Annotated in this window: 50 protein-coding genes and 2 pseudogenes (1 of these 52 running past the window's edge); 40 read left to right on the forward strand and 12 right to left on the reverse strand. The window is 72.5% G+C overall.

The window, feature by feature from the left end; translation table 11 throughout:
• The first annotated feature begins 398 nt into the window (after positions 1-398).
• The 11 genes from ACZ6CL_RS32425 to ACZ6CL_RS32475 all read left to right on the forward strand — a co-directional run bounded on the left by ACZ6CL_RS32425 (position 399) and on the right by ACZ6CL_RS32475 (position 14405).
• A complete protein-coding gene (locus ACZ6CL_RS32425; protein WP_468942308.1) occupies positions 399-1139 on the forward strand; it encodes a TetR/AcrR family transcriptional regulator in 741 nt (246 codons plus the stop codon).
• A gap of 394 nt (positions 1140-1533) precedes the next feature.
• Complete coding sequence (gene hpnC, locus ACZ6CL_RS32430) at positions 1534-2403, forward strand: squalene synthase HpnC (RefSeq protein ID WP_468942512.1); 870 nt, start codon at positions 1534-1536, stop codon at positions 2401-2403.
• Positions 2400-3350: a presqualene diphosphate synthase HpnD gene (gene hpnD, locus ACZ6CL_RS32435; protein WP_468942310.1), complete on the forward strand. Its 951-nt coding sequence runs from the start codon at positions 2400-2402 to the stop codon at positions 3348-3350. Before hpnC ends, hpnD begins: the two co-directional genes overlap by 4 nt.
• A gap of 55 nt (positions 3351-3405) precedes the next feature.
• Positions 3406-4941 carry a hydroxysqualene dehydroxylase HpnE gene (hpnE, locus tag ACZ6CL_RS32440; protein ID WP_468942313.1) on the forward strand — a complete coding sequence of 512 codons (1536 nt, stop codon included), beginning with the start codon at positions 3406-3408 and terminating at the stop codon, positions 4939-4941.
• Positions 4938-6035: a polyprenyl synthetase family protein gene (locus ACZ6CL_RS32445; RefSeq protein WP_468942315.1), complete on the forward strand. Its 1098-nt coding sequence runs from the start codon at positions 4938-4940 to the stop codon at positions 6033-6035. The genes hpnE and ACZ6CL_RS32445 overlap by 4 nt, the downstream gene beginning before the upstream one ends.
• A 115-nt stretch (positions 6036-6150) precedes the next feature.
• A complete protein-coding gene (gene shc / locus ACZ6CL_RS32450; RefSeq protein ID WP_468942317.1) occupies positions 6151-8094 on the forward strand; it encodes a squalene--hopene cyclase in 1944 nt (647 codons plus the stop codon).
• The gene (locus ACZ6CL_RS32455; protein ID WP_468942319.1) at positions 8094-8861 is read left to right on the forward strand and encodes a phosphorylase family protein; all 768 of its coding nucleotides are present in this window, start codon (positions 8094-8096) and stop codon (positions 8859-8861) included. Before shc ends, ACZ6CL_RS32455 begins: the two co-directional genes overlap by 1 nt.
• A complete protein-coding gene (gene hpnH, locus ACZ6CL_RS32460; protein WP_468942321.1) occupies positions 8812-9837 on the forward strand; it encodes an adenosyl-hopene transferase HpnH in 1026 nt (341 codons plus the stop codon). The genes ACZ6CL_RS32455 and hpnH overlap by 50 nt, the downstream gene beginning before the upstream one ends.
• Before the next feature lie 9 nt (positions 9838-9846).
• On the forward strand, positions 9847-11772 hold the full coding sequence (gene dxs / locus ACZ6CL_RS32465; protein ID WP_468942324.1) for a 1-deoxy-D-xylulose-5-phosphate synthase: 1926 nt from the start codon (positions 9847-9849) through the stop codon (positions 11770-11772).
• Positions 11769-13169, forward strand: coding sequence for an aspartate aminotransferase family protein (locus ACZ6CL_RS32470; RefSeq protein ID WP_468942326.1), 1401 nt, complete (start codon positions 11769-11771; stop codon positions 13167-13169). Before dxs ends, ACZ6CL_RS32470 begins: the two co-directional genes overlap by 4 nt.
• Positions 13170-13190: 21 nt before the next feature.
• Positions 13191-14405, forward strand: coding sequence for a serpin family protein (locus tag ACZ6CL_RS32475; protein ID WP_468942328.1), 1215 nt, complete (start codon positions 13191-13193; stop codon positions 14403-14405).
• A gap of 40 nt (positions 14406-14445) precedes the next feature.
• Here ACZ6CL_RS32475 and ACZ6CL_RS32480 read toward each other — a convergent pair whose 3' ends face one another.
• Positions 14446-15261, reverse strand: coding sequence for a tyrosine-protein phosphatase (locus ACZ6CL_RS32480; protein WP_468942331.1), 816 nt, complete (start codon positions 15259-15261; stop codon positions 14446-14448).
• Between the two features lie 172 nt (positions 15262-15433).
• On the opposite strand from ACZ6CL_RS32480, the gene ACZ6CL_RS32485 reads away from it, so the two are divergent.
• Together ACZ6CL_RS32485 and ACZ6CL_RS32490 are read left to right on the forward strand one after the other, a co-directional pair.
• Entirely contained in the window at positions 15434-17536 is a 2103-nt protein-coding gene (locus ACZ6CL_RS32485; protein ID WP_468942333.1) for an alpha-galactosidase, read from the forward strand.
• 75 nt (positions 17537-17611) lie between these two features.
• Positions 17612-18409 carry an SGNH/GDSL hydrolase family protein gene (locus ACZ6CL_RS32490; RefSeq protein WP_468942335.1) on the forward strand — a complete coding sequence of 266 codons (798 nt, stop codon included), beginning with the start codon at positions 17612-17614 and terminating at the stop codon, positions 18407-18409.
• A 39-nt stretch (positions 18410-18448) separates the two neighbouring features.
• Here the strand turns inward: ACZ6CL_RS32490 and ACZ6CL_RS32495 are convergent, their stop codons facing one another.
• Positions 18449-18892 (reverse strand): ATP-binding protein, encoded by a 444-nt coding sequence (locus ACZ6CL_RS32495; RefSeq protein ID WP_234364982.1) that lies wholly within the window; start codon positions 18890-18892, stop codon positions 18449-18451.
• A gap of 137 nt (positions 18893-19029) precedes the next feature.
• On the opposite strand from ACZ6CL_RS32495, the gene ACZ6CL_RS32500 reads away from it, so the two are divergent.
• The 3 genes from ACZ6CL_RS32500 to ACZ6CL_RS32510 all read left to right on the forward strand — a co-directional run bounded on the left by ACZ6CL_RS32500 (position 19030) and on the right by ACZ6CL_RS32510 (position 21110).
• Entirely contained in the window at positions 19030-19896 is an 867-nt protein-coding gene (locus ACZ6CL_RS32500) for a helix-turn-helix domain-containing protein (protein ID WP_468942339.1), read from the forward strand.
• A gap of 3 nt (positions 19897-19899) precedes the next feature.
• Positions 19900-20151 (forward strand): DUF397 domain-containing protein, encoded by a 252-nt coding sequence (locus tag ACZ6CL_RS32505; protein WP_468942341.1) that lies wholly within the window; start codon positions 19900-19902, stop codon positions 20149-20151.
• Between the two features lie 188 nt (positions 20152-20339).
• Positions 20340-21110, forward strand: a complete 771-nt coding sequence (locus ACZ6CL_RS32510) for an SAM-dependent methyltransferase (protein WP_468942515.1) — start codon at positions 20340-20342, stop codon at positions 21108-21110.
• On the opposite strand, the pseudogene ACZ6CL_RS32515 reads toward ACZ6CL_RS32510, so the two are convergent.
• Positions 21053-21956, reverse strand: a pseudogene (locus ACZ6CL_RS32515) (STM4011 family radical SAM protein). The gene ACZ6CL_RS32510 and the pseudogene ACZ6CL_RS32515 sit on opposite strands and share 58 nt — an antisense overlap.
• Between ACZ6CL_RS32515 and ACZ6CL_RS32520 the strand changes: the two are divergent.
• From ACZ6CL_RS32520 to ACZ6CL_RS32540, 5 genes and pseudogenes are all read left to right on the forward strand, one after another.
• Positions 21880-22615, forward strand: a pseudogene (locus tag ACZ6CL_RS32520) (DUF6745 domain-containing protein); the annotation flags it as partial. The pseudogenes ACZ6CL_RS32515 and ACZ6CL_RS32520 overlap by 77 nt on opposite strands.
• A gap of 148 nt (positions 22616-22763) precedes the next feature.
• A complete protein-coding gene (locus tag ACZ6CL_RS32525; RefSeq protein ID WP_468942343.1) occupies positions 22764-23675 on the forward strand; it encodes a glycoside hydrolase family 19 protein in 912 nt (303 codons plus the stop codon).
• Positions 23676-23741: 66 nt separating this feature from the next.
• A complete protein-coding gene (locus ACZ6CL_RS32530; RefSeq protein WP_468942346.1) occupies positions 23742-24662 on the forward strand; it encodes a GNAT family N-acetyltransferase in 921 nt (306 codons plus the stop codon).
• Positions 24663-24806: 144 nt separating this feature from the next.
• Positions 24807-26021 (forward strand): MBL fold metallo-hydrolase, encoded by a 1215-nt coding sequence (locus ACZ6CL_RS32535; RefSeq protein WP_468942349.1) that lies wholly within the window; start codon positions 24807-24809, stop codon positions 26019-26021.
• 99 nt (positions 26022-26120) lie between these two features.
• Positions 26121-26978: a chitosanase gene (locus ACZ6CL_RS32540; RefSeq protein ID WP_468942351.1), complete on the forward strand. Its 858-nt coding sequence runs from the start codon at positions 26121-26123 to the stop codon at positions 26976-26978.
• A gap of 123 nt (positions 26979-27101) precedes the next feature.
• On the opposite strand, the gene ACZ6CL_RS32545 is transcribed toward ACZ6CL_RS32540, so the two are convergent.
• The 3 genes from ACZ6CL_RS32545 to ACZ6CL_RS32555 form a co-directional block, all read right to left on the reverse strand.
• Complete coding sequence (locus ACZ6CL_RS32545; RefSeq protein WP_468942354.1) at positions 27102-27800, reverse strand: gamma-glutamyl-gamma-aminobutyrate hydrolase family protein; 699 nt, start codon at positions 27798-27800, stop codon at positions 27102-27104.
• Positions 27801-27816: 16 nt separating this feature from the next.
• Positions 27817-29289: an ethanolamine permease gene (gene eat, locus ACZ6CL_RS32550; protein ID WP_468942518.1), complete on the reverse strand. Its 1473-nt coding sequence runs from the start codon at positions 29287-29289 to the stop codon at positions 27817-27819.
• A gap of 286 nt (positions 29290-29575) precedes the next feature.
• Positions 29576-30346: a FadR/GntR family transcriptional regulator gene (locus tag ACZ6CL_RS32555; RefSeq protein ID WP_468942357.1), complete on the reverse strand. Its 771-nt coding sequence runs from the start codon at positions 30344-30346 to the stop codon at positions 29576-29578.
• A 105-nt stretch (positions 30347-30451) separates the two neighbouring features.
• Here ACZ6CL_RS32555 and ACZ6CL_RS32560 point away from each other — a divergent pair, with 105 nt between their 5' ends.
• From ACZ6CL_RS32560 to ACZ6CL_RS32575, 4 genes are all read left to right on the forward strand, one after another.
• The gene (locus ACZ6CL_RS32560) at positions 30452-31819 is read left to right on the forward strand and encodes a glutamine synthetase family protein (protein WP_468942359.1); all 1368 of its coding nucleotides are present in this window, start codon (positions 30452-30454) and stop codon (positions 31817-31819) included.
• 11 nt (positions 31820-31830) lie between these two features.
• Positions 31831-33234 carry an aldehyde dehydrogenase family protein gene (locus ACZ6CL_RS32565; RefSeq protein WP_468942362.1) on the forward strand — a complete coding sequence of 468 codons (1404 nt, stop codon included), beginning with the start codon at positions 31831-31833 and terminating at the stop codon, positions 33232-33234.
• A gap of 1 nt (position 33235) precedes the next feature.
• Positions 33236-34030: a 3-oxoacyl-ACP reductase gene (locus ACZ6CL_RS32570; protein ID WP_468942364.1), complete on the forward strand. Its 795-nt coding sequence runs from the start codon at positions 33236-33238 to the stop codon at positions 34028-34030.
• A gap of 91 nt (positions 34031-34121) precedes the next feature.
• Positions 34122-35072 carry a DUF2510 domain-containing protein gene (locus ACZ6CL_RS32575; RefSeq protein ID WP_468942519.1) on the forward strand — a complete coding sequence of 317 codons (951 nt, stop codon included), beginning with the start codon at positions 34122-34124 and terminating at the stop codon, positions 35070-35072.
• A gap of 22 nt (positions 35073-35094) precedes the next feature.
• Here the strand turns inward: ACZ6CL_RS32575 and ACZ6CL_RS32580 are convergent, their stop codons facing one another.
• Entirely contained in the window at positions 35095-36291 is a 1197-nt protein-coding gene (locus ACZ6CL_RS32580; RefSeq protein WP_468942366.1) for an amino acid deaminase/aldolase, read from the reverse strand.
• 460 nt (positions 36292-36751) lie between these two features.
• On the opposite strand from ACZ6CL_RS32580, the gene ACZ6CL_RS32585 reads away from it, so the two are divergent.
• Together ACZ6CL_RS32585 and mycP are read left to right on the forward strand one after the other, a co-directional pair.
• Positions 36752-37669 (forward strand): hypothetical protein, encoded by a 918-nt coding sequence (locus ACZ6CL_RS32585; protein WP_468942369.1) that lies wholly within the window; start codon positions 36752-36754, stop codon positions 37667-37669.
• Complete coding sequence (gene mycP / locus ACZ6CL_RS32590; protein WP_468942370.1) at positions 37666-38868, forward strand: type VII secretion-associated serine protease mycosin; 1203 nt, start codon at positions 37666-37668, stop codon at positions 38866-38868. The genes ACZ6CL_RS32585 and mycP overlap by 4 nt, the downstream gene beginning before the upstream one ends.
• A 34-nt stretch (positions 38869-38902) precedes the next feature.
• Here mycP and ACZ6CL_RS32595 read toward each other — a convergent pair whose 3' ends face one another.
• Entirely contained in the window at positions 38903-39913 is a 1011-nt protein-coding gene (locus tag ACZ6CL_RS32595) for a serine hydrolase (RefSeq protein WP_468942372.1), read from the reverse strand.
• Between the two features lie 96 nt (positions 39914-40009).
• Between ACZ6CL_RS32595 and ACZ6CL_RS32600 the strand changes: the two genes are divergently transcribed.
• Positions 40010-40744: an SseB family protein gene (locus ACZ6CL_RS32600; protein WP_468942374.1), complete on the forward strand. Its 735-nt coding sequence runs from the start codon at positions 40010-40012 to the stop codon at positions 40742-40744.
• Positions 40745-40864: 120 nt separating this feature from the next.
• A complete protein-coding gene (locus ACZ6CL_RS32605; RefSeq protein WP_468942376.1) occupies positions 40865-41659 on the forward strand; it encodes an MIP/aquaporin family protein in 795 nt (264 codons plus the stop codon).
• A 105-nt stretch (positions 41660-41764) separates the two neighbouring features.
• Here the strand turns inward: ACZ6CL_RS32605 and ACZ6CL_RS32610 are convergent, their stop codons facing one another.
• The gene (locus ACZ6CL_RS32610; protein ID WP_385442679.1) at positions 41765-42127 is read right to left on the reverse strand and encodes a DUF1844 domain-containing protein; all 363 of its coding nucleotides are present in this window, start codon (positions 42125-42127) and stop codon (positions 41765-41767) included.
• A gap of 421 nt (positions 42128-42548) precedes the next feature.
• Between ACZ6CL_RS32610 and infC the strand changes: the two genes are divergently transcribed.
• From infC to ACZ6CL_RS32660, 10 genes are all read left to right on the forward strand, one after another.
• Complete coding sequence (gene infC / locus ACZ6CL_RS32615) at positions 42549-43178, forward strand: translation initiation factor IF-3 (RefSeq protein ID WP_468942521.1); 630 nt, start codon at positions 42549-42551, stop codon at positions 43176-43178.
• Between the two features lie 152 nt (positions 43179-43330).
• On the forward strand, positions 43331-43525 hold the full coding sequence (rpmI, locus tag ACZ6CL_RS32620) for a 50S ribosomal protein L35 (protein WP_385442681.1): 195 nt from the start codon (positions 43331-43333) through the stop codon (positions 43523-43525).
• A 105-nt stretch (positions 43526-43630) separates the two neighbouring features.
• Positions 43631-44014 (forward strand): 50S ribosomal protein L20, encoded by a 384-nt coding sequence (gene rplT / locus ACZ6CL_RS32625; protein ID WP_468942378.1) that lies wholly within the window; start codon positions 43631-43633, stop codon positions 44012-44014.
• 481 nt (positions 44015-44495) lie between these two features.
• Positions 44496-45329 carry a TrmH family RNA methyltransferase gene (locus ACZ6CL_RS32630; RefSeq protein ID WP_468942380.1) on the forward strand — a complete coding sequence of 278 codons (834 nt, stop codon included), beginning with the start codon at positions 44496-44498 and terminating at the stop codon, positions 45327-45329.
• Positions 45330-45370: 41 nt separating this feature from the next.
• The gene (locus ACZ6CL_RS32635; RefSeq protein ID WP_468942383.1) at positions 45371-46597 is read left to right on the forward strand and encodes a sensor histidine kinase; all 1227 of its coding nucleotides are present in this window, start codon (positions 45371-45373) and stop codon (positions 46595-46597) included.
• 183 nt (positions 46598-46780) lie between these two features.
• Positions 46781-47902, forward strand: a complete 1122-nt coding sequence (gene pheS, locus ACZ6CL_RS32640) for a phenylalanine--tRNA ligase subunit alpha (RefSeq protein WP_468942386.1) — start codon at positions 46781-46783, stop codon at positions 47900-47902.
• On the forward strand, positions 47902-50412 hold the full coding sequence (pheT, locus tag ACZ6CL_RS32645; RefSeq protein WP_468942389.1) for a phenylalanine--tRNA ligase subunit beta: 2511 nt from the start codon (positions 47902-47904) through the stop codon (positions 50410-50412). Before pheS ends, pheT begins: the two co-directional genes overlap by 1 nt.
• Before the next feature lie 229 nt (positions 50413-50641).
• On the forward strand, positions 50642-51628 hold the full coding sequence (locus tag ACZ6CL_RS32650) for a PP2C family protein-serine/threonine phosphatase (RefSeq protein ID WP_468942391.1): 987 nt from the start codon (positions 50642-50644) through the stop codon (positions 51626-51628).
• A 26-nt stretch (positions 51629-51654) separates the two neighbouring features.
• A complete protein-coding gene (locus ACZ6CL_RS32655) occupies positions 51655-52992 on the forward strand; it encodes a transcriptional regulator (protein ID WP_468942393.1) in 1338 nt (445 codons plus the stop codon).
• A 91-nt stretch (positions 52993-53083) separates the two neighbouring features.
• Entirely contained in the window at positions 53084-53614 is a 531-nt protein-coding gene (locus ACZ6CL_RS32660; RefSeq protein ID WP_358622716.1) for an NUDIX hydrolase, read from the forward strand.
• A gap of 50 nt (positions 53615-53664) precedes the next feature.
• Here the strand turns inward: ACZ6CL_RS32660 and ACZ6CL_RS32665 are convergent, their stop codons facing one another.
• Complete coding sequence (locus ACZ6CL_RS32665; RefSeq protein WP_468942396.1) at positions 53665-53922, reverse strand: hypothetical protein; 258 nt, start codon at positions 53920-53922, stop codon at positions 53665-53667.
• Between the two features lie 246 nt (positions 53923-54168).
• Between ACZ6CL_RS32665 and ACZ6CL_RS32670 the strand changes: the two genes are divergently transcribed.
• Positions 54169-54954 carry an MgtC/SapB family protein gene (locus ACZ6CL_RS32670; RefSeq protein WP_468942399.1) on the forward strand — a complete coding sequence of 262 codons (786 nt, stop codon included), beginning with the start codon at positions 54169-54171 and terminating at the stop codon, positions 54952-54954.
• A gap of 4 nt (positions 54955-54958) precedes the next feature.
• Here ACZ6CL_RS32670 and ACZ6CL_RS32675 read toward each other — a convergent pair whose 3' ends face one another.
• Positions 54959-55819 (reverse strand): 3-hydroxybutyryl-CoA dehydrogenase, encoded by an 861-nt coding sequence (locus ACZ6CL_RS32675; protein ID WP_385447712.1) that lies wholly within the window; start codon positions 55817-55819, stop codon positions 54959-54961.
• Positions 55820-55959: 140 nt separating this feature from the next.
• Positions 55960-57671 carry the 3' portion of a WD40/YVTN/BNR-like repeat-containing protein gene (locus ACZ6CL_RS32680; protein ID WP_468942527.1) on the reverse strand. The gene runs 565 nt beyond the window's last position, so 1712 of the gene's 2277 nt are visible here — the last part of the coding sequence; its start codon lies off the right edge, out of view; its stop codon occupies positions 55960-55962.

Here is a 57671-nt window from a genome sequence, read left to right on the forward strand (position 1 = left end):
GGAGAAGGGCGAGCTGCTGATGGACGGCCCGACGGACGAGGTCATCAAGGCCTACGAGAAGGAGACCGGCAAGTAACCGGCACGTAGCCGAAATCTCACGGAGGGCCGGGACCGCGGGGCGGTCCCGGCCCTCCGGTGCGCACCCGTCCTGTGGAAAAGCTCACGCATTGTCACCCCGCCTACTAAGGTGGTGGTCAGAAGGGTCCATCAGGCTCACGGGGGATTACATATGCAAAGCGGAAGCCATGTTCCGCATCGGGGGAGGGACCTGGTGAACACACGTCCACCAGGTCGTGACGCAGAGGTACCGCCGCTGCCGCTGTTCACTAAACGGAGGCGCTGTATCGTGTGCGTGTACGCCGAGTTGCCGAGCGGCGGGGTATGAGGGAGGGGGACGCGTGTCGCCAGGGGAAGCGCACGTCGCACCGTACTCACGGCGTGAGCGGTTGCGCATCGCGACCATCCGCGAAATCAAGGACGTCGCCCGGACGCTCCTGGTTCAGGAAGGCCCGGAGAATGTGACCATCCGGGCCATCGCCCGTGAGATGGGCATGACCGCTCCGGCCGTCTATCGCTACTTCAGCAGCCGGGACGCGCTGATCCTGCAGTTGCGGGTGGACATCTTCGCGGAAATGGCCCGCTATATGCGCGGGGTCATCGGGCAGCTCCCCGAGGGGGAGCCCGGTCGCAGACTGATCGGCGGCGCCCGGGCGCTGCGCGTCTGGGCCATCAAGCACCCCCATGAGTTCGGGCTGATCCTCGGACCCTGGGCCCCGGGCCTCGGGCGCGAGGAGACCAAGCCGGAGCGCACCATGGGCTGGGTCTTCGGGTCCGTCTTCTCCGACCTGGTCTCCGACCTGTGGCGGGTGCGGGGCTTCCCCGCCCCCGAGGAGGACGAGCTGGATCCGGCGCTCGCCCGTCAGCTGGGAGCGCTCAGCCAGGACCAGGGCGTCGACATGCCGCCGGGTGCCATCGCCGTCATGCTGCGCTGCTGGGCGCGGCTGTACGGGGTGATCTCCATGGAGGCGCTGGGGCACATGTCGTTCGGGCTGTCGGAGGGGAAGTCGTTCTTCGAGTTCGAGCTGCGCGACCTGTGCACCATGCTGGACATCACCGAGTTCTACGACGAGGCCGCCTGACCCGGCTGCTGCCGGGCAGGCCCGGGGTCTCGCCGGGGTGTGGTCCCGTACGCCTGTGCGCCAGGGGCGTAAGCTGTGACAATGCCCAACCGGATCACGTCGGACGTGTGCGGCTGTCACCTGTTCGGGGGTGCGCGGCCGCCCGCCGCTGACGTGTCGGCGCGGCGTGTCCGGATCGTGCCGACCCTGGTAACCGGTGTAGAACGGGGGATGTGACGGCATTGGCTCCACGGCCCATCTCCAGTACGCCCACGGGCCCCGGTCACCGGGATCCGCGCGGCGTGCTGGTCCTCGCCCGTACGCCTGGCTGCCCACGGTGACCGCGGAGGACGAGCGCAGCGGGTCCTCCACCACGTCGGGCAGCCTGAGCGGCGGACAGGAAGCCGCCCGCGCCGTGCTCGACAAGGCCGCGCACGAGAACTTCCCCGTGGCCCCCTTCTTCATCCCCCGCGCCTGGCGCGCCGACCTCATGGCCGTATACGGCTACGCCCGGCTCGTCGACGACATCGGCGACGGCGATCTGCCCCCCGGCGGCGCCGACGCCGCGCTGCTGGGCCTCGACCGGTCCCTCGCCGACGACCGGCTCGCCATGCTCGACGCCTTCGAGGCCGACCTCGGCCGCGTCTTCGGCGACACCTCCGCCGCGCCGCCCCGCCATCCGCTGCTGCGCGCGCTGCGCCCCACCGTCCGCCGCCGCGGTCTCACCCCGGCGCCCTTCCGCGGCCTGATCGAGGCGAACCGCCAGGACCAGCGGGTCCGGCGGTACGGCTCCTTCCAGGAGCTGCTGGACTACTGCGAGCTGTCCGCCAACCCGGTGGGGCGGCTCGTCCTCGGCATCACCGGCACAGCGACCCCCGAGCGGGTCCGCCGCTCCGACGCGATCTGCACCGCCCTGCAGATCATCGAGCACCTTCAGGACGTCGCCGAGGACCTCGGCAGGGACCGCGTCTACCTCCCGGCGGAGGACATGAAACGCTTCGGGGTGACCGAGGCCGACCTCGCCGCCCCGAAAGGCGGCGCATCGGTGTGTGCTCTGGTCGCGTACGAGGCGGAACGCGCTCGGGACCTGCTGAATGAAGGCGCCCCCCTGGTGGGTAGCGTCCACGGCAGGCTGAAGGTGCTGCTCGCCGGATTCGTGGCCGGGGGGCGGGCCGCCTTGCGGGCGGTCGCGGCCGCGGGACATGACGTACTCCCTGGACCGCCCAGGCCCACCAAGCTCAGCCTGCTGCGCGAGGTGGGGGCGACACTGCGAAGAGAGGGGTGAGCCGGACCGTGGACGGATCTCCGCACGCGTCCGCGCCAGTGCTCGCGGCATACCGCTACTGCGAGGCCGTGACCGGGCACCAGGCCCGCAACTTCGCCTACGGCATCAGGCTGCTGCCCACCGAGAAGCGCCACGCGATGTCGGCGCTCTACGCCTTCTCGCGCCGCATCGACGACATCGGCGACGGCGCGCTGCCCGCGGACGCCAAGCGGGCCCGGCTCACCGAGACCCGCGCCCTGCTCGACCGGATCCGCGGCGGGGCGATCGAGGAGGACGACACCGATCCGGTGGCCGTCGCGCTCACCCACGCCGCCCGGCGCTTCCCGATCCCGCTCGGCGGGCTCGACGAGCTGATCGACGGCGTGCTGAAGGACGTGGCCGGGGAGACGTACGAGACCTGGGACGAACTCAGGGACTACTGCCGCTGTGTGGCGGGCGCCATCGGGCGGCTCTCCCTCGGCGTGTTCGGCACCGTACCCGGCGCGCGCGATGCCTCTCGCGCCCCCGAGTACGCCGATACACTCGGCCTCGCGCTCCAGCTGACCAACATCCTGCGCGACGTCCGCGAGGACGCCTCGACGGGGCGTACGTACCTGCCCTCCGACGACCTCGCCAAGTTCGGCTGCGCCGACGCCTTCCACACCTCGGTCGCCCCGCCCGACGCCGACCTCACCGGGCTGGTGCAGTTCGAGGTCAGGCGCACCAGGGCGCTGTTCGCCGAGGGATACCGGCTGCTGCCGATGCTGGACCGCCGCAGCGGGGCGTGCGTGGCCGCCATGGCGGGCATCTACCGCAGACTCCTGGAGCGGATCTCCGAAGACCCCGCGGCCGTCCTGCGCGGCCGCGTCTCGCTGCCGGGCCACGAGAAGGCGTACGTCGCGCTGCGCGGCCTCGCCGGGCTCGACTCCCGCGCCGCCGTCCGCCGCGGGGCCGGGGGGATCCGGTGATCGACGCAACCTCGCGGCCCGGTGCCGCGTCGTGTTCACCCGAGGAGGTGACCACATGACGGCCCGCACCGCACACTCCGCCGACCGCCCGGACCCGGACCCGGTAGGCCGCCCCGAGGGGGCGGCCGCGCTCGTCCGGCAGCCGGGTGACGGACGGGACGGGGGAGCCCCGCGCACCGCCGTCGTCATCGGCGGCGGACTCGCCGGGATCACCGCCGCGCTCGCGCTCGCCGACGCCGGGGTGCGCGTCACGCTGACCGAGGGGCGCCCCCGGCTCGGCGGGCTCGCCTTCTCGTTCCGCCGCTCCTCATCCGTAGGTGAGCTGACCGTCGACAACGGGCAGCACGTCTATCTGCGCTGCTGCACCGCCTACCAGTGGTTCCTGGACCGGGTCGGCGCCACCCCGCTCGCCGCGCTCCAGGGGCGGCTGGACGTACCCGTCGTGGACGCCGCGGCGCGGCCCGGACGGCGGCTCGGACGGCTGCGCCGCACCGGCCTGCCGGTGCCGCTGCACCTGGCCGCGAGCCTCGCCACCTACCCGCACCTCTCGCTCGCCGAGCGCGCCCAGGTGGGCCGCGCCGCGCTCGCCCTGGGGCGGCTCGACCCGCTGGACCCGGCGCTCGACGGGGAAGACTTCGCGGGCTGGCTGCGCCGCCACGGCCAGTCGCCGCGCGCCGTCGAGGCGCTGTGGGACCTGGTGGGCGTGGCCACCCTCAACGCCACCGCCAAGGACGCCTCGCTGGGTCTGGCCGCGATGGTCTTCAAGACCGGGCTGCTCTCCGAGGCCGGTGCCGCCGACATCGGCTGGGCCCGCGCCCCGCTCGGCGAGCTGCACGACACCCGGGCCCGCGCCGCCCTGGACGCGGCGGGCGTGCGGGCCGAGCTGCGCACCCGCGTGAGCGCCGTCACCCGCGCTCCCGAGGGCCCCTGGACCGTGCACACCGACCACGGCCCGCCGCTCGAGCCGGTGGACACCGTGGTCCTCGCGGTACCGCAGCGGGAGGCGCACGCGCTGCTCCCCGAGGGCGCCCTCGACCATCCGGACCGGCTGCTGCGCATCGGCACCGCGCCCATCCTCAACCTGCACGTCGTCTACGACCGCACCGTGCTGCGCCGCCCGTTCTTCGCCGCGCTCGGCAGCCCCGTCCAGTGGGTCTTCGACCGCACCGACGCCTCCGGGCTGCGGGACGCGCCGGGCGCCGGGGACAGCCAGTACCTCGCGGTGTCGCAGTCCGCCGCCCAGGACGACATCGACCGTCCGGTGGCCGAGCTGCGCGCCCGCTACCTGCCGGAGCTGGAGCGGCTGCTGCCGGCCGCCCGCGGCGCGGAGGTACGGGACTTCTTCGTCACCCGGGAGCGCACCGCGACGTTCGCCCCGGTCCCCGGCGTCGGCCGGCTGCGGCCCGGCGCCCCCACCCGCGCACCCGGCCTGTACCTGGCCGGAGCGTGGACCGCCACCGGCTGGCCCGCGACCATGGAAGGCGCCGTGCGCAGCGGGCTCACCGCGGCGCGCGCCGCCCTTTCCGACGGCCGCCCGCACGTGATTCCGCTTCCCGCCGTCGGCGGGGGGACGCCCAAGGAGGCGGCATGAGCACCACCACAGAAACCAGAGGAGAGACCGTGACCCCGGCGACCCCAGCTGTCGACTCCGCAGGCGTCAACGCGCTGCTGGAGCGCGGCCGTACGCTTGCCACGCCGGTGCTGCGCGCGGCGGTGGAGCGGCTGGCTCCGCCCATGAACACCGTCGCGGCCTACCACTTCGGCTGGATCGACGCCGATGGCCACCCCGCCGCGGGGGACGGCGGCAAGGCCGTGCGCCCGGCGCTCGCCCTGCTGTCCGCGCAGGCGGCCGGGGCGGACCCGGAGGTCGGGGTGCCCGGCGCGGTCGCGGTCGAGCTGGTGCACAACTTCTCGCTGCTGCACGACGACCTGATGGACGGTGACGAGCAGCGCCGCCACCGCGACACGGTGTGGAAGGTGCACGGACCGGCCCAGGCGATCCTGGTCGGGGACGCGCTCTTCGCGCTGGCCGGGGAAATACTGCTGGAGCTGGGCACCGTGGCGGCGGGCCGCGCCACCCGGCGGCTCACCTCCGCGACCCGCAAGCTGATCGACGGCCAGGCGCAGGACATCTCGTACGAGCACCGGGAGCGGGTCACCGTCGAGGAGTGCCTGGAGATGGAGGGCAACAAGACGGGCGCGCTGCTCGCCTGCGCCACCTCCATCGGTGCCGTCCTCGGCGGCGCCGACGACCGCACCGCCGACACCCTGGAGCGGTACGGCTACCACCTGGGGCTCGCCTTCCAGGCCGTGGACGACGTGCTCGGCATCTGGGGCGACCCGGTGTCGACCGGCAAGCAGACCTGGAGCGACCTGCGCCAGCGCAAGAAGTCGCTGCCGGTCGTCGCCGCCCTGGCCGCGGGCGGCCGGGCCTCCGAGGACCTGGCGCAGATCCTCGCGGCCGACGCGCACAAGCCGGAGGAGGAGTTCGCCGACTTCAGCGAGGAGGAGTTCGCGACCCGCGCCGCGCTGATCGAGGAGGCGGGCGGCCGGGACTGGACCTCGCAGGAGGCCCGCAGGCAGTACGCGAAGGCCATCGAGGCCCTCGACGAGGTGGACATGCCCGGCGAGGTACGAGAACAGTTCGTGGCGCTCGCGGACTTCGTCGTCGTCCGGGAGAGATGATCACCACCCACCCCCTGGGCCCGTAGGACCAGGATCGCAGTCGCCGGCCGGCACCAGCCCGGTGCCGGCCGACGGAGGCCCCAACGACGGCAGATCACACTGCAGAGGGGAAGCCATGACAGCGACAACCGTCCAACCGTCCGAGTCATCCGAGTCCGAGACGTTAGTGCTCGCCCGTCAGGCCACGGACCGCGCGGTCCGGCAGCTGCTCTCCCGCCAGGACGAGCAGGGCTGGTGGAAGGGCGACCTGGAGACCAACGTCACCATGGACGCCGAGGACCTGATGCTCCGGCAGTTCCTCGGCATCCAGAACCCCGGCGTACTCGATGCCGCGGCCCGCCACATCCGCTCGCAGCAGGCCGCGGACGGCACCTGGGCCACCTTCCACGGCGGCCCGCCGGAGCTGTCCGCCACCATCGAGGCGTACGTCGGCCTCCGGCTGGCCGGTGACGCGCCCGACGCACCCCACATGGCGGCCGCCTCGGCGTGGGTGCGCGATCAGGGCGGGGTGGCGAGCGCCCGCGTCTTCACCCGCATCTGGCTGGCGCTCTTCGGCTGGTGGAAATGGGAAGACCTGCCCGAGCTGCCACCGGAGATCATCTACTTCCCGGCGTGGATGCCACTCAACCTCTACGACTTCGGCTGCTGGGCGCGGCAGACCATCGTGCCGCTCACCGTCGTCTCCGCGAAGCGCCCGGTGCGCCCCGCCCCGTTCTCCCTCGACGAACTCCACGCCGACCCGCGAAGACCCGCTCCGCCCCGCACCGCCGCCCCCCTCGCCTCCTGGGACGGCGCCTTCCAGCGCCTGGACCGCGCCCTGCACCTCTACCGCAAGGTGGCGCTGCGCCCGCTGCGCCGGGCCGCGCTGCGCTCCTGTGCCCGCTGGATCGTGGAGCGGCAGGAGAACGACGGCTGCTGGGGCGGCATCCAGCCCCCCGCCGTCTACTCCGTGATCGCGCTCCACCTCCTCGGCTACGACCTCGACCACCCGGTGATGCGCGCCGGTCTCGCCTCGCTGGACCGATTCGCCGTCCAGCGCGAGGACGGCAGCCGCATGATCGAGGCCTGTCAGTCCCCGGTCTGGGACACCTGTCTGGCCGTCATCGCGCTCGCCGACGCCGGACTCGCCCCCGGCCACCCCGCCCTGGTCAAGAGCGCCGACTGGATGCTCGCCGAGCAGATCGACCGGCCCGGCGACTGGTCGGTCAAGCGGCCCCGGCTCGCCCCCGGCGGCTGGGCCTTCGAGTTCCACAACGACAACTACCCCGACATCGACGACACCGCCGAGGTCATCCTCGCGCTGCGCCGGGTCGACCACCCCGAGCCGGAGCGGGTCGCGGCGGCCGTGCGGCGCGGGGTGCGCTGGACGCTCGGCATGCGGTCCCGGAACGGGGCGTGGGGCGCCTTCGACGTCGACAACACCAGCCCGCTGCCCAACCGGCTGCCGTTCTGCGACTTCGGCGAGGTCATCGATCCGCCGTCCGCCGATGTCACCGCCCATGTCGTCGAGATGCTGGCCCACGAGGGCGGCGCCCACGATCCGCGCACCCGGCGCGCCGTCCGCTGGCTGCTGGCCGAGCAGGAGCCGGGCGGCGCCTGGTTCGGCCGCTGGGGCACCAACTATGTGTACGGGACCGGTTCCGTCGTCCCCGCCCTGGTCGCCGCCGGGATCCCCACCTCCCACCCGGCCGTCCGCCGGGCCGTCCGCTGGCTGGAGAGCGTGCAGAACGAGGACGGCGGCTGGGGCGAGGACCAGCGCTCGTACCCCGACCCCGAGTGGATGGGGCGCGGTGCCTCCACCGCCTCCCAGACCGCGTGGGCGCTGCTCGCGCTGCTGGCGGCGGGGGAGCGGGAGAGCAAGGCGGTCGAGCGCGCGGTCGGCTGGCTGGCGGCCACGCAGGAGCAGGACGGTTCCTGGGACGAGCCGTACTTCACCGGCACCGGCTTCCCCTGGGACTTCTCCATCAACTACCACCTGTACCGGCTGGTCTTCCCGCTCACCGCGCTGGGGCGCTATGTGAGCGGTGAGGCCACCGGGGCGCGGCCGCGGAGGACGTGATGGCCTCCGGACCGGCCCCGGACACCGGCGGTGCCCCGCTGCTGATCGCCTGCGCGCTCGGCATCGAGCGGTTCGCCCTGCGGGGGGCCGGTTCCGGGGCCGCCGCCGGGCCGGTGAGGCTGCTGCGCACCGGCATGGGACCGCAGGCGGCCGAGCGGGCGGTGAGCCGCGCGCTGGCCGAGGGGCAGCTGGCCGGGGGGCCGCTGGACCGGCGAGCGGACCCGGCCCGGCCGCTCCGTACCGCCGTCGTCGCCACCGGTTTCTGCGCCGGGCTGGCCCCCGGGATGCACCCGGGGGACCTGGTGGTGGCCGACGAGACCCGCGACCCGGTCGGCCGTACCCCGTGCGACGGCAGCCGGATCCTCGCCGAGGCGCTGGCCCGCCATGCCCGGCGGGCCCGCGGCGGCCTCGGGCGCACCGTTCACATCGGGCCCGTCGTCGGCTCGAACCATGTGGTGCGGGGCGCGGAGCGGGCCGATCTGCACGCCACCGGGGCCATCGCGGTCGACATGGAGTCCGCCGCCACCCTGCGCAGCGCGGTACGCGGCGGCGCACGCCCGGTTGCGGCCGTCCGGGTGATCGTGGACGCTCCTGAACATGAGCTGGTCCGCATCGGGACACTGCGCGGTGGAATATCGGCTTTCCGGGTACTACGAACTGTTCTTCCCGCATTTTTCGACTGGCACCGTTCCTCTTTCCTCTCAGGAGATGAGCTAGATGGCCATGCCGCTCCGCCAGACCATCCGGGTCGCGACGTATCTCTTTGACCAGAAGGTGATCAAGCGGCGGGACAAGTTCCCGCTGATCGTGGAGTTGGAGCCGCTGTTCGCCTGCAACCTCAAGTGCGAGGGCTGCGGCAAGATCCAGCATCCGGCGGGGGTGCTGAAGCAGCGCATGCCGGTGGCGCAGGCGGTCGGCGCGGTGCTGGAGTCGGGGGCTCCGATGGTCTCCATCGCGGGCGGCGAGCCCCTGATGCATCCGCAGATCGACGAGATCGTCCGGCAGCTGGTACAGCGGAAGAAGTACGTCTTCCTGTGCACCAACGCGATGCTGCTGCGGAAGAAGATGGACAACTTCACTCCCTCCCCGTACTTCGCGTTCGCCGTCCACATCGACGGGCTGCGCGAGCGGCATGACGCGTCGGTGGCGAAGGAGGGGGTGTTCGACGAGGCGGTGGAGGCGATCAGGGAGGCCAAGCGGCGTGGCTTCCGGGTCACCACCAACTCCACCTTCTTCAACACCGACACCCCGCAGACCATCGTCGAGGTGCTCGACTTCCTCAATGACGACCTCAAGGTGGACGAGATGATGATCTCGCCCGCCTACGCCTACGAGAAGGCGCCCGACCAGGAGCACTTCCTGGGCGTCGAGCAGACCCGCGAGCTGTTCCGGAAGGCGTTCGCGGGCGGCAACCGGCGTCGCTGGCGGCTGAACCACAGCCCGCTCTTCCTGGACTTCCTGGAGGGCCGGACCGACTTCCCGTGCACCGCCTGGGGCATCCCCAACTACTCGCTCTTCGGCTGGCAGCGGCCCTGCTACCTGATGAGCGACGGCTACGTCCCCACCTACCGCCAGCTGGTGGAGGAGACCGACTGGGACAAGTACGGCCGGGGCAAGGACCCGCGCTGCGACAACTGCATGGCCCACTGCGGCTACGAACCCACCGCCGTCCTGGCCACCATGGGCTCGCTCAAGGAGTCGCTGCGCGCGGCCCGCGAGACCGCGGCCGGAAGCCGGGGGTGACGGGAGAGCATGCCCTTGCTGGAGAACATCCGGAGCCCGCACGACCTCAAGGCGCTGACCGGGGAGGAGCTGGCCGCGCTCGCCCGGGAGATCAGGGAGTTCCTGATCACCGCGGTCGCCAGGACCGGCGGGCACCTCGGCCCCAACCTGGGCGTCGTCGAGCTGTCCATAGCCCTGCACCGCGTCTTCGACTCGCCGGTGGACCGCGTCCTGTGGGACACCGGCCACCAGTCCTACGTCCACAAACTGCTCACCGGCCGCCAGGACTTCTCCAAGCTCCGCGGCAAGGGCGGCCTCTCCGGCTATCCGTCGCGCGCCGAGTCCGAGCACGACGTCATCGAGAACAGCCACGCCTCCACCGTGCTGGGCTGGGCCGACGGCCTCGCCAAGGCCAACGAGACCCTCGGCCGCACCGACCACGTGGTCGCGGTCATCGGTGACGGCGCGCTCACCGGCGGCATGGCCTGGGAGGCGCTCAACAACATCGCCGCCGCCCGCGACCGTCCGCTGATCATCGTCGTCAACGACAACGAACGCTCCTACGCCCCCACCATCGGCGGCCTCGCCGGCCACCTCGCCACCCTCCGCACCACCGACGGCTACGAACGCTTCCTCGCCTGGGGCAAGGACGTCCTCCAGCGCACCCCCGTCGTCGGACAGCCGCTGTACGGGTCGCTGCACGGCGCCAAGAAGGGGTTCAAGGAGACCTTCGCACCACAGGGCATGTTCGAGGACCTGGGGCTGAAGTACGTCGGCCCGATCGACGGACACGACACGGCGGCGGTCGAGGGCGCGCTGCGCCGCGCCAAGCGGTTCCACGGCCCGGTCCTGGTGCACTGCCTCACCGAGAAGGGACGCGGCTACCGGCCCGCCCTGGAGGACGAGGCCGACCGCTTCCACACGGTGGCCGCGATGGACCCGCTCACCTGCGCGCCCCTCATCCCCTCCGGCGGCCGGTCGTGGACGTCGGTCTTCGGCGAGGAGATGGTACGGATCGGGGCCGAGCGGCCCGATGTGGTGGCCCTCACCGCCGCCATGCTCGATCCCGTCGGCCTCGCGGGCTTCGCCGAGGCGTACCCGGACCGGGTGTGGGACGTCGGCATCGCCGAGCAGCACGCGGCGGTCTCGGCGGCCGGGCTCGCCACCGGCGGGCTGCACCCAGTCTTCGCCGTCTACGCGACCTTCCTGAACCGCGCCTTCGACCAGCTGCTGATGGACGTCGCCCTGCACAAGTGCGGGGTGACGTTCGTCCTCGACCGGGCCGGTGTCACCGGCACCGACGGGGCCAGCCACAACGGCATGTGGGACCTGTCCGTCCTCCAGGTGGTGCCCGGCCTGCGGATCGCCGCCCCGCGCGACGCGGACCAGCTGCGCGCCCAGCTCCGGGAGGCGATCGACGTGGACGACGCCCCGACCGTCGTCCGCTTCCCCAAGGAGTCGGTGGGGCCCGCCATTCCGGCCCTGGAGCGGGTCGGCGGGATGGACGTGCTGCGCCACGGCGACGACGTACTGCTCGTGGTCGCCGGGGTCATGGCGCCGGTCGGGCTGCGCGCCGCCGAGCTGCTGGCCGAGCGCGGCATCGGCTGCACCGTGGTCGACCCGCGCTGGGTCAAGCCCGTCGACCCGGAGCTGCCCGCGCTCGCGGCCCGCCACCGCGCAGTGGCCGTCGTCGAGGACAACGTGCGCAGCGCCGGGGTCGGCGCGGCGATCGGCCAGGCGCTGCGGGACGCGGACGTCGACCTGCCGCTGCGGACCTTCGGCATCCCCGAGGCGTTCCTGCCGCACGCCAAGCGCGGCGAGGTGCTCGCCGACATCGGACTCACCCCCGCCGAGATAGCGGGCCACATCGGTGCGGCCCTCGCCCGCATCGATGCGCGCGCCGCCGACGAGAAGGGGGCCGCCGGGGAGGCCGCCGCCAAGGAGAGGGACGCATGACAGCAGCCGAGCAGCGCTCGGGTTTCGACGTGGGCGAGCTTCTGGCCGGGCGCGGGTCCGAGCGCTATGACCTGCACACCCGGTACCTCAACCACCAACTGCCGCGGATGCTGCACACCATCGGCTTCGACAAGGTCTACGAGCGGGCCGAGGGCGCGTACTTCTGGGACGATGAGGGCCGGGACTACCTGGACATGCTCGCCGGTTTCGGGGTGATGGGCCTGGGCCGCCACCATCCCGTCGTCCGCAAGGCGCTGCACGACGTGCTGGACGCCTCGCTCGCCGATCTGACCCGCTTCGACTGCCAGCCGCTGCCCGGGCTGCTCGCCGAGAAGCTGCTCGGCCACGCCCCGCACCTGGACCGGGTCTTCTTCGGCAACAGCGGTACGGAGGCCGTCGAGACGGCGCTCAAGTTCGCCCGCTTCGCCACCCGCAGACCGCGCGTCCTCTACTGCGAGCACGCCTTCCACGGGCTCACCACCGGCTCGCTGTCGGTCAACGGCGAGGACGGGTTCCGCGACGGCTTCGCACCGCTGCTGCCCGACACCGCGATCGCGATGGGCGACCTGGGCGCGCTGGAGCGGGAGCTGGCGCGCGGGGACGTCGCCGGGTTCGTCGTCGAACCGATCCAGGGCAAGGGCGTGCGCGAGACGCCGCCGGGCTTCCTGCGGGCCGCCCAGGAGCTGCTGCGCCGCCACAAGGCGCTGCTCATCGCCGATGAGGTGCAGACGGGGCTCGGCCGCACCGGGGACTTCTTCGCCTACAGCCACGAGGACGGCGTCGAACCGGACCTGGTGTGCGTGGCCAAGGCACTGTCCGGCGGCTACATCCCGGTCGGCGCGACCCTCGGCAAGGACTGGATCTTCAAAAAGGTCTATGCGTCCATGGACCGGGTGCTGGTGCACTCCGCCAGTTTCGGGGCCAACGCCCAGGCCATGGCGGCGGGGCTCGCCGTCCTCGCCGTCATGGAGGACGAGCAGATCGTCGCGAACGCCCGCCGCACCGGCGAGCTGCTGCGCGACCGGCTCTCCGCGCTCGTCGACCGCTATGAGCTGCTGCACGACGTACGCGGCCGGGGGCTGATGATCGGCATCGAGTTCGGCAAGCCGTCCTCGCTCGGGCTGCGCGGCCGCTGGGCGATGCTGCAGGCCGCGCGCAAGGGCCTGTTCGCGCAGATGGTCGTGGTGCCGCTGCTCCAGCGCCATCGCATCCTCACCCAGGTCTCCGGTGACCATCTGGAGGTCATTAAGCTGATTCCGCCGTTGATCATCGGCGAGCGGGAAGTGGACCGTTTCGTCGAGGCGTTCACGGCGGTCATGGATGACGCACACGGGGGCGGCGGGCTGATGTGGGAGTTCGGGCGGACTCTCGTCAAGCAGGCGGTCGCCCACCGCTGACGAGAGTGGGGGAGACGGGGAATGGCCGACGCGACCGCGGTAGAGGCCGTCAACGCGCTGACTGGGCGGTGGGCGCGGGCCGTCGTATCGGGCACGGAGTCCACGGCCCTCACCGGCGCGGGGGCCTGGCCGCTGCTCGCGCTGCTCGCGGGCGCGGCCGACGGCCCGGCCCGCGGTGAGCTGGAGAGCGCGCTCGGCGTCGGCGCGGACGGCGCGACGGCGCTCGGCCGCGAGGTCGTCGAGGCGATGGACGCGATGGACGGCGTGGCGGCGGCCACCGGACTGTGGACCCGTCACGACCTGCCGGTGCGGCCCGATTGGGAGGCGCAGCTTCCGCAGGGCGTACGGGGTGTGCTGAGCGGCGACTCCGAGCGCGACCGCCAGGAGCTGGACGCGTGGGCCTCCCGGCACACCGGGGGCGCGATCGAAGAGATGCCCGCGCCGCTGACGCCCGACACCCAGCTGGTGCTGGCCGGGGCGCTCCTGGTGAAGACGGCCTGGCGCCTGCCGTTCCAGCCGGGGGTGCTGACGCCGGAGAACGGGCCGTGGCGGGGCCGGTCGCTGGCCGGTCTCCGCCGGACGACGGACGACGTGGACGGGGTGCTGCGGGTCATCCCCGAGACCCCGGCCGGACCGCTCACCCTGTCCGGGGTCGCGGGGGACAACGGGCTCGACGTCCACCTGGTCCTCGGCGCCGAGGGCGTACCGGGCGGCCAGGTGCTGGAGGCCGGGATCGGCGCGGTGGCCGGACGGTACCCGGGGTGGGGCGGCTCGGTGCTGCCGTACGGCGAGGCGGGGCCCGGCGTCGCGGTCATGGCGGCCGCGAGCTGGGACGAGACCCCGACGGTCGCCCTCACCACCCCGCAGTTCACCGTGGGCGCCGAGCACGATCTGCTGCGGGACGCGGAGCTGTTCGGGCTGCGCGCGGCGCAGGACACCTCCCGCGGCCACTTCCCGGGGATCAGCCCGAGCCCGCTGGCGCTGTCCTCGGGCCAGCAGTCCATCACCGCGTCGTTCAGCGCCGAGGGCTTCTGGGCGGCGGCCGTGACCGCGATGGCGATGGCGCCGGGCGGGGGCCCGCCGCAGCGGACGGCGAAGCGGATCTCGGTGACGTACGACCGCCCGTTCGGCTTCCTGGCCGTGCACCGGGCCAGCGGTCTGGTGCTGACGGCGGGCTGGGTCACCGAGCCCGAGGCCGGGGCCGCCAGCCCGTGGGGGCCGCCGGGCCTTCGCTGACGCCGGGGCCGCTGACGCCGGGGCCGCTGACCCGGCTTCGTCAGCCGGTGAGCATCCGCTCCCGCAGCCGTTCGCGCTGCGGGACGGTCAGCCCCAGGCCCTCGGTGAGATAGCGCTCGGTGCCGCCCCAGGTCTCCTCTATCGTCTCGAAGGCCGCCGCGAGATACGTGGGGCGCGCGTCGAAGAGCGGGCTCAGCAGCTCCAGCACCTCCGGGGACATGGGGTCGGAGCCGTCCGAGGGACCCTTGCGCCAGATCTTGTAGCGGCGGTGGGCGGCGGCCGACTCCAGATAGTCGGTCTCGATGGCCTCCCGCTCGACCCCGAGCGCGAGCAGGGTCACCGCGACCGAGAGACCGGCCCGGTCCTTGCCCGCGGAACAGTGCATCAGCGCGGGGGAGCTGTCCTCCGCCATGGCGCCGAGCACCCGGCCGTGCTCGACGATGCGGCTGGTGATGATGGCCCGGTACGCGTTGATCATCCGCCGCTCGGCGCGCCCGTCGTCCAGCAGCTCCCGCAGGGTGTTGAGGTCGCCCTCGCGCACCATGGTCCAGAACCCGGCGCCGTCGGCCGGGTCGGACAGCGGGAGGTTCACGTTCCGCACGCCGGTGAGGGAGACGTCCGGGCCCTCCAGCTTGATGTCCGCCGCGTTGCGGAAGTCGAAGACGGTGTGCAGGCCGAGCGAGTCGAGGAAGGCCGTGTCGCTGTCGGTGGCATGGGCGAGGTGCCCGCTGCGGAAGAGCACGCCGGGCCGTACGCGGCGGCCGTCGGCGGTCGGCAGCCCGCCGACGTCGCGGAAGTTGCGGACCCCCACCAGCTGGGGTTCGGCCTGCGGGACCTGCGGCGACGGCTGCGTCACGGGGGCTCCTCACGATCGAACCGCCGCGCCGCTCGTCGACGAGGCGGGCTCTGCTGACCATACGACATTGGGTTCTTGCTGCAATCAGTTCGGCCGACCGTGACGCAGGCCATTGCCGTGCGACGCACCCTGCCCGATGATGTTGATACCTGTGGGGAATTGGGGACGCGTGATGATTGAAACCGGCGGAAACGGTCGGCTCTGGCTGCTCTCGGGACGACGCAGCAGCTACGCCCTGCACCTCACCGACGAGGGCACCCTGCTCCATCTCCACTGGGGCCCGCGCCTCACGGTCCCGGACGCCGAGGCCCTCGCCGCCGAACCTCTGCCCGCTGAACGAGGCTTCGAATCACCGCTGGACGGGCGCGAGGAGTACCCGGTGGAGGGCGGTCCGCGCTTCGTGCGCCCCGCCCTGTCCGTCCGCGCGGCGGGCGTACGGGGCACCGAGTGGCGCTTCGAAGAGAGCGCGGTCAGCGGCGATGAGCTGCGGCTGCGCTTCCACGACCCGCTCCACCACCTCGACATCACCCTCCACTACCGGATGCGGGACGACGGCGACGTCATCGAGCGCTGGACCACCCTCACGCACACCGGCACCCCGGACGACGCCCCGCTGGAGCTGCTGCGCGCCGACTCCGCCGCCTGGTCGCTGCCGGCCGGCGAGCACCGGCGGCTGAGCCATCTGCACGGGCGGTGGGCCGCCGAGAGCCAGCTCACCCGCACCGACCTCACTCCCGGCGAGAAGGTCATCGGCAGCCGCCGCGGCCACACCAGCCATCAGCATCTGCCCTGGGTCGCGATCGACGACGGCACGGCCACCGAGGAGAGCGGCGAGGTGCACAGCTGCGCGCTCGCCTGGTCCGGGTCCTGGCGGATCGCCGTCCAGCGGCTCGCCGACGGCACCGTACAGACCGTCGGCGGCGTCGGCCACGACGAGGCGGGGCTGCTGCTCCTCGCCCCCGGCGAGTCGTTCACCACCCCTGTCTTCGCGGGGCTGTGGACCGACGGCGGCTTCGGGGCCGCGAGCCGCGGATGGCACGCCTGGCAGCTCGCCCACGTCATCCCCGGCGCGGACCGGGACCGGCCGGTCCTCTACAACTCCTGGGAGGCCACCGAGTTCGAGGTGAGCGAGGAGCAGCAGCGCTCCCTCGCCCGGCTCGCCGCCGGTCTCGGCGTCGAGCTGTTCGTCGTCGACGACGGCTGGTTCGGGAGCCGCACCAGCGACCGGGCCGGGCTCGGCGACTGGACCCCCAACCCGGACCGCTTCCCGCAGGGACTGCGGCCGCTCGCCGACGAGGTCCACGCGATGGGCATGCGGTTCGGCATCTGGGTCGAACCGGAGATGGTCAACGCCGACAGCGACCTCTACCGCGCCCACCCCGACTGGGTGCAGCACCACCCCGGCCGCAGCCGCACCGAGTTCCGCAACCAGCTGGTGCTCAACCTCGCCCGGCCCGATGTCCGCGCGTATCTGTGGGAGCGGCTGGACACCCTGCTGAGCAGCGCCCCCATTGATTACGTGAAGTGGGACTTCAACCGCTCCTTCACCGACCCCGGCTGGCCCGGCGACCCGTATCCGCAGCGGCTGGGCATCGAGCATGTCCACGGGCTGTACGAGCTGCTGGGGCGGCTGCGCGCCGCCCACCCCGAGGTCGCCTTCGAGTCCTGCTCGGGCGGCGGCGGCCGGATCGACCTGGGCGTCCTCGGCCTCACCGACCAGGTGTGGACCTCGGACAACACCGACCCGCTGGACCGCCTCGCCATCCAGCACGGCTTCAGCCAGCTCCATCCGGCCCGGGTGATGGCCGCCTGGGTCACCGACAGCCCCAACGTCATGGGCAACCAGCGGCGCAGCGGGCTCCGCTTCCGTTTCATCAGCGCGATGGCCGGGGTGCTGGGCGTCGGCGGCGACCTGACGAAGTGGAGCGAGGCCGAACTGACGGAGGCCCGCGACTGGGTGGCGCTCTACAAGCGGATCCGGCCCGTCGTCCAGCACGGTGAGCAGTACCGGCTGCGCCCGCCGGGCGGCGGCGGGCTCAGCGCGGTGCAGTACGTACGCGGCGAGGAGACCGTGGTGCTGGCGTGGCTGCACGCGCAACGCTTCGGCGAACCCCCGCCCCCGCTGCGGCTGCGCGGCCTCGACCCGGCCGGGGCGTACGAGGACCTGGCCACCGGGACCGTCCACCGCGGCGCGGTGCTCAGCCATCACGGTCTGCGCACCGGGCTGCGCGGCGACCTGGACGCCGCCGTATTCCACCTCCGCCGAATTGACTAGGTGGGATAACTCACCCCTGGTCAAGGGCTGGTTACGGTGGCGTAGGTCACGACTCGGGGTGAATGATGTCCGGATGTGGCAGACGATTCGCAAAGACTCAAGCATGAAGTGATCGGGTCGTACGCAGCCATCGGGGACAGTTTCACCGAGGGCGTCGGCGATCCCGGACCGGACGGCGTGTTCATCGGCTGGGCCGACCGGCTCGCCGTCCTCCTCTCCGACCGGCGGCCCGAACACGATTTCCGCTACGCCAACCTCGCCGTGCGCGGGCGGCTCCTGGACCCGATCGTCGAGGAGCAGGTGCCGCGGGCGGTCGATCTCGGCCCCGACCTGGTGACCTTCTGCGCGGGCGGCAACGACATCCTGCGGCCCGGCAGCGACCCCGACGATGTCGCCCGGCGCTACGAGGCCGCCGTCGCGGACCTCACGTCCCGGGTGCCCACCGTGCTGTTGTGCACCGGCTTCGACACCCGGGGGATTCCGGTGCTCCGCCATCTGCGGGGCAAGATCGCCACGTATACGGCCCATGTACGGGCGATCGCCGACCGCTACGACTGCCCGGTGCTCGACCTGTGGTCGCTCCGCTCGGTGCAGGACCGGCGGGCCTGGGACGACGACCGGCTCCACCTGTCGCCCGACGGACACACCCGGGTCGCGCTGCGCGCCGGTCAGGTCCTCGGTCTCGAGGTGCCCGCCGACCCCGACCAGCCGTGGCCGGACGACGGGCAGCGCACCCCGGCCGAGGTGCGCCGGGACAACATCCACTGGGCGCGCGAGTACCTGGTGCCGTGGATCGGGCGACGGCTGCGCGGAGTGTCGTCCGGAGACCATGTGGAGCCCAAGCGCCCGGACTTGCTGCCGCTGCGCCACTGACCCCCGCCGGGGGCGACGCGTACCGGGCGGGGCTGTCCTTCAGGCCAGGTAGGCCCATACGGCGCGGCCCGCGCCGCCCGTGTGGGGCCGTACGCCCCAGGCCTGGGACAGGGCCTCGACGAGCATCAGCCCGCGTCCGCCCTCCTGATCCACGCTCACCGACGACCGCGCCTGCGGCACCGTGCGCGCGCATCCCTGGTCGGCCACTTCGAGCCGCAACCGGGTCCCCATCAGCTGCAACGAGCAGCGCACCTCATCGCTCGAGGTGTGCCGGACCGCGTTGGTGAACAGCTCGGAGACCACCAATTCGGCGCTGTCACGGGTGTCCTGGTCGACACCCCATGAGCGCAGCCGCAGGACGACATGCCTTCTCGCCTCCGCGACGGACGTGCTCAGCGCCGGGAGACGAAACGCGTCCTGAAGGCACGCAGCGACCGTCGAGCCGCTGTGCCCTAACCGGAGAGCCTCGTAGGAAGGAGCCACACCCGTAACTATGCTCTGTCACGATCGCTTGTGACAAGGTTCAGTCTGTAAATTACAGAATCGCAAGGACAGACTGTTCCGAAAGCTGAGCCCGTGCCAGACTGCTGTGCTGTGACAGTAAGTGGAGGGGGACGATAGTGGCGGATGCGCGGTCGGGCGGTGCCCCGACCGTCCTGCGGGTCGTGCTCGGCAAGCGGCTCCAGGACCTTCGCGAAAAGTCCGGACTCTCCTTCGAACAGGCCGGGCGGGCGCTCGACGTCACCCATGCCACGATCCGGCGCATGGAGAAGGCCGAGGTCGGCCTGAAGCTCCCGTACGTCGAGAAACTGCTGCGCACCTACGGCGTCACCGACCCCCAGGAGGTCGAGGCCTTCCTCTCCCTCGCGAAGGAGGCCAACAAGAACGGCTGGTGGCACCGGTTCCGGGACGTCCTGCCCGACTGGTTCAACACGTTCGTGAGCCTTGAGGTCGAGGCCAACCTCATCCGGGCCTACGAACCGCACTACATCCCCGGGCTGCTGCAGACCGAGGACTACTCCCGCGCGGTGCTCCGCGCGGGCATGCCGCACGCCCCCGAGACGGAGATCGAGCGCAACGTCGCGCTGCGGATGGAGCGCCAGGCCCTGCTGCGCCGCCAGGATCCGCCCATGCTGTGGGTGGTGATGGACGAGACGGTGCTGCGCCGTCCCATCGGCGGGTCCGAGACCATGCGGGCCCAGATCGGGCGGCTGATCGAGGTCGCCGACTCACCCCAGATCAGACTGCAGGTCATGCCGTTCGACGCCGGACCGCACCCGGCGATGTACGGCCCCTTCCATATCTTCCGGTTCCCGATCCCGGAGCTGCCCGACATCGCGTATACGGAGACGCTCGTGAGCGGCTCCTACTTCGACCAGCGCGATGACGTCTCGGCGTTCCTGGAGGCCCTGGACCGGATGTGCGCGCAGGCCGCGCCTGCACAGACCACTCAGGCCATTCTGAGTGGCATTCGCAAGGAGATCTGAACGATGGATCGCATATGCGCGAGCCGTGTCTACAGCGGCATGCCGGCCAGGGACCTCGGTTCCGAGGGCTGGCACAAGCCGTGGAGCGGTGGCAATGGGGGAAGCTGCGTCGAGGCGATGAGGCTGAGGGACGGCCGGGTGGCGCTGCGCCAGTCGACCGATCCGGACGGACCGGCTCTGATTTACACGCACCTGGAGATGAAGCGCTTCATCCAGGGGGCGAAGGCCGGAGAGGCCGACTTCCTGCTCCTGTGACGCCCGTGCGACGGGGGCGCACACGGGGGAACGAGCGGGAACGAGGGGGACTGACAAGGGGACATGGTGTGACCGACCGACCATTAGCGGACCAGCGATTACCCGGCCAGCGATTATCCGCGTCGCGCATCTCCGGTACGCGGGTATCCGGCCAGGACATCGACACCAGCAGACCGCATCCGGCCCGGATGTACGACTACTACCTGGGGGGAAAGGACAACTACGAGATCGACCGCGAGGCCGCCGAGCGCATCATCGGGCAGTCCCCGGACATCCTCGACAGCGCCCGCGCCAACCGCGCGTTCCTGCTGCGCGCCGTCCGTACGGTGGTGGCGAGCGGCATACGGCAGATCATCGACATCGGGACGGGCATACCGACCTCGCCCAACACCCATGAAGTGGCCCGCGAGATCGCCCCGGACACCCGCGTGGTGTACATCGACAACGACCCGATCGTCGCCGCGCACGCGGACGCCAAACTGACCAGCACCCCGGGCACCCACTTCGCGCTGGCCGACGCGCGCGGACCCGCCGCCATCCTGGCGCATCCGGCGGTGCGCGACGGCATCGACTTCACCGAACCCGTGGCACTGCTGCTGGTCGCGGTCCTCCACTTCGTCTCGGACGCGGAGGATCCGGCGGGGATCATCGCCACCCTGACCGAGCCGATGGCGGCCGGAAGCCATCTGGTCATCAGCCACGGCACCCTGGACTTCCACGGCCCCGACGAGGTGGCCGACGAGGTGTACCGGAAGTCCACCGCCGAGCTGAGCCTGCGCCGTCACGCCGAGATCGTCCCGTTCTTCGACGGGTTCACCATGCTCGAACCGGGGCTGGTGCGGGCGCCGCAGTGGCGCCCGGACGGGCCGCCCGATGCCGGAGCCGATGGGTCCGTCGGCATCTACGGCGGCGTCGGGCGCAAGGACACCGGCCGCACGGACACCGGCCGCACCGACTGAGGGAGGTGGGCGGGGATCCGCTCCAGGACCCCGCCCGCGAACACGTCGTACAGCGGCGGCGACTCCAGATGGACGTAGCCGATGTGGCAGTCGCACACGGCGAGCGGACAGACCCGGGGCCGCAGCGCCGCGCGGTAGGAGCCGTCGTACAGATTGCCCAGCTCCGTGCGGACGAAGTGGCAGCGGCGCACCGTGCCGTCGCCGTCCACCGAGATCACCGAGGCGCCGGTCCGGCATGGCGGACCGGCGCTCCGGTGCGGAGGGCGGCTGTAGCCGAAGAGCGGGTCGAGCGCCGTCCAGTCGGCGGCCTCCGCGTCCGTGTGGGTGTGGCCCTCCGCCGCGTTCACCCACAGATAGACCTGCTCGGGCAGCTCGGCGCGCAGCCCGCGGGCCGCGTCGAGATGGTCCGGGAGCCCGATGATCCCCACGCTGTGGCGTATCCCGCGCGCGGCCAGCTCCCGGCACGTGGCCAGACCGGTCGTACGGCGTCCGGCCCGGGTGGTACGCGCACCACAGCGCGAGCGTGTCCCGGTCGGCCTCGGCCGACCAGCCGGTGCGGCAGCTCAGGTTGGTCTGGATCGCCACCCGCTCGATATGCGGAAGACGGCTCAGCTCGATGAGCGCGCGGCGGTACCAGGAGCGCGTCAGCCGCTCGCCCCACGGCGTGAACAGCACCGACAGCCGGTCGCCCGACTGCTCCCGGGCCCACGCCGTGAAGCGCTCCAGCGCGGCCCGGTCGGCGCGCGGCGCCTCCCGGCTGTCGCGCCGCTTGGCGAACGGGCAGTACGGACAGTCGGTGGCCGCGGCGACCGGCCCCGCTGACCGGGAGGCGACCGAGGCGGGCATCCGGCTGGCGTACCAAGATCGAGCCGGTGGCGGGCGCCGCGGGCGCCTCGGTGCGGGACGCGGTGCGCACCCGCCCGTGGGCGCGTGCCCGGGAGCGGGCGCACACGGCGCTGGGCCCGTCCGGGTGGGCCCAGCGCTGGGCGCTGACGGGGGCGCCGCTGTGGGACGTCACCCGGGCGCTGACCGAGCGCGTCCGCACCGGCGTCATCGAGTCCCTGGCGGAGGGGACGCGCACGGAGCGCGCGGACCAGGAGACGGCCGTCCGGCTCGCCCTGCTGGACGCGGTGCTGGGGCAGCACGACGCGCCCTGGCTGGCCTCGGTGGCCGATGATCCGGACGGCGGACTCGCCGGGCCCGCCGCGGTGGCCCGCGCCGCCGGGTGGTGGTGGCCGTATGAGAAGGCCGTAGTGATCGCGGAGCGCCCGGTCGAACTGCACCGTGACGAAGCGGGCCGCCTCGACCGCGGCGACGGTCGCGCGCTGGCCTTCCCCGACGGCTTCGCGCTGTACGCCTGGCGCGGGATGCCGGTGCCCGCGGACTTCCTCGACCGGCTGGGCGAGTTGACCCCAAACCGCATCCGCGCGGAGGAGAACGCGGAGCTGCGCCGGGTGATGCTGGAGGCTTACGGCTACGAGCGCTATCTCGACGAGTCCGGCGCGACCTTCGGCCTGGACGCCGAGACGTATGTGCCGGAGCGCGAGACCTGAGCCGGGCGCGCACACCCCACATCGGCTTGGTCTGGACCTTGACTGGTATAGACCAAGCCGATTGAGTGTCCTCCGACAACACGAGCATTGGGGTGGTCTCATGTGGAGAAGACGCGCCACGACGTGGTTCGCCGCGCTGGCGGCGGTGTGCGCCTTACTGTTTGGCATGCCCATGGCTTCCGCGTCGGCGGATTCGGCCGACGCGGCGGGCACGGCCGCACCCGCGGCCTGCACCTATCCGAACTGGGTCGCGGGCAAGTGGTACGTGACCGGTGACATCGTCCGGTACACCGACGGCAGGTACTACCGCGCCGAGCACGACAATCCGGGCTACGACCCGGTGATCAGCACCTGGTACTGGGAGCCGTTCGACTGCGGCGGAGGCGGGAACTCCGGCTTCGTCGTCAGCGAGGCGCAGTTCAACCAGATGTTCCCGAACCGGAACGGCTTCTACAGCTACCAGGGCCTGACCGCCGCCCTGAGCGCCTACCCCGGCTTCGCGAACACCGGCAGCGACACCGTGAAGCGGCAGGAGGCGGCCGCCTTCCTCGCCAACGTCAGCCATGAGACCGGCGGTCTCGTCCACATCGTCGAGCAGAACCAGGCGAACTACCCGCACTACTGCGACTGGAACCGGCCGTATGGCTGCCCCGCGGGCCAGGCGGCGTACTACGGCCGCGGACCGATCCAGCTCAGCTGGAACTTCAACTACAAGGCCGCGGGCGACGCCCTGGGCATCGACCTGCTGGGCAACCCCTGGCTGGTGCAGAACGACTCCGCGGTGTCCTGGAAGACCGCCCTCTGGTACTGGAACACCCAGACCGGGCCGGGCACCATGACCCCGCACGCCGCCATGGTCAACCAGCGCGGCTTCGGCGAGACCATCCGCAGCATCAACGGCAGCCTGGAGTGCAACGGCGGCAACCCGGGCCAGGTGCAGAGCCGCATCAACGCGTACCAGCGGATGGTCCAGATACTCGGCACCACCCCCGGCTCGAACCTCAGCTGCTGACCCGGAAACAAGGCCCGGAAATAAATAAGGTGCGCCGGGCGGGCCGCGCCCGCCAGCCTGGAACGCATGGCGTGGACGACGACCTCCGACCTCGATGCGTTCCAGGCCGCCGCGGGCGCGTTTCTGCGCGCCCGCCCGGTCCAGCACACCCTTCTCCTCACCGTCGTCTCCTCGCTGGCGGCGGCGGGCAGTAATCGTTACGGCGACCAGCCGCCGGTCTACGGCTGGTGGCGGGCGCCCTCGGGCGCCGTAGACGGTGCGTACGTCCGTACTCCGCCCCGTCCGCCGCTGCTCTCCGCCATGCCCGCCGAGGCCGCGGACGCGCTGGCCCGCACCCTCGCCGGGGCGGAGCAGCCGGCGGACCAGCGGGCGGACCGGCGGGCGGAGCAGCGGGCGGACCGGCCAGCGGAGCAGCCGCGGATCACCGGGGTGAACGGTGTGCGCCCCGTCGCCGAGGCCTTCGCGGACGCCTGGGCGCGGCACACCGGGGAGGTCCGCCGGGCCGACCACGTCCAGCGGCTGTACCGGCTGGACACCCTGACCCCGTCCGGGCCCGTATCACGGGGGTGGGCCCGGGCGGCCACCACCGCCGACCGCGATCTGCTGCTGAGCTGGTACGCGGCGTTCGGCCGCGACACCGGAGCGCTGCCCGAGGACGAGGTGGCGCGCGCGGTGGACGACCGGCTCAGCCACCACGGCGTCCTGCTGTGGGAGGTGGACGGCGAGCCGGTGGCCACCGCCGCGGTGAGCCGCGCGGTCGCGGCCACCGTCCGGGTCTCGTTCGTCTACACCCCGCCCGAGCTGCGCGGGCACGGTTACGGGGGTGCGGTCACGGCCGCGGTGAGCCGGGCGGCGCGCACGGCGGGAGCCGAGCGGGTGCTGCTCTTCACCGACCTGGCCAACCCCACCAGCAACGCCCTCTACCAGCGGATCGGCTACCGCCCGGTCGAGGATCATCTGCTGCTGACGTTCACCGGCGATCGCTGACGTTCACACCCCCTGAAAACGAGCTGAACAGACCCGGTGCCCCCTTCCGGAACAAGGTCGCCCATCGCGAGAGTTGTCACAGTGCAGCAGCACAACAGCACAGGCCATGGGGTGCCCGTCGCTCCCCATCACCCAGGAGGTGCCGTGACCGGTTCCAGCTCCCAGCGTGCCCGGCTCGCCGCAGCCCTGCGCCCCGCCGCCTTCGGGGCGGACCCGGCCGGGGAGCGGATGGAGCGCATCCGGAAGTCGCCGAACTTCGCGAACGGTGTGTTCACCAACCCCGGCGGCAACGGCCGCACGGCGCCCTCCGGCTCGATGCTGAAGTTCCTGCCCACGTACTTCCGCAAGGAGGACCGCATACGCCGGGCCCCCGCCGGGACCGTGCCGGTGTACCCCACCACCCTCGCCGAACTGGCCGCCCCGCCCGCCTCCGGGCTGCGGCTGACCTGGATGGGCCATTCCAGCGTGCTCGCCGAGATCGACGGGCGGCGGGTGCTGTTCGACCCGGTGTGGGGCCAGCGCTGTTCGCCCTTCGCATCCCTGGGGCCCAAGCGGCTGCACCCGGTCCCGGTGCCGCTCCGGGAGCTGGGGCCGGTGGACGCGGTGGTCATCTCCCATGACCACTACGACCACCTGGACATGCCCACGATCCGCGCGCTGGCGCGCACCGGGACGGTGTTCGTCGTCCCGCTCGGTGTCGGCGCGCACCTGGAGCGCTGGGGCATACCGGCGGACCGGATGACGGAGCTGGACTGGCACGAGTCCACCGATGTGGCCGGGCTGCTGCTCACCGCCACCCCCGCCCGCCACTTCTGCGGCCGCGCGCTGCGCAACACCCAGCACACGCTGTGGGCCTCCTGGGTGGTGGCCGGACCCGAGCACCGCATCTACCACAGCGGGGACACCGGGTACTTCCCCGGTTTCGCGGAGATCGGGGCGTCGTACGGGCCGTTCGACGCGACCATGATCCAGATCGGTGCCTACAGCGAGTTCTGGACGGACATTCATATGACGCCGGAGGAGGGCGTGCGCGCCCACCTCGACCTCCAGGGCGGCGAGCCCACCCGGGGGATCATGCTGCCGATCCACTGGGGCACCTTCAACCTGGCCCCGCACCCGTGGGAGGAGCCCGCCGAGGGCACCGTCACCGCGGCCCGGGCAGCGGGCGCGAGCGTGGCCGTGCCGCGCCCGGGGCAGCCCTTCGAGCCGGGGCCCGGGCTGCCACTGGAGACGTGGTGGCGAGCGGTGGCGGCGCCGGGCGCCGCCGGGGGCGCCCCCGAGGAGGTCCGTACGCCCACGCCTCCGGTCCGTACGTCGGATGGCGACACCGACCAGGCGGTGCCCATTCCGCAGGCGTAGTACGCGAGTTGAGTCGAAAGCCTTGTGGGTGGTGTGGCGTGCTCGCTTCAATGGTTAGGAAACATTCCTAACGGACGACTCAAGCGAACGGAGTCCCCCATGTCCAGAAGGATCGGCCTGACAGCGGCGGCCGTGGCGTTACCCGCCGCGCTGGTGTTCACGGGCATCGGAGTCGGAGTGGGCCAGGCGGCCATGCGTCCGGCCGCCGCCCCCGCCCCGTCCCCGGCCCACCAGACGGGTGTGGCGGCCAACCTGGACGATCCGGCCAAGAAGGAGATCGCCATGAAGCTGGTCTCCAGTGCCGAGAACTCCTCGCTGGACTGGCGCGGCCAGTTCAAGTACATCGAGGACATCGGCGACGGCCGCGGCTACACCGCCGGGATCATCGGCTTCTGCTCCGGCACCGGCGACATGCTGGAACTCGTCGAGTACTACACCGAGAAGAAGCCCGGCAACGTCCTCGCCAAGTACCTCCCCGCCCTGCGCAAGGTCAACGGCAGCGACTCCCACAGCGGCCTGGACCCCAATTTCACCAAGGACTGGAAGACGGCCGCCGCCGACAAGGTGTTCCAGGACGCCCAGGAGCACGAGCGCGACCGCGTCTACTTCAACCCGTCCGTCAAGCAGGGCAAGGATGACGGCCTGGGCACGCTCGGCCAGTTCATCTACTACGACGCGATCGTCATGCACGGCCCGGGCAGCAGCAAGTACAGCTTCGGCGGCATACGCAAGACGGCCATGTCCAACGCCAAGACCCCGGCGCAGGGCGGCAACCAGACCACGTACCTGAACGCCTTCCTCGACGCCCGCAAGAAGGCCATGCAGAGCGAGGAAGCGCACAGCGACACCAGCCGGGTCGACACCGCGCAGCGCGTCTTCCTCAACGCGAAGAACTTCGACCTGAACCCGCCGCTGAAGTGGAAGGTGTACGGCGAGTCCTTCGAAATCAACAGCTGACCGGACCGGGCTGGTACCTGGCCCTCCCCGTCCTCGCCCACCTCGACCCGGACGCGGTGCGCGGCGTCCGGGACGTGGTGCGCGGCGTCCGGGACGTGGCGTTCGCGCACCTCGGGCTGGAGGTCAGCGAGCCGCCGCAGCAACCAGCGCCCGCATGACCCGCAGGTCGTCCCCCGCCTCCGGGTGCCACTGCACGCCCAGCACGAAGCCCTCCGCGCCAGGCAGTTCCACCGCCTCCACCGTGCCGTCGTCCGACGCGTAGGCGCTGGCGATCAGGCCCTCGCCGAGGCGGTCCACCGACTGGTGGTGGTAGGTGGGTACGGAGAGGGGCTCCGGGAGGACCGTGCTCAGGAGGGTGCCGGGGACCGGTTTGACCTCGTGCTGGTCGAAGACGCCCGGCGGGCCCGCGTGGGCGTCCAGGTGTTGGTGGAGGGTGCCGCCCAGTGCCACGTTGAGGAGTTGGTGGCCCCGGCAGATGCCCAGCAGGGGGACGCCCGAGGACAGCGCCGCCTCGATCAGGGCGAGTTCCCATGTGTCGCGTTCGCGGGCGGGCGGGCCCGTCCGGGGATCGGGGTCGGCTCCGTACCGTACGGGCTCCACATCCGGGCCGCCGGAGATCACGACCGCGTCGAGGCGGGAGACCACGGCGGCCGCCGACCCACCGGCGGCGTCCGGGGGCAGCATCGCGGCCAGGCCCCCCGCGCGCTGGACGAGCCGGTGGTACCCGGCGGGGAGCAGGGCGGCCGGGAGGTTCCAGACGCCCCAGTGCGCCGTGGCTTCGAGGTAGGTGCTGATGCCGATCAGAGGAGGCAGAGGAGGCAAGGACGGGTCCAATCTCTCAGTCGCGGGACAGTTCGGCCTCGGCCTCCGCCAGCGCGGCGAACTCCTCCTCCGGCGCCGACGCGACCAGCCGGTGGCGGCTGTAGAAGGCGAAGTAGGCGAGCGCCACGGCGTAGACGCCGAGTGCGATGAAGGCCGCGTCCTTGTCCACCAGGAACGTGGCCAACAGCGCCAAGCAGGCCAGGACGAAGGCGATGGACGAGGTCACGAGGCCGCCGGGGGTGCGGTACGGGCGCGCGAGGCCCGGCTCACGGCGGCGCAGCACGATGTGGGAGAGCGACATCAGGGCGTACGAGATGGTGGCGCCGAAGACCGCGACGTTCAGCATCCGGGCGCCGTCGCCCGACCAGGCGGCGAGGCCGAAGCCGATGGCGCCGGGGACGAGCAGGCCCAGGTAGGGGGCCTTGCGGCGGCTGGTCAGGGAGAGGAAGCGGGGCAGGTATCCGGCCCGGGAGAGGGCGAACAGCTGCCGCGAACCGGCGAAGATCAGGGAGAAGAAGGAAGCGACCAGACCGGCCAGACCCGCGTAGTTGACGACGCGGGACAGCGTGGTGGGCTCACCGTCCGGCTGCAGCGCCTCGACCAGCGGGTTGCCCGCGTCCTGCACGGCGTCCGGGCCGCGCGCGCCGGTCGCGGCGAGGAAGGTGAGCAGGGCCAGGAGCAGCAGGATGCCCATCGAAGCGGCCATTGCCTTGGGCAGCGTGCGCGCGGGCTCGCGGGTCTCCTCGGCCGCGAGCGGAACGCCCTCAACCCCCAGGAAGAACCACATGCCGAAGGGGAACGCCGCCCAGATGCCGAGCAGTCCGAACGGCAGCCAGGAGTTGGCGCCGAACGCCGAGTGGTCGACCGCGATGTCGTTCAGCGAGCCCGAGTCGAACTCGGTGAAGGCGGCGACGGCGAAGATCAGCAGCGCGGCGACGGCGATAACGGTCACGACGAGGCTGAACCGCAGGGCCTCGCCCACGCCCCACAGATGGATCCCGATGAAGATCGCGAAGCAGGCGAGATAGACCGGCCAGCCCGACTCCAGGCCGAAGAGGCCGAGCGATTCGACGTAGTCGCCGATGAAGATGGAGATGGCGGCGGGTGCGAGGACGTATTCGATGAGGATCGCCGTGCCGGTGAGGAACCCGCCCCAGGGGCCGAGGGCGCGCCGCGCGAAGCCGTAGCCGCCGCCCGCGGTGGGGAGGATCGCGGCCAGTTCGGCGAGGGCGAAGACCATGCAGGTGTACATCAGGCCCATGAGCACGGCGGCGATGGCCAGTCCGCCGAAGCCGCCCTCCGCGAGGCCGAAGTTCCAGCCGGAGAAGTCGCCGGAGACCACATAGGCGACGCCGAGACCGGTCAGCAGCAGCGGACCCGCGCTGCCGCGCCGCAGAGTGCGCCGCTCCAGGTAGCCGGATCCGCCGGGTTCATTGGGGTCGCCGGGATCGGGGGAGGTGGTGCGGGCGGTCTCGGTTCCTTCGGCCATGTCAGCCATGGGCACTCCTGGCTTCGCACGAGAGGGGACGGGCGCAAACGGGGGTGGGGATTGGTGTGGTGGCATACCTTTGCCGCAGGGAGTGGGTCCGCGCAAGACCCTCCGCCGAAAAACAGGGCTAGGGGGTGTCCTGCCGATCAGGCCGGATCAGCGAGCGGCGTCTGGTGCAGGGGGCGCCTCCCAGCGGTAGCTGGGGGAGGCGCGGAGTGCGACGAGCGCGGCGTCGCGAGGTGCCGTGCCAGGCGTCGGGAGCCCGGCATGACCGGCAAGACACCCCCTACGGCAGGAACCCGCGCAGCAGCGCCGCCGTGCCCTCGCAGTGCTCCCGCATCACCTCGCGCGCCCCGTCCGCGTCCCCGTCCAGCACCGCCTCGACCAGCGCGCCGTGCTGGGCCTGGGAGTGCTCCAGGTTCCGTACCAGCAGCGGGATGCAGTCCAGCAGATCGTTGACGGTGGCGCGGACGGCCGCGTACTGGGCGGCCAGCGAGGGCGAGCCCGCCAGCTCCGCCAGGGTCAGGTGCAGCATCGTGTCCAGCCGCCGGTAGTCGGCCAGCGGGGCGTCGCGGGTCGCGTCCAGGGCCGCGCGCAGCCGCGCGGTCTGGCCGCCGTCCAGGCCGTGCGCGGCGCACAGCCCGGCCGCGCCGACCTCCAGGACCTCCCGGAAGCGCAGCGTGTCCTCGACGTCCACCGCCTCGATCCGCCGCCGCAGCTCGTCCTCGCCGCCCGCGGCGGGCTCCGGCCGGGCCCGTACGAAGGTGCCGCCGTACCGGCCGCGGCGGCTCTCCACGATCCCCTGGTCCTGGAGCACCTTCAGCACCTCGCGCAGGGTCACCCGGCTGATCCGCAGCCGCTCCGCCAGCTCGCGCTCGGCCGGGAGGCGGTCGCCGTCGGGGACCAGCCCCAGCCGTACGACCTGGAGTATCTGCTCCAGCGCCTCCTCGAAGCCGTTTCCGGCGCGCACCGGGCGCAGCACCGGCGCCAGCCGGTCACCGCTCCCGCCCGCGCCGACGCTCCCGCTCGCACTCCCGCTCATGGAACTCCCGCTCATGGAACCGTCCGCACCTCCTTCCCAATCAATGGTCTGCGGTATTACCTTAAGGCCACCCCGAGCCCCCACACCCGTCCGAAAGTCCGGAAGCCAGGAGGCACCACCGTGGCAGACCGCACGCCCCCGCTCTCGGTCGACGAGCTGACCAGGCTCGTCGCCGCCGGGGAGATCGACACCGTCGTCCTGGCCTTCACCGATATGCAGGGCAGACTGCAGGGCAAGAGGTTCGCCGCCCAGTTCTTCCTGGACGACGCCCTGGAGCACGGCACCGAGGGCTGCAACTACCTGCTCGCCGTCGACGCCGACATGAACACCGTCGGCGGCTACGCCATGTCCTCCTGGGAGCGCGGCTACGGCGACTTCGCCCTCCACGGCGACACCGCCACCCTGCGCCGCACCCCCTGGAACCCCGGCACCGCGATGCTCACCGCGGACCTCGCCTGGCACGACGGCTCGCCCGTCGCCGCCTCCCCGCGGCAGATCCTGCGCCGCCAGCTCGACCGGCTCGCGGAGCGCGGCTGGACCGCGTACGCCGGGACCGAGCTGGAGTTCATGGTCTTCAATAACACCTACGAACAGGCCTGGGACAGTGGCTACCGCGGGCTGACCCCCGCCAACCAGTACAACGTCGACTACTCCATCCTCGGCACCGGCCGCGTCGAACCCCTGCTGCGCCGCATCCGCAACGAGATGGGCGCCGCCGGAATGACCGTCGAGTCGGCCAAGGGCGAGTGCAACCTCGGCCAGCACGAGATCGCCTTCCGCTACGACGACGCGCTGACCACCTGCGATCAGCACGTCATCTACAAGACCGGTGCCAAGGAGATCGCCGCCCAGGAGGGCACGGCGCTCACCTTCATGGCCAAGTACGACGAGCGCGAGGGCAACTCCTGCCACATCCACCTCTCGCTGCGCGACGAGGCCGGGCACCCCGTGTTCGCGGACGACGAGGGCCCGTACGGCATGTCGAAGACCATGCGCCACTTCCTGGCCGGGCAGATCGCCGCGCTGCGCGACTTCACCCTCCTCTACGCGCCCAACATCAACTCTTACAAGCGCTTCCGGCCGGGTTCCTTCGCGCCCACCGCCGTCGCCTGGGGCCCGGACAACCGCACCTGCGCGCTGCGCGTCATCGGCCACGGCCAGGCGCACCGGTTCGAGAACCGCCTCCCCGGCGGCGACGTCAACCCGTACCTCGCCGTCGCCGGAATGGTGGCGGCCGGGCTGTACGGGATCGAGCACGAGCTGGAGCTGCCCGAGGTCTGTACCGGCAACGCCTACACCGGCGACGCCGACCACGTGCCGACCTCGCTGCGCGACGCCGCCGACCTGTGGCAGGCCAGCCCCATAGCGCGGGCCGCCTTCGGCGACGAGGTGGTCGAGCACTACCTCAACATGGCCCGCGTCGAGCAGGAGGCGTACGACACCGCCGTCACCGACTGGGAACGCTTCCGGTCCTTCGAGCGCATGTGAGGAACCACCGAGTGAGCACCGAACACCCCCACGAGCACCACATCCTCAACCCGGCCACCGAGGAGGTCATCGCCACCGTCCCGGCCGCCACCGCCGGCGACGTGGACGCCGCCGTCGCCCGCGCCGCCACCGCCCAGCGCGGCTGGGCCGCCCTCGCCCCCGCCGACCGGGCCCGGCTGCTGCGCCGCTTCGCCGCCACCGTGGACGACCACCTCGGGGAACTCGCCGCGCTGGAGGTCCGCGAGGCGGGCCACCCCATCGGCAACGCCCGCTGGGAGGCGGGCAACGTCCGCGATCTGCTGGAGTACGCGGCCGGGGGCGTGGAGCGGCTGAGCGGCGCCCAGATCCCGGTCGCGGGCGGCCTGAACGTCACCTTCCACGAACCGCTCGGCGTGGTCGCCGTCATCGCGCCGTGGAACTTCCCGATGCCGATCGCCGGGTGGGGCACCGCGCCCGCCCTCGCCGCGGGCAACGCCGTCCTCCTCAAGCCCGCCGAGACCACCCCGCTGACCGCCCTCCGGCTCGCCGAACTCGCCCTCGCGGCCGGGCTGCCCGAGGGGCTGTTCCAGGTGCTGCCCGGCGCCGGGCCGGTGGCCGGGGCCGCGCTGGTCGAGCACCCGGGCGTGGCCAAGGTGGTCTTCACCGGGTCGACGCCCGTCGGCAAGGAGATCATGGCGAAGTGCGCGGCGGGCGTGAAGCGCGTGACGCTCGAACTCGGCGGCAAGAGCCCCAACATCGTCTTCGCCGACGCCGACATCGAGGCGGCGGCGGCCGCGGCGCCCGGCTCGTTCCTGGACAACACCGGCCAGGACTGCTGCGCCCGCAGCCGGATCCTGGTCCAGCGCCGCGTCTACGACCGGTTCATGGAGCTGCTGGAGCCCGCCGTACGGTCCTTCGCGGTCGGCGATCCGGCCGACCCCGCCACCGCCATGGGCCCGCTGATCTCGGCCGCGCAGCGGGAGCGCGTACGGTCCTACGTCCCCGAGGACGCGCCCGCCGCCATCCGCGGCGAGGCCCCCGGCGGCAAGGGCTTCTGGTACCCGGCGACCGTCCTGGAGGCCACCGCGCCCGGTGACCAGACCGCCCGCACCGCCGTGGAGGAGATCTTCGGCCCGGTGGCCGTCGTCCTCCCCTTCGAGGACGAGGCCGACGCCGTACGGCTGGCCAACGCCACCGACTACGGCCTCTCCGGCTCGATCTGGACCCGCGACGTGGGCCGCGCGCTGCGCGTCTCGCGCGCCGTCGCGGCCGGGAACCTGTCCGTCAACTCGCACAGCAGCGTGCGCTACGCGACCCCGTTCGGCGGCTACAAGCAGTCCGGTCTCGGCCGGGAGCTGGGCCCCGACGCCCTGACCGCCTTCACCGAGACCAAGAACGTGTTCATCAGCACCGAGAAAAGCACCGAGGAGCAGTGACGTGAGCAAGAGCGAAACCGACACCCCCGTGTGCCGCCGCCTGGTGGGCCGTACCGCGGTCATCACCGGAGCGGGCAGCGGCATCGGCCTGGCCACCGCGCGCCGCTTCGCCTCCGAGGGCGCGCACGTCGTCTGCGCCGACATCGACGAGTCCGCGGGCAAGGCCGCGGCCGACGAGGTCGGCGGGCTCTACGTCCAGGTGGACGTGACCGACCAGGAGCAGGTCGAGGCGCTGTTCCAGACCGCGTACGACACCTACGGCTCGGTCGACGTGGCGTTCAACAACGCGGGCATCTCGCCGCCCGACGACGACTCGATCCTCACCACCGGCCTTGACGCCTGGAAGCGGGTCCAGGAGGTCAACCTCACCTCCGTCTATCTGTGCTGCAAGGCCGCGCTGCCCCATATGCGGCGCCAGGGCCGGGGCTCCATCATCAACACGGCGTCCTTCGTGGCCGTGATGGGCGCCGCGACCTCGCAGATCAGCTACACCGCCTCCAAGGGCGGCGTGCTGGCGATGTCGCGCGAGCTGGGCGTGCAGTTCGCGCGCGAGGGCATCCGGGTCAACGCGCTGTGCCCGGGGCCGGTCAACACCCCGCTGCTGAAGGAGCTGTTCGCGAAGGACCCGGAGCGGGCGGCGCGGCGTCTGGTGCACGTACCGGTGGGGCGGTTCGCCGAGCCGGAGGAGATCGCGTCCGCGGTCGCCTTCCTGGCCAGCGACGACTCGTCGTTCATCAACGCGGCCGAGTTCCTGGTGGACGGCGGCATCGCCGGAGCGTACGTCACCCCGCTGTAGCCCCGCCGCGGACCGCTTTGTGGCCGGGCGCGCAGTCCGCGCAACCCCGGTGTACGGAGTCGATCCGTGGCCATAGGGTGACCGCGTGAGCATGAACACGCCCCCGGGCTGGTATCCCGATCCCGGTTACACAGGTAACGGCCCCGCGCTGCATCGGTGGTGGGACGGGTCCACCTGGACCGAGTACACGCGCGACGCCACCGCCCCGGCGGACTCGCCCTTCGGCCCGCCGCCCGTGCCCGGCTATCTGCCCGGCCAGGACGGCGGCCGGGGGCTCGGCCGCGGCCCCCGGGTCGCGGTGCTCGCGCTGTCCGTGGGGGCCGTGGTCGCCGCGATCATCGGCGGCATCGTGCTGCTGGGCGACAGCGGGGACAGCGGCGACGGCGACCAGGCGAACCCGCTGCCGACCGCCCCCGCCCCGCCCGGAGGCGGCGACGACGCCCCCTCGGACGCCCCGTCCGGCCTGCCCACCGACGGCCCCAGCGCGCCGCCCACCGACGATCCGAGTACCGCCCCGGACGCCGCGAGCGGCATCACCCTGCCCGTGCTGGCGGGCTGGCAGGCGGGCCGCAGCAGCGCCGGCGGCGCGGGCGTGACCACCTCGCGCTACCCGTGCCCGAACGACCCCTCCACCGACTGCGTACGCGGCGGTGCCTTCTCCCGGACCGCCAGCGGCTTCGAGGCGGACACCGCCAAGGGCATCGCCGAGGAGGACATAGCCCAGAACGCCGAGGAGTCCTACGGCACGGACGACGACACCGACCGCAAGGCGTACGGCGGGATCACCTCGCACAAGCCGCTCAAGGAGGAGGCGGTCGACGTCGCGGGGGAGAAGGGCTATCTGGTGCGCTGGAAGGTGGTGACGAAGAAGGGCGACGACGGATACGTCCAGTCGCTCGCCTTCCCGTCACCCACGGTCCCCGACACCATGGTCCTGGTGCGCTTCGGCTTCGACGTGAGCGACAAGGCGCCGCCGCTCGGCGACATGGACAAGATCGTCAAGGGCATCGAGGCGCTGGCGGGCGACGGCCGGTCGATCTAGCCGTACCCGGCGCCGTTCGGAGTCAGAGAAAGGTGCGGCCCTCGCCCCGGTACGTCGGTACGGAGTCCACCACCCGGTCGTCCTCGACGAGGTGCAGCGTCGCGAAACGCTCGCACAGCTCACCGGCCTTGGCGTGCCGGAACCACACCTTGTCGCCGATCAGCAGATCGTCGGCGGGCGTGCCCAGCAGCGGGGTCTGCACCTCGCCCGGGCCCTCCTGCGGGTCGTAGGCCAGTCCTTCCGGCAGATACGGCACCGGCAGCCGGTCCGGGCCCGCCGCCCCGGACGCCGGGTAGCCGCCGCCCAGTACGGTCACCACGCCCACGCCCGGGCGGCGCACCACGGGCTGGGCGAAGAGGGCGGCCGGGCGGCCGCGGAAGGACGTGTAGTTGTCGAACAGCCGCGGCTGGTAGAGCCCGGACCCGGCGGCGATCTCCGTCACCGCGTCCTCGGCGGCGGTGTGCTGCACGCTGCCCGTGCCGCCGCCGTTGACGAACTCCAGGTCCGCCACTTCCCGGACCGCCCGGACCGCCGCCGCCCGGCGGGCCGCCAGCTCCCGGCGCGCCGTGCTCTGCATCAGCCGGATCGCGCGGGAGCGTAGCGGACGGCCGCTCACCGCGTCGCCGACCCCGGCCACATGGCCCTCGTAGCCCATCAGACCGACCAGCCGGAAGCCGGGGCGGCGCTCGACCGCCCGCGCCAGCGCGGCCAGCTGCTCGGGGGTGCGCAGCGGTGAGCGCAGCGCGCCGACGCGGATCCGGCCGCCCAGCAGCCGCAGCGAGGTGTCCAACTCCAAACAGACCCGGACCACTTCGGTCCCGGCGCGCACGCTTTCGATCAGGTCGAGCTGGCTGACGTCGTCCACCATCACGGTCACGGCGGCGGCGAGCTTGGGGTCGCTGGTCAGGGTGGCGTAGCCGTCCCGGTCGGTGGACGGGTAGGCGAGCAGGACGTCGTCGAAGCCCTCGCGGGCCAGCCACAGGGACTCCGCGAGCGTGAAGCTCATGATGCCCGCGAAGCCGTCCCGGGCCAGGACCCGTTCCAGCAGCGCCCGGCACCGCACCGACTTGCTGGCGACCCGGATCGGCTTGCCTCCCGCCCGGCGTACCAGGTCGCGTGCGTTGTCGTCGAAGGCCCTCAGGTCGACAATCGCCACAGGCGCTTCGAGATGGGAGGTGGCCCGGTCGTAACGGGCCCGGTCAGCGGCGGAAGCGGACATGCGGTGAAGCTTGCCAGACCGTGATTACCGCTGGGTAGAGGGCAGCCGATGCGGAGGGTGCCCGGTGCCCCGTAGAGTGTCGCGCACGCCATGACCGGCAGGTCAGCGGCGTGATGTCCGTATTCGGGCCCGCCTGCCCGAAAGGCGGTGGGGCGGCGCGGCGAACCGGACGGAGCGACGTGGGCCAGGTCTCGATGGGCGCGAGGGGGTGCCGGTGAGCGCGGACGCGGAACAGGCGCACTCTTCTCGTCGTACGCCCCCACCTCGCCCTGTGCACCCTCCGCGCACCGCGCCCACGCCCCGGTCCGCGCCCCCATCGCGCAACCTCACCCCGCCCGGCACCCCGTCCGGCTTCTTCGGGCCCCCGCCCCGTGTCGGGCCACCGCCCCGCGTCGGGTCGCCCGGCTTCGGCCCCCCTGATTTCGGCCCCCCTGGTTTCGTACCTGACCCGGACACGCCCGTGCTCGGCGTCCCGCCGAAGGTCCCCTTCCCCCGGGGCGCCACCCGCGGCGGAGCGAACCCGGGTCGTCCCGGCGGCCGGTACGCCCCCGCCGAGGACCCGACCCGCGTACCGCCGCGCCCCGCCACCCCGCCGAGCGCCGGAACCGGCCACCACCGCCCGCGCAGCCGCACGGTGGCCGCCGCCGTCGCCCTCGTCCTCGGCCTCGGGCTGCTCGGCGGCGCCGCCGCGGGCACCTGGCTGGGCGACAGCCCCGACGCGGCGCACTCGACCGCCGACAGCTACGCCACCGCGCGCGCCGCCTGGCACAGCGCCCCGGTGGACGACCTCTTCCCCCGCACCCTGCGCGGCAAGGGCGACGGCCCCGGCGGCGCCGACCGCCTCTGGACCCGGATCGCGGTCGCCCCCGACACCAGCTGCGGTGGCGGCTTCGACCCGCTGCTCACCAAGGCGCTCTCCCCGGTGGGCTGTGAACGCCTGCTGCGCGCCACCTACACCGACGCCACCAGCACCAGCGTCACCACGGTCGGCCTGCTGATCACCTCGGCCGACCCCGCCGGGATGAAGGCCCTGCGGGAGCGCTTCACCGCCGACAAGCTGGACGAACGCACCGACCTGATGCCCCGTCCGTACGCCAGGAAGGGCACCGCCGCGGCCCGCTTCGGCGACGACCAGCGGGCGAGCTGGCACATCCGCGTCCTGACCGACGCGCCCGCCGTCCTCTTCTCGGTCTCCGGCTTCGCCGACGGCCGCGAGGTCACCGACCCGCAGTCGGCGGCCGAGGCGACCCGGCGCGGCGCGACCTCCGCCCCCGCCCAGTCCGGCCTCGGCAACGACGCCCGCGGCATCGCCGACGCGACCGAGGACGCCTTCCGCCGCGCCCTGTCCCGGGCCCCGGAGCAGGGGAGCGGCTCATGAAGACCGCGCGCCGCGTCGCCGTGAGCCTCGCCGCCGCCGGGCTCACCCTGATACCCGTCACCCCCGCACAGGCCGACGGCATCCAGGCCCAGGAGTGGGCGCTCGACGCCCTCCACACCCGCCAGGCGTGGCGGACCACCCAGGGCGCGGGAACGACCGTCGCCGTCCTGGACACCGGCGTCGACGACCAGCACCCCGACCTCAAGGGGCAGGTGCTGCCCGGCAAGGACCTCATCGGCTTCGGCGCCGAGCGCGGCGACCGCCCCTGGGCCCGGCACGGCACCGCGATGGCGGGCATCGTCGCCGCCAGCGGACACGGCGCGGACGACAGCGAGGGCGTCATGGGGGTCGCGCCCAAGGCCAAGATCCTTCCGGTGCGGGTGATCCTGGAAGACGGCGACCCGCAGCGCGCCAAGGCCCGCAGCTCCCGGGGCGGCGCGCTCGCGAAGGGCATCCGCTGGGCCGCCGACCACGGCGCCGACGTGATCAACCTGTCCCTCGGCGACGACAGCGCCTCGGCCCACCCCGAGCCCGCCGAGGACGCCGCCGTGCAGTACGCGCTGCGCAAGGGCTCCGTCGTGGTCGCCTCCGCGGGCAACGGCGGCGACAAGGGCGACCGCGTCTCCTACCCGGCCGCCTACCCCGGCGTGATCGCGGTGACCGCCGTCGACCGCTACGGCAACCGCGCCGCCTTCTCCACCCGCCGCTGGTACGCCACCGTCGCCGCGCCCGGCGTCGACGTGGTCATAGCCGACCCCGACAAGCGCTACTACGAGGGCTGGGGCACCAGCGCCGCCGCCGCCTTCGTCTCCGGCGCCGCCGCCCTCGTCCGCTCCGCCCACCCCGATCTGAGCCCGCGCCAGGTCCGGCAGCTGCTGGAACAGACCGCCCGGAGCCGCCCCTCCGGTGGCCACAGTGACGAGCTGGGCGCGGGCGTGGTGGACGCGGCGGCAGCCCTCAGGGCAGCCGCGAAAACCACACCCGAACCCCAGCAACCCGCCGCCGCGTCATCCCCCCGCCGCTTCTTCGGCTCCGGCCCCACCTCCATCGGTGTCTCCGGCGACGACGCCGGGCTGAACGAGACGGCCCTGTTCGCCGCCCTCGCCGGGGCGGCCCTGGTGGCGGCCGCGATCACCCTGTGGCGAGGCAAGGGCCCCCTGCCCACCCCACGCGCCCTACGCCGCTTCACGGCACGCTGAGCGCGCCGCCGGGCGGCTTGGCTACGACGCGTCCCTACGCCCGCAGCCCGGTAGCCGCGCCTACGGCGGCCCGCGCCGCCTGCTCCACCAGGGCCACGCCGGTGTTCATGTTCTTGCTGCCGTCGGAGAGCACCGCCACCAGATAGGTGCGGCCGCTCGCGGAGACCTGGCCGATGCTGTTGACGTCCCACAGGCCGGTGGTGCTGCGCGGCAGCCAGCCGTTCTTGAGGCGGGTGCCCGCGCCCGCGTCGGCGGCGGCCGAGACGCCCCAGTCCTGGCCGCTGGTTATCCGGCCCATCAGCTGCCGGATGTACGCCTGGGAGTCCGCGTTCAGCGCCGAGCCGTCGCCGAACACCGCGCGCAGCAGCTTCAGCTGATCCGCCGCGGTGGTCCGGGTCAGCCCCCACAGGCCCGCCCGGCCGCCGTGGGTGCGGGTGAGGCCCAGGCGGTGCTGCGCCGCGTCGAGGCCGTCGGCGCCGCCGATCACCTTCCACAGGGCGGTCGCCGCCTTGTTGTCGCTGTGCTCGATCATCACGGTGGCGGCGTCGCGCTCCTTCGCGGTCAGCCCGCGCCGCTCGTCCTGCGTCTTGAGCAGCAGCGACGCGAGGATGCCGACCTTGACGATGCTCGCCGTGTCGTACGCGCGGTTGCCGTACGTCGCGCTCGCCCCCGACCGGGTGTCCAGGAGGGCCACCGCGAACTCCCCGTCGCACTCGCGCGTCACCGGGGCCAGCGCGTGGGTGAGCGCCGTACGGAGCGTACGGGCCGATGCGGCGGGCGGTGCCGCCGAGGCCGTCGAGGGCGTCACGGCCCCGGTCACCCGCTCCATGCCGCCTCCCTGGATGTCGCCCGCCGCACACCGCGGCCCGGCGCTCGGCCGCAGCTCGGTCTTCGCCGGTGCACTGGTGGTGGCCGCCCCGCACCCCAGCAGGGTCGCCGCGAGCGCCGTCACGGTCGCGATCACGGCCGGGCGGCGCGCTCTGCGACCGGGGCCGCGGCCCCGGTCCATCCCTGTTTCCATCCCCCCAGACGTGTCGGTCTTCATGGAGGGCGAGGCTAGACGGCCCCGCCGCACGACGGGGGCCAAGGTGATGAACAACCCATGAGAAAGACCTCACGGCGGCCCCGATACCCTCGTGGAGTGGCGCTCAAGAACATTCCCGACCCCGGCTTCTCCGGCGACGACGGCTCCGCCGACGCCCGCCTGACCGCGGCGCTCGCCGCCTGGGCCGACGACCGCACCGCCGAACCCGAGGTGCTGGCCGCCCTCACCGAGGCGCGGCTGCTCGTGCCCGTGGTCGCGCTCCTCGGCGAGGTGGAAGAAGGCCCCGACGGACTGCGGCGCGAGAAGACGAGCGACATGGCGGTGCCCACGCTGGAGGCACCCGGCGGCCGCCGCGCCCTGCCCGCCTTCACCTCGCTGGAGACCCTGGCCCGCTGGCGCCCGGACGCCCGGCCCGTCGCCGTACCGCTGCGGCAGGCGCTGGAGGCGGCCGCGCACGAGAAGGCCGACACCGTGGTGCTGGACCTCGCCGGGCCGGTGCCGTACCAGCTCACCGGGCCCGCCCTGCTCGCCCTCGCCGAGGGCCGGACCAGCGCCGATCCGCTGGCCGACCCCGCGGTCGCCGAGGCGGTACGGACCGTGCTGGCCGCCGAACCGGAGGTCGTACGGGCCCATCTCGCCCCGGCCGCCGACGCCGACGGCATGCTGGCGCTCGCCCTGGACCCGCACGCCCCGGCACGCGAGACGGCGCAGCGGGTGGCGGGCGCGCTCGCCGCCGATGAGACGCTGCGGGCCCGGCTGGTGCGCGGGCTGACCCTGGCACTGCTGCCGCCGGACGCGACGGTGCCCGGGGAACCCCTCTTCAGCCGCTGACCCCGGCCCGCCGAAACCGTCGCTGACCTGCGACGGAGCGATCACCGGCAGGCGAAATCCCCCGATACGCCCCACAATGCATAGGGCAACTGGCGGTCCGAGCGATGCGAGGAGAACGCCATGGAGACGAGAACGGTCGTATCGGAGTTCACCGGAACCGCGCTGCTGGTCCTCTTCGGAGTCGGTTCCCTGGTCCTGGCGGGCGACTACATCAACGCCGTCGGCATCTCGCTCGCCTTCGGCTTCATCCTCATCGCGGTCTCCTACGCGTTCGGCCGCGTCTCGGGCTGCCACATCAACCCGGCGGTGACCCTGGGCGTGCTGCTGGCCGGGCGGATCGACATCCGCCGGGCCGCCGAGTACTGGATCGCGCAGCTGGTCGGCGGGATCGTCGGCGCCGCCGTGCTCTTCCTGCTCGCCAAGCAGGTGCCGAGGCTGCGTACGGACGACGCGTTCGGCAGCAACGGCTACGGCGGCCGGTCCCCGGTGGGCATCGGAGCGGGCGGGGCCTTCCTCGCCGAGGTACTGCTCACGTTCCTGCTGGTCTTCGTCTTCCTCACGGTGACGCAGAAGCTGGCGATGACCGGGATCGAACCCGTGCCGGTGGGGCTCGCGCTCGCCGCCGTCAACCTGGTCGGCATCCCGCTGACCTGGACGTCCGTCAACCCGGCGCGCAGTCTCGGCCCGGCGCTGTTCGCGGGCGGCGGGGCGCTCTCCCAGCTGTGGGTGTTCCTGATCGCGCCCCTGGTCGGCGGGGTGCTCGCGGCCGTCGTCCACCGGTTCACCCACCTCCACCCGGCGGCCCAGGCCGAGGAGCAGACCACGGAGCCGCGGCCCGGCCCGTGGGGCCGGATGCGCGGCGGGCACCGCCCCGAGACGGGCGGCCCCGAGGCGAAGGGCCCGGAGGCGGCGTGACCCGGGGCCGCGTCGCCCCTGACGGAGAGACCGGCCCGGTCCCGGTTACGGGGAGACCGACCCGGTGACGAGAAGACCGGGCCGGTCACGGAACGACCCGGCCGGTCAGGGGTAGACGGGGCCGGTGAACTTCTCGCCCGGCCCCTGCCCCGGCTCGTCCGGGACGGCCGACGCCTCACGGAAGGCCAGCTGAAGCGACTTGAGGCCGTCCCGCAGCGGGGCCGCGTGGAAGGAGCTGATCTCGGTGGCGCTCGCCGTGATCAGGCCGGCGAGCGCGCTGATCAGCTTGCGCGCCTCGTCCAGGTCCTTGTGCTGCGGGCCCTCCTCGGCCAGCCCCAGGTTCACCGCCGCGGCGCTCATCAGGTGCACCGCGACCGTGGTGATCACCTCGACCGCGGGTACGTCCGCGATGTCACGGGTCATGCGGTCGAAGTCGGGGGTCGGCTGCCCGCTGTTGGCGTCGCTCATGGTGGTCGAAGGCTCGCTTCCTGGTGGATGATGGGCTCCACCCTAGGACGCCGCTCGAGGACCGCTCGTACCGGTCGGGGGAACCGGGTGTGTGACATGGGCGACGAGTCCCCGGTGGTCGTCCGGCACCCGTCGTGTGAGCATCCCGCGCGGGTCCTGGTATCGTAGATAAATGACCGGCCGGTCACTCGCGTGTCCGGCCCACAAGTGGAGGCTCCGCACTCCCACCTCCCGACCTCAGGTCGGCAGGTCATCGGTCAGGCTGCGCCCCGCGGTGACATCGCGGCGGTGCTCCCGGTCAGTGAGGAGCCCCGCATGTGTACCGTCCGGGGCATTTTGTGTTTCCTCGGCTCGGTGGTCTCTATACAGACGTAACGCGGCAGTCCGCCAGGCGGTCGCGTGGTGCAACCGAGGAGGATCCATCAGCGCCGAGCCCCGCATCAACGACCGGATTCGCGTCCCCGAGGTGCGACTCGTCGGTCCCAGCGGCGAGCAGGTCGGCATTGTGCCGCTTGCCAAGGCCCTGGAGCTTGCGCAGGAGTACGACCTCGACCTCGTCGAGGTGGCGGCGAACGCTCGCCCGCCGGTCTGCAAGCTCATGGACTACGGAAAGTTCAAGTACGAGTCGGCCATGAAGGCCCGTGAAGCGCGCAAGAACCAGGCGCACACGGTCATCAAGGAGATGAAGCTCCGGCCGAAGATCGACCCGCACGACTATGACACCAAGAAGGGTCACGTCGTCCGGTTCCTCAAGCAGGGCGACAAGGTCAAGATCACGATCATGTTCCGTGGCCGTGAGCAGTCCCGGCCGGAGCTCGGCTTCCGGCTGTTGCAGCGGCTCGCCGAGGACGTCCAGGAGCTGGGCTTCGTGGAGTCCAACCCCAAGCAGGACGGCCGGAACATGATCATGGTTCTCGGTCCGCACAAGAAGAAGACCGAGGCGATGGCCGAGGCCCGTGAGGCCCAGGCCGCCCGCAAGGCCGAGCGCCAGGGCGCCGGCCACGCGGACGAAGCCGCCGAGGAGCCCGCCGAGGAGCACGCCGAGGCGTGACCGCGAGGCGCGAGCCTCGACCGCCCGCCCGTACGGGACTCTGCCGGTCCCGGACACCAACCGAAACACAGGACGCTTCCGTACGCCGGATCGCGGTACCCGCCGCGCCCCGGCCGCCCGGACAGCGCCCCCGACGAGGAGTGAACGGCGACATGCCGAAGAACAAGACGCACAGCGGTGCCAGCAAGCGTTTCAAGGTCACCGGCTCCGGCAAGGTCATGCGCCAGCGCGCCGGTCGCCGCCACCTTCTCGAGCACAAGCCGTCCACGCTGACGCGCCGCCTGGCCGGTAAGACCGAGATGGCCCCCGCCGACGCCAAGAAGATCAAGAAGCTTCTCGGCAAGTGACGCACCCGCCCCGCCGAACCGGCGGGGCGCGCGTCAGGCCGACCGGGACCTATTCGTTTCCGGGCCGTGTGAGTCAACCGCGGCCCCGTACAAGGAGTTAAACAAGTGGCACGCGTCAAGCGGGCAGTCAACGCCCACAAGAAGCGCCGGGCGATCCTCGAGCAGGCCAGCGGCTACCGGGGCCAGCGCTCCCGCCTGTACCGCAAGGCCAAGGAGCAGGTCACCCACTCTCTGGTCTACAACTACAACGACCGCAAGAAGCGCAAGGGCGACTTCCGGCAGCTGTGGATCCAGCGCATCAACGCCGCTGCCCGCGCCAACGGCATGACGTACAACCGCTTCATCCAGGGTCTGAAGGCCGCCAACATCGAGGTGGACCGTAAGATCCTCGCCGACCTCGCGGTCAACGACGCCAACGCGTTCGCCGCGCTGGTCGATGCGGCGCAGAAGGCGCTGCCGAGTGACGTCAACGCCCCGAAGGCGGCCTGACCTCACGCGGACGGACCCGCAGGTGCCCCTCGGCACCTGCGGGTCCGCGCGTGTCGGCACCCCCGCCGGTGCCCCGGGGCTGCGTTGCCGGGTGCGGCCCGGGGGCCGGGTGTCGGCGTTCGCCGGTGGGCCTTGCGGCCTCGTCGCCGGGTGCGGGCCGGTGGCCGGGTTGTGCCCACCCGTTCCTCCCCCAGCTACCGCTGGGAGGTGCCCCCCGCGGAACGATTGCCCACAACCGGGCCGCGGCGGTTGTGCCTGTCCGGCAACCAGGCGCCAGCGGCGTAGGCGCGACGCGCACTGCCCCGCGCTGCGGGGCGACGTACCGGCTGTTTCCTCACCGCCCGGTTGGCCCGGTGCGGGGCCTCCTTCCGCGCCCGGAACCCGGGGGTCCGGGGGTTTCCCCCGGTTTCGGGGAGGGGCGGGGTGGGGGAGACACCCGGCCGCACCCACCACCACACCGCGACACGAGAAGGCGCACCCCATGGCGACCCCCGAGCTGACGTCCCTGCGATCGCCGCGCGTCACCGCGGCCAGACGGCTCGCCAAGCGCAGCTTCCGCGGCAAGGAGCGCCGGTTCATCGTGGAGGGCCCACAGGCCGTCCGCGAGGCCATCGCACACCTGGTCGAGGTGTACGCGACCCCCGAGGCGGCGGACCGCCACACCGGCATCGTGGAGGCCGCCCACGCCGCCCGCATCCCGGTCCTGACCGCCTCCGACGAGGTGATCGCGGAGATGTCCGACACGGTCACCCCCCAGGGCATCGTCGGCCTCTGCCGCTTCCTGGACTCGCCGTTCGAGGAGATCCTGCGGGCCCGCCCCCGCCTGGTCGCCGTGCTGGCGAACGTCCGCGACCCGGGCAACGCCGGAACCGTGCTGCGGTGCGCGGACGCCGCCGGGGCGGACGCGGTCGTGTTCACGGACGCCTCCGTGGACCCGTACAACCCCAAGGCGGTGCGCGCCTCCGTGGGCTCGCTCTTCCACCTTCCGGTGGCCACCGGCGTCCCCGTCGCGCAGGCCGTCGACGGCCTGCGCACGGCCGGAGCGCGGGTGCTGGCCGCGGACGGGGCGGGGGAACGGGACCTGGACGCGGAGCTGGACGACGGGGTGCTCGGCGCGCCCACCGCCTGGATCTTCGGCAACGAGGCCTGGGGCCTGCCGGAGGCTACCCGCGCACTCGCGGACGAGGTGGTGCGCGTTCCGATCCACGGCAGAGCCGAAAGCCTCAACCTCGCGACGGCCGCCGCCGTGTGCCTCTACGCCTCCGCTCGTGCGCAGCGCGCTCCCACAGGGTGCCGTTCCGTGACCGGGACCTAGTAGGGTTTGCCCCCACACGAGGCCCAGGAGGGGGTGTGGGGATGGACGTCAGGACCTCCGGCGCCGGGGCGGCCGCGGCCGATGCCCACGCGCCCGGACGGACGCTGCCGAGCCCCGGCGGACACGACCGCCGGGAGCCCGGGACGGAGCGCGGCGGCGAGCGCGAGCGCGGCGGGCCCGACCCGTACGAGGCGCTGGCCGCGCTCGGCCTGCACCCGGACGATCTGCCGGACGGCCTGGTGGTCGCCGACGAGACGGGCCACGTCACCTGCTTCAACGCGGCGGCGGGCCGCATCACCGCCATCCGCCCCGCGGACGCCATCGGCCAGCGGCTGGAGCGCGCGCTTCCGTTAGAGGACCTGGACGGCCGGCGCTGGTGGGCGCTGACCGATCCGTACGGAGGGCTGGCCACCCGTGTCGGCCAGCCCGAGCGCAATCTGCTGTTGCCCGGCGGCCACGAGGTCCTGGTCTCGGCCCGTTACGTACGCGAGCGGCCGACCGGACCCGTGCGCCGCCTCGTAGTTTCCCTGCGCGGTACCGAGGCCCGACGGCGCACCGAGCGCAGCCACGCCGAGCTGATCGCGACCGTGGCGCATGAGCTGCGGTCCCCGCTGACCTCCGTGAAAGGTTTCACGGCCACCCTGCTGGCGAAGTGGGAGCGGTTCACCGACGACCAGAAGCGGCTGATGCTGGAGACGGTCGACTCCGACGCCAACCGCGTCACCCGCCTGATCGCCGAGCTGCTGGACATCTCCCGGATCGACTCCGGCCGCCTGGAGGTGCGCCGCCAGCCGGTCGACGTCGCCGCCGCCGTACGCCGCCATGTGCAGGCGCTCAGCTCGGCCGGACAGACCGCCGAACGGTTCCTGATCAAGGTGCGGGGTCCGCTGCCCGGTCTGTGGGCCGATCCGGACAAGATCGACCAGGTGCTGGGCAACCTGCTGGAAAACGCGGTGCGCCACGGCGAGGGAACCGTCACCATCGAGGTGGCCCCCGCACCGCACCGCCCCGCGGCGGACGGCCCTGTCGTCGAGAGGACCGCCATCACCGTGAGCGACGAAGGCGCCGGTATCCCGGAGGAGTCGATGAGCCGCGTGTTCACCCGCTTCTGGCGGGGCAGCAAGCGCGGTGGCACCGGCCTCGGGCTCTACATCGTCAAGGGCATCGTCGAGGCGCACGGCGGTGCGATCACCGTCGGACGGGCCGCCGGGGGCGGCGCCGAGTTCCGATTTACGTTGCCCGTGGGCACCCCGGCCTATCTGGCCTGACCGTCCCCACGGGCTTCCCGCGCAACAGCGGACACCCCGCGCCCCTTAGACTCGGGCCTTGGCACCTTTGGCGTACCCATGTGGTCGCTCTCTGGTCGCAAGCGTCGCAGCCGTCAAGCGGGGCCGCGCAGATGGGGGCCCCTCCCAGCGGTAGCTGGGGGATCAATAGAAACACGGGAAGAGATGTCGGCACCCAATAAGTCGTACGACCCTGTCGAGGTCGAGGCACTGAAACCGGAAGAGATCGCCCGGATGCGGGACGAGGCGCTGGACGCCATCGCCGCCGCGGGGGACCTCGAAGCGCTGCGCGAGGTGAAGGTCGCCCACACCGGCGACCGCTCGCCGCTCGCCCTCGCCAACCGCGAGATCGGCGCCCTGCCGCCGCACGCCAAGGCGGACGCGGGCAAGCGCGTCGGCCAGGCCCGCGGCCAGGTGACCCAGGCCCTGAAGGCCCGGCAGGAGGAGCTGGAGGCGGAGCGCGACGCCCGGGTGCTGGTCGAGGAGGCGGTGGACGTCACGCTGCCGTACGACCGCACCCCGGCCGGCGCCCGCCACCCGATCACCACGCTCTCCGAGCGCATCGAGGACGTCTTCGTGGCCATGGGCTACGAGGTGGCCGAGGGCCCGGAGGTCGAGGCGGAGTGGTTCAACTTCGACGCGCTCAACTTTCCGCCGGACCACCCGGCCCGCGAGATGCAGGACACGTTCTTCGTCCGCGGAGCGGACAAGGACGAGCCGTCCGGGGTGGTGCTGCGTACCCACACCTCGCCGGTGCAGATCCGGTCGATGATCGAGCGGACGCCGCCGATCTACGTGATCTGCCCGGGCCGCACCTTCCGCACGGACGAGCTCGACGCCACCCACACCCCCGTCTTCAGCCAGGTCGAGCTGCTGGCCATCGACGAGGGCCTGACCATGGCCGACCTCAAGGGCACGCTCGACCACATGGTGCGGGCGCTGTTCGGTGAGGGCATGACCACCCGCCTGCGGCCGAACTTCTTCCCGTTCACCGAGCCGTCCGCCGAGATGGACATGCGGTGCTACGTGTGCCGCGGCGAGTCCGTCGGCAACCCGGACCGCCCGTGCCGCACCTGTTCCAGCGAGGGCTGGATCGAGCTGGGCGGCTGCGGCATGGTCAACCCGCGGGTGCTCATCGCCTGCGGCGTCGACCCGGAGAAGTACAGCGGGTTCGCCTTCGGCTTCGGCATCGAGCGGATGCTGATGTTCCGGCACAACGTGGAAGACATGCGAGACATGGTCGAGGGTGACGTGCGCTTCACCCGGCCCTTCGGGATGGAGATCTGATGCGGGTCCCGCTTTCGTGGCTGCGGGAATACGTCGACCTGCCGGCCGGTGAGACCGGCCGCGACGTCCAGGCCAAACTCGTCGCCGCAGGCCTGGAGGTCGAGACGGTCGAGCAGCTCGGCGCCGGCCTCAAGGGCCCCCTGGTGGTCGGCCAGGTGCTGGCCATCGAGGAGCTGGAGGGGTTCAAGAAGCCCATCCGCTACTGCCAGGTGGATGTCGGGCAGGCCAACGGCACCGGTGAGCAGCAGAACATCGTCTGCGGCGCCCGGAACTTCGCCGTCGGCGACAAGGTCGTCGTCGTGCTGCCCGGCGCCGAACTGCCCGGCGGCTTCGCGATCTCCGCGCGCAAGACGTACGGCAAGACCTCGCACGGCATGATCTGCTCCGGCGACGAGCTGGGCATGGGCGACGACGGCAGCGGCGGCATCATCGTGCTGCCGCCGGAGTACGAGGTCGGCACCGACGCGATCGAGCTGCTGCAGCTCGTCGACGAGGTCCTGGACATCGCGGTCACCCCCGACCGCAGCTACTGCCTGTCGATGCGCGGCATCGCCCGCGAGGCCGCCACCGCGTACGGGCTGCCGCTGCGCGACCCGGCCCTGCTGGACGTGCCCGCGCCCAACAGCCACGGCTACCCGGTCAAGGTCGCCGACCCGGTCGGCTGCGACCGCTTCACCGCCCGTACGGTCACCGGGCTCGACCCCGAGGCGCACTCCCCGATCTGGCTCCAGCGGCGGCTGCAGAAGGCGGGCCTGCGGCCCGTCTCGCTCGCCGTCGACATCACCAACTACGTGATGCTGGAGATCGGCCAGCCGCTGCACGCCTACGACCGTTCCCGGGTGACCGGCGCGATCGGCGTGCGCCGCGCCGAGCCGGGCGAGAAGCTCACCACCCTCGACGGCACCCAGCGCGTCCTGGACGCCGAGGACCTGGTCATCACCGATGACAGCGGGCCGATCGGCCTCGCCGGTGTCATGGGCGGCGCCAACACCGAGATCGCCGACGCCACCGAGGCGGCGCGCACCACCGAGGTCGTCATCGAGGCCGCGCACTTCGCCCCGGTTTCGATCGCCCGCACCGCCCGCCGCCACAAGTTGTCCTCCGAGGCGTCCAAGCGGTTCGAGCGCGGCGTCGACCCGGAGGCCACCTCCGCGGCCGCGCAGCGCACCGTCGACCTGCTGGTACTGCTCGCGGGCGGCACCGCCGAGGCGGGCGTCACCGAGATCCTCTCGCCCAGCGCCCCGCACACCATCACGCTGCGCGCCGACCACCCGGACCGGGTCGCGGGCGTCGCGTACGGCCGCGAGACCGTGGTCCGGCGCCTCCAGCAGATCGGCTGCGACGTCTACGGCGCGGACGACCTCACCGTCACCGTGCCCAGCTGGCGCCCTGACCTGCGCGATCCGAACGACCTCGCCGAGGAGGTCATCCGGCTGGAGGGCTACGAGAACCTGCCCGCCACCCTGCCGCAGCCGCCCTCCGGCCGCGGGCTGACCGAGCGCCAGCGGCTGCACCGCCGGGTCGGCCGGGCGCTGGCCGGGGCCGGGTACGTCGAGGCGCTGAACTACCCGTTCATCGGCGAGGAGGTGCTGAACCAGTTCGGTCTCGCCGCCGACGACCCGCGGCGCGACCTGGTCCGTCTGGTCAACCCGCTCTCCGACGCCGAGCCCGCGCTGCGCACCACCCTGCTGCCCGGGCTGCTCGCCGCGCTGCGGCGGAACGCCGGGCGCGGTGAGCACGACCTCGCGCTCTTCGAGACCGGCCTCGTCTTCCGCGCCACCGGCGACGAGCCCCCGGCCGTCCGCCTCCCCGTCGACCACCGGCCGACGGACGAGGAGATCGCCCAGCTCGACGCCGCCCTCCCGAGCCAGCCGCGCCGCGCCGCCGCCGTCCTCGCGGGCGACCGGCAGCAGGCCGGGTGGTGGGGCAAGGGCACCCCGGTCAGCTGGGCCGACGCCGTCGAGGCGGGCCGTACCGTGGCGCGCGAGGCGGGCGTCGAGCTGATCGTCCGCCAGGACCAGCAGGACCCCTGGCACCCGGGCCGCTGCGCCGCGCTGCTCGCCGTCGTCGACGGCGAGGAGATCCTCGTCGGCAACGCGGGCGAACTGCACCCGCGCGTCACCAAGGCGCTCGGCCTCCCGGAGCGCACCTGCGCGATGGAGATCGAGCTGGACCGCCTGGAGCGGGCGGGCGGCGGCGCGGTGACGTCGCCGCACGTGTCCACCTTCCCGGTGGCCACCCAGGACGTCGCCCTCGTGGTGGACGACTCGGCCGCCGCGGCCGACGTCGAGAAGGCGCTGCGCGAGGGTGCGGGCGAACTGCTCGAATCCCTCCGGCTGTTCGACGTCTTCACCGGTGAGCAGCTCGGCGAGGGCAAGAAGTCCCTGGCGTACGCGCTGCGCTTCCGGGCTCCGGATCGCACGCTGACCGCCGACGAGATCGCGGTGGCCCGCGATGCGGCGGTGGCCGTGGCCGCCGAACGTGTCGGCGCCACCCTGCGCGGCGCCTGACGGCTCCCTCGCGAAGGGGCGCATCCCATCTTGGGGTGCGCCCCTTCGCGTTGCCACCTGGGGTTTCGTTGGCGGGTGCGGGCCGGTGGTGGGGTTGTGCCCACCTGTTCCTCCCGGTGGAACGCTTGCCCACAACTTCACACGATCGGGTGGGAATCGGAGGCCCCTGGTCCTTTTGGCAGTCGCTGTCGCGAGAATCGTTGCGGTTGGCTGCGAGTGGGGGCGACGCATGATCGGGACCAGGGCGATGTGCGGTAGGAAGCTCGGACTCGTGCTGGCGGGGGTGTGGCTGCTCTGCTGCGCCGTCGTGTGGCAGCGGCACGGGCTCTGCGGTCCGCTGCTGGCCGCGGTCCCCGTCCTCGCGTACGCGTATCGAGGTCGCCGCTCCCGGCTGGTCCGGGAGCTGGAGCGGGCGCGCGAAGTGGCCGCCGCCGCACAGGAGGTGGTGCTGCGGCCGCTGCCGTCCCGGCTGGACGGGATCGAGATGGCGGGCGGCTGTCTGTCGGCCAGCCGCGGCGCCGCGGTCGGCGGCGATCTGTACGAGGTGCTCGCCACCGCGCACGGCCTCCGCGCCGTCATCGGGGACGTACGCGGCCACGGCCTCGCCGCCATCGGCACCGTCGCCGCTGTGCTCGGCAGCTTCCGTGAGGCGGCGCACGAGGAGGCCGAACTCGCCGGTGTCCTCCGGCGGCTGGACCGCGCGCTGCGGCGCCACCTCGGCGACGACCACGGCGAGGAGTTCGTGACGGCCCTGCTGCTGGAGATCGGCCCCGGCGGCGAGGTGGCCGCGCTCAACTGCGGCCACCCCTGGCCGTACCGGCTCTACGAGCAGCCCGTGGGCCCGGCGCTGGCCCGGCAGATCACCCCGGGCGACGTACTGCCCCCGCTCGGCCTCTTCCCGCTCCCCGCCGAACTGCCCCTGGCGCGCTGCACCGCCCTGCGCCCCGGGGACGCGCTCGTCCTGCACACCGACGGGGCCGAGGACGCGCGTGACGCGCACGGCACGTTCTTCCCGCTGCGCCACGCCCTCGGCGAGGCAGCGGGCAGCGGGCCCATCATCCCCGCGGCGGTCGTGGCCGCGGTGCGGGCGGCGGTGCTGCGCCACACCGGCGGGCGGCTCGCCGACGACATCGCCCTGGTGGCGCTGCGCAACGACCGCTGCCCGCTGCCCGCGAGCTTCACACCCCGTGTGAAACGGACTTCACTACGCTCATAGGCGCAGAGTCCACCGGGGAGGGCGACATGGAGCCCAACACACTGCTCGACGCCGTACTCGACGAGGCCGGGATCTCCCACGCCGGGCTGGCCGCGCACATCAACGAGGCGGGCCGGGCCAGGGGCATGAAGCTGCGGTACGAACACACCGCGGTGGCCCGCTGGCTGAAGGGGCAGCGGCCGCGCGGCCAAGTGCCGGACCTCATCTGCGAGGTGCTCGGCGAGCGGCTGCACCGCGCCCTCACCCTCGACGACATCGGCCTCGGCACCCCCGGCACCCCCCGCGCCTCCGCCACCTCGCTCTCCGGTTTCGTCGAGCGCGCCACGGCGCTGTGGCGCTCCGACGAACAGCAGCGCCCGCACGTCATAGGAGCCGCCGCGGTCACCGGCACGCCCGCCGTGATCCCGGTGTGGGAGTGGGAGAACCCGCCCGAGGACTCCGACGTCTCCCGCCACGGCCTCACGCGCGTGTCCATGACCGACGTCGAGATGCTGCGCGCCGCCCGCGCCCACTACGAGCAGATGTACCGCAAGGCAGGCGGCATCGCGACCAGAGCCCGCGTCGTCGGCTTCCTCAACTCCGAGACCGCGCCCCTGCTGCGCGGCGCCTACGCCGACGACATGGGCCGCCAGCTGCACCGGGCGACCGGCGGACTGGTCGCCATCGCCGGGATCTGCGCGTACGACTCCAACGCCCACGGCCTGGCCCAGCGCTACTTCCACCAGGCGCTGCGGCTCGCCAAGGCCAGCGGGGACCGGGGGCTGGGCGCGTACGTGATAGCGCTGCTCGTCACCCAGTCCCTGTTCATGAAGGAGTACCGGCAGGCCGTCGCGTTCGCCGAATCGGCGCTGCGCGCCGCGGGCTCCCAGATCACCCCGGCGCTCGCCGCCGACCTGTACGCGATGCAGGCCAAGTCGTACGCACGGCTCGGCGACGGCCACAGCGCGCTGGCCTGCATCCGCCGCGCCGAGACCGCCGCCGACCGCATCAGACCCGGCCAGGAGCCGGACGAGACCGGCTATGTGCAGCCGGGCCTGGTCAACATCCAGGTCGCGGAGGCCCTGCTGAGCCTCGGCGACCTCGGCGCCGCCCGCGAGCACGCCACCGCCGCGGTCGGCACGCCCGCCCACGACCGGGGCCGGGTGCACCGGCTCGCCATGCTCACCCACATCGAACTGCGCCAGGGAGACGCGGACCGGGCGGGCGCCACGGCCGTCGAGATGACCGAACGGGCCCGTGGGATGGAGTCCCAGCGGTTACGCGACCGGCTCCGCGCGGTACGCGAGCACCTGGCTTCCAGCGACTGCGCCGCGACGTCCGAGGCCGCGGAACTCATCGACGGGGCCCTGCGCGTTCCGTTCTGACCGTGGCCGCCACCGCGGCCCGAATGTGGGCCGCGCCCTCGTCAGCGGGTGGCCGAGGATTGCCATCTCTCCGACGGAAGGTGGCCTACCAGTGCGATGGAAGAATCTCACGGAGCAGACCGTGTACGAGAACCGATGGTTCCGGGTCAACCTCGCTGACGTCAGACTCCCCGACGGCCGTCATCTGGACCACTACCTGATCCGGCTGCGGCCCGTGGCCGTGGCGACGGTCGTGAACGAGGCGAACGAAGTACTGCTGCTGTGGCGGCACCGTTTCATCACCGACAACTGGGGCTGGGAACTGGCCGCGGGCGTCGTCGAGGACGGTGAGGACATCGAGGGCGCGGCGGCGCGCGAGATGGAGGAGGAAACCGGCTGGCGCCCCGGCCCGCTGCGCCATCTGCTCTCCGTAGAGCCGTCCAACGGGCTCACCGACGCCCGGCACCACATCTATTGGGCCGAGGACGCCGAGTACGTCGGCCCCCCGGAGGACGACTTCGAGTCGGACCGCCGCGAATGGGTTCCGCTCAAGCTGGTGCCCGACCTGGTCGCGCGCGGTGAGGTGCCCGCGGCGAACATGGCGGCTGCCCTGCTGCTGCTCCACCACATCCGCCTGGGCTGAACCCCACCGCGCGGGCCACGGCAGGCGCCGGGGCGACTGGCCGCGAGCGGTTAGCGCCCCGCCGCCTGCCACACCGTCAGCGCCAGCGCGGATACCCCCGTCAGAGCGGCGATGGAGGGCAGCGGCCAGCGTCCGTGCTCCAAGGCGCGGACGCGCCCGCCCAGTTGGTTCAGCTCCTCCTCCGACTGCTCTCCGCGGTGGTCGTGCAGGATGAGCCGGCCGTCGACGCGGGCGAAGCCCACTTCGACGCTCCGGCGGAGTTCCGCGAGCTCCACGGCTAACGCGGTCTGCTCGGGCTCGGTGGTCACGGGTTTGCTCCCCTTCCGGATGTACGTCCGTGCTGCACTGTTCACGCTCCGAGTCAACCGCATCACCAAGGGGTGCGGGAGCGTGTGTGGGGAGGGTGTGTGAGTCACCGGCGCACACCCCGTGCGAACAGCGCCGTGCACCCGGCGGCCACAGCTTCCCGTGGCGTGCCGCGCCCAGAGTGGCGCAACGGCCCCCGGGTAGCTCAGGGAGAGGTGAGGGGACCGGCAACCGAGGGAAGTGGACGCATGATCGCCGCTCCGATGTGGGACTTCGGCGCTGACCAGGGCGCGCGGCAGTTCGCCGCGCTCGGGCTCGCGCTGCTGCTGTCCACCCTGATCGGGCTCGAACGGGCCGTGCTGCAGAAGAGCGCCGGGCTGCGCACCCACACCCTGGTGGGGGTGGGTAGCGCGCTGTTCATGCAGGTCTCCCAGTACGGCTTCGCCGATGTGCTGAGCCGCGAACACGTCGACCTGGACCCCTCGCGGGTGGCCGCGCAGATGGTCTCCGGCATCGGCTTCATCGGCGGCGGCCTGATCTTCGTCCGGCGGGACGCCGTCCGCGGTCTGACCACCGCCGCGACCATCTGGCTGACCTGCGCGGTCGGCATGGCCTGCGGCGGCGGCCTGCCCCTGCTGGCCACCTCCGCCACCGCGGTCCACTTCCTGGTGGCGCGCGGCTATCCGCTGGTCACCCGCCATATGCCGGGGATCCTGACCGCCGAGCAGCGGGAGTTGCAGCTGTCCTACCGGGTCGGCGGCGGACTGCTGCCCCGCGTCCTGGAGTTGTGCACGGCCGCCGGTTTCCGGGTACTGCGGGTACGGGTGAACCGGGCGCCCTGGAAGGGCCGGGACCGGCTGACCCGGAGCGTCCGCGCCGAAGCGGAGGAGGCCGGACCGGGCGAAACGGACATCGTCGAGGTGCTGATCACCCTTGAGGGCAGAGCCGACGTCCTGCGCCTGGTCGGCCAGATCACCGAACTACGGGGCGTGCTCACCGCCGACGCGGGCGCGGAACTGGACGCCGCGGAGTGAGCACTCAGGCGTACTCGTAGAAGCCCGAGCCCGTCTTGCGGCCCAGCCGTCCCGCGTCGACCATGCGCAGCAACAGCGGGGGAGCGGCGTACAGCGGCTCCTTGTACTCGGAATACATCGAGTCGGCGATCGCCGCGATGGTGTCCAGGCCGATCAGGTCGGACAGCTTGAGCGGGCCCATGGGGTGGGCGCAGCCCATCTCCATGCCGTTGTCGATGTCCTCGCGGTTCGCGACACCGGACGCGAACATCCGGATGGCGGACAGCAGATACGGGATCAGCAGCGCGTTGACGACGAAACCGGCCCGGTCCAGGGCGTGGATCGCGTGCTTGCCGAGCACGCCCTCGACCAGCGCCTCGGCGCGCTTGATGGTCTCCTCGCCGGTGGTGAGCGCCGGGATCAGCTCGACCAGCGACTGCACCGGGGCCGGGTTGAAGAAGTGGATGCCGATGACCTGGTCCGGGCGCGAGGTCGCGACGGCCAGCTTGACCAGCGGGATGGACGAGGTGTTCGAGGCGAGGATCGCGTCCGGGCGGGTCACCACCTGGTCCAGGACCTGGAAGATCTGCGTCTTGATCTGCTCGCTCTCGACGACGGCCTCGATGACCAGGTCGCGGTCGGCGAACTCCCCGAGGTCGGTGGTGAAGCTCAACCGCTCCAGCGTCGCGTCCCGCTCCTCCTCGGTCATCTTGCCGCGCTCGACGGCCTTGTCGAGGGAGGTGGTCAGGCGGGTGCGGCCGATCTCCAGGGCCTCGCCGGTGGTCTCGGCGACCATGACCTCCAGGCCGGACCGCGCGCACACCTCCGCGATGCCCGCACCCATCTGGCCGCAGCCCACTACTCCGACGCGTTCGATGTCGGTCACATCGTGCCTTTCGCTGAGCTAGCTGTCTGTGTGATCCCCCTGTCGACCAGACGTTACCTGCCGGTTGGAAACGGCGGGCGGGCCGGGGCCGCATTGCCGGGCCCCGGCCCGCCCGTGTTCACGGTGTGCTGATCAGGCCACTACGAGACGTCTCCGCGCAGGATGCCCCGGCCGTTCGTACCGACGTAGACCCGGCCGTAGACCCGGGGGTCGCCGGTGATGGTGGCGCCGGTCCAGCCCCACTGGTGGGCGTCGTCGTTGACGCGGGTCCAGCTCTTGCCGGTGTCGGTGGAGCGGAAGATGCCGCGTACTCCGCCGATCTTGGCGCTGGTGTAGAGCGTCTGGTACGAGGCGCCGGGCGCGGCCTTGCCGAAGCCGATGGTGTCGGCCTGCTGGACGCCCGGCAGCTTGGTGAAGGTGGCGCCGGAGTCCGTGGAGTGCCACAACCCGTACGCGCCGGTCGCGGTGCCGCCAGCGAGCCAGATGTCGCCCTCCGCGCCCGGTAAGGCCTTGAAGCGCGCGCTCTCGGCGGGCAGCCCGGACGACGCCTTGGCGGTGAAGGTCGCGCCGCCGTCGGTGCTCACGTAGAAGGTGCCGGACTTGTAGCCGTAGAACTTCTTCGGATTCTTGCGGTCGGATTCGACGGTCGCCCCGGCCGGGATGCCGCTGGAGGCCGTCCAGGAGTTGCCGAAACCCGTGGTGCGGTAGACGGACGAGGAGCCGTCGGGGCTCCAGACGAAGCCGCTGCCGTCCGCCGCCGCGGCCACCGTGCCGCCGCCGGTGACGCCGGGCGGCTCGGTGCCCTGGAACCAGTTGGCGCCGTTGTCGGTGGAGAAGGCGATGCGCGGGGCGGTGTCGTTGTTGCCCACCCGCACCACGGTGTTCGGGCTGCTCTCGGCGTAGTCCAGGCTGGTGGCCGTGGTGAACGACGGCGAGGTGTAGATCTTCGCGGGCACCGCGTCGAGGTCGGTGTGGCGGAAGCCGCCGAGGTCGCCGAGCGCGCTCAGCAGCGGGGCGCCGGACGGCGGGCTGGCCAGGTCGTTGACCGCCGTCTCCTCCAGGCCCTTCACCATCGGCGTGATCTTCGCCTGGCCGCCGGAGTCCCACGCGGTCAGGTTCTCGGTGCCGTAGATGGTCGCGCCGGTGCCGTACATCATCCGGTTGGAGTCGAACGGGTCGATCTCCAGCGCCTCGGTCATCCAGCCGAGCTTCGGGGTGACCTCGGGCGGGGCCGGGTTGGTGCCGAAGGTCAGCCAGGGGACGGAGGAGATGTCCTGGGTGTAGCGGAAGGAGCGGTTCGGGTAGCTGGTGTAGTCCCAGGCCCGGGTCCAGGTGGCGCCGGAGTCGGTGGAGCGGAAGATCTGGGTGTCCGGCCACCAGGAGCTGTAGCCGGTCACCATGAGGGTGCCGGGCTTCTGGCGGTCCACGGTGAGCCCGCTGTAGCCGAAGGTGGTGTCGGCGTCCGCCGTCGGGCTGATGTTCTTCCACTCGCCGGTAGCGGTGGCGTAGCGCCACACCTGGCCCTTGCCGCCGTCGTACGGGCCGCCCTTGTCGCTCGTGGTGAGGTAGAGGTAGCCGTTCTTCGCGTCGAGGACGCCCTTGTGCGCGAGGTAGCCGGTGGGCTGCCCGGCGATACGGGACCAGGTGGCGCCCGCGTCGGTCGAGCGGTAGACGGTGTTGTCCTTGTCGGCCACGCCCACGTAGAGGGTCTTCGTGGCGCTGCCGGACGAGCCGGTGCGCTCGTCGAACGTCACCCACACCACGCCCTGGTTGTCGCTCGCGTAGCCGCTGCTGTCGTTCGGGTTCTCGACGTAATTGCCGGGGTTCGGGAAGGCGGTCACCTTCGACCAGC

It is taken from the genome of Streptomyces sp. NPDC041200 (genome assembly GCF_055591805.1).

Coding starts and splice junctions, on each gene's coding strand:
- hpnE (WP_468942313.1), top strand. CDS start 3,406: ATGACGGCCCGCACCGCACACTCCGCCGACCGCCCGGACCCGGACCCG.
- ACZ6CL_RS32445 (WP_468942315.1), top strand. CDS start 4,938: ATGAGCACCACCACAGAAACCAGAGGAGAGACCGTGACCCCGGCGACC.
- shc (WP_468942317.1), top strand. CDS start 6,151: ATGACAGCGACAACCGTCCAACCGTCCGAGTCATCCGAGTCCGAGACG.
- ACZ6CL_RS32455 (WP_468942319.1), top strand. CDS start 8,094: ATGGCCTCCGGACCGGCCCCGGACACCGGCGGTGCCCCGCTGCTGATC.
- hpnH (WP_468942321.1), top strand. CDS start 8,812: ATGGCCATGCCGCTCCGCCAGACCATCCGGGTCGCGACGTATCTCTTT.
- dxs (WP_468942324.1), top strand. CDS start 9,847: ATGCCCTTGCTGGAGAACATCCGGAGCCCGCACGACCTCAAGGCGCTG.
- ACZ6CL_RS32470 (WP_468942326.1), top strand. CDS start 11,769: ATGACAGCAGCCGAGCAGCGCTCGGGTTTCGACGTGGGCGAGCTTCTG.
- ACZ6CL_RS32475 (WP_468942328.1), top strand. CDS start 13,191: ATGGCCGACGCGACCGCGGTAGAGGCCGTCAACGCGCTGACTGGGCGG.
- ACZ6CL_RS32485 (WP_468942333.1), top strand. CDS start 15,434: ATGATTGAAACCGGCGGAAACGGTCGGCTCTGGCTGCTCTCGGGACGA.
- ACZ6CL_RS32505 (WP_468942341.1), top strand. CDS start 19,900: ATGGATCGCATATGCGCGAGCCGTGTCTACAGCGGCATGCCGGCCAGG.
- ACZ6CL_RS32510 (WP_468942515.1), top strand. CDS start 20,340: ATGTACGACTACTACCTGGGGGGAAAGGACAACTACGAGATCGACCGC.
- ACZ6CL_RS32525 (WP_468942343.1), top strand. CDS start 22,764: ATGTGGAGAAGACGCGCCACGACGTGGTTCGCCGCGCTGGCGGCGGTG.
- ACZ6CL_RS32530 (WP_468942346.1), top strand. CDS start 23,742: ATGGCGTGGACGACGACCTCCGACCTCGATGCGTTCCAGGCCGCCGCG.
- ACZ6CL_RS32540 (WP_468942351.1), top strand. CDS start 26,121: ATGTCCAGAAGGATCGGCCTGACAGCGGCGGCCGTGGCGTTACCCGCC.
- eat (WP_468942518.1), bottom strand. CDS start 29,289: ATGGCCGAAGGAACCGAGACCGCCCGCACCACCTCCCCCGATCCCGGC.
- ACZ6CL_RS32555 (WP_468942357.1), bottom strand. CDS start 30,346: ATGAGCGGGAGTTCCATGAGCGGGAGTGCGAGCGGGAGCGTCGGCGCG.
- ACZ6CL_RS32575 (WP_468942519.1), top strand. CDS start 34,122: ATGAACACGCCCCCGGGCTGGTATCCCGATCCCGGTTACACAGGTAAC.
- ACZ6CL_RS32580 (WP_468942366.1), bottom strand. CDS start 36,291: ATGTCCGCTTCCGCCGCTGACCGGGCCCGTTACGACCGGGCCACCTCC.
- mycP (WP_468942370.1), top strand. CDS start 37,666: ATGAAGACCGCGCGCCGCGTCGCCGTGAGCCTCGCCGCCGCCGGGCTC.
- ACZ6CL_RS32595 (WP_468942372.1), bottom strand. CDS start 39,913: ATGAAGACCGACACGTCTGGGGGGATGGAAACAGGGATGGACCGGGGC.
- ACZ6CL_RS32605 (WP_468942376.1), top strand. CDS start 40,865: ATGGAGACGAGAACGGTCGTATCGGAGTTCACCGGAACCGCGCTGCTG.
- ACZ6CL_RS32610 (WP_385442679.1), bottom strand. CDS start 42,127: ATGAGCGACGCCAACAGCGGGCAGCCGACCCCCGACTTCGACCGCATG.
- rpmI (WP_385442681.1), top strand. CDS start 43,331: ATGCCGAAGAACAAGACGCACAGCGGTGCCAGCAAGCGTTTCAAGGTC.
- ACZ6CL_RS32630 (WP_468942380.1), top strand. CDS start 44,496: ATGGCGACCCCCGAGCTGACGTCCCTGCGATCGCCGCGCGTCACCGCG.
- ACZ6CL_RS32635 (WP_468942383.1), top strand. CDS start 45,371: ATGGACGTCAGGACCTCCGGCGCCGGGGCGGCCGCGGCCGATGCCCAC.
- pheS (WP_468942386.1), top strand. CDS start 46,781: ATGTCGGCACCCAATAAGTCGTACGACCCTGTCGAGGTCGAGGCACTG.
- pheT (WP_468942389.1), top strand. CDS start 47,902: ATGCGGGTCCCGCTTTCGTGGCTGCGGGAATACGTCGACCTGCCGGCC.
- ACZ6CL_RS32650 (WP_468942391.1), top strand. CDS start 50,642: ATGATCGGGACCAGGGCGATGTGCGGTAGGAAGCTCGGACTCGTGCTG.
- ACZ6CL_RS32655 (WP_468942393.1), top strand. CDS start 51,655: ATGGAGCCCAACACACTGCTCGACGCCGTACTCGACGAGGCCGGGATC.
- ACZ6CL_RS32670 (WP_468942399.1), top strand. CDS start 54,169: ATGATCGCCGCTCCGATGTGGGACTTCGGCGCTGACCAGGGCGCGCGG.